A 49,918-nucleotide genomic window follows, 5' to 3' on the forward strand; every position below is an offset into this window, starting at 1 on the left:
GTCAATGCATCTAAATTATAAATGTGATACTCTGAATATTTATTTACAAATTGTCTAACAACATGGGATCCAATAAACCCAGCCCCCCCTGTAATTACTATCTTTTTCATTGTTTTAATAACTTTTAAACCAATTAACAAAACTAGCAACTCCTTCTTTAATAGAAGTTGTACTCTTATATCCCAATTTATTTAAATTAGAAGTATCTGCCCAAGTTCTAGGTACATCCCCAGGTTGCATTGGCATCATATTTTTTTCTGCTACTTGCCCTAGTTCTGTTTCTAAGGTTTCGATAAACTCCATTAGAGAAACAGGTGAACCATTCCCAATATTAAAAAGTTGATAATACGGATGTTCAAAATCTTCTTTTGGGGCATTCAATAATGTAATAAGAATTCCATTCACTATATCATCTATATAAGTAAAATCACGGCTCATTTCTCCATTATTGAACACTTTAATTGCTCTACCTTCAGTAATAGCTGAAGCAAATAATATTGGTGCCATATCAGGACGTCCATAAGGTCCATAAACAGTAAAAAAGCGTAACCCAGAAGTTGGTAATTGATATAAATGACTATAAGTGTGAGCCATTAATTCATTCGCTTTTTTAGTAGCAGCATATAAACTAACTGGATAATCTACTCGGTCTTCCTCTCCAAAAGGAACTTTTGGATTCTCTCCATATACTGAAGAACTAGAAGCATATACTAAGTGTTTTACCTTATTATATCTACAGCACTCTAATAGGTTAACAAAACCCACCAAATTACTATCCACATAAGCCATTGGGTTCTCTAAACTATAACGAACTCCTGCTTGTGCAGCTAAATTAATAACTCCATCAAATTGATATTCTTCAAATAATAGTGGTAATGCATTACGATCTTCCAAATTCATTCTATAAAAGAACAAATTAGAATGCAAAACTGATTGTGTTTTATTTCCCCATACTTCGACATCATCCTTCTGAAAACCAAGCTCTTTTAAACGATAAAATTTAAGATTGACATCATAATAATCATTTACATTATCAATACAAACAACATGATATCCTTCTTGAATTAAACGTTTTACAGTAAAGTACCCTATAAAACCTGCTCCACCAGTTACTAATATACTCTTCATATCTCTTTAGTTTTGCCCTTTACCTATTGTATAAACTTCAAACCCTACCTCTTCTAACATCTGATGATCTAATATATTACGCCCATCAAATACGAAAGCTGGTTTCTGCATATTGTCATAGATTCGTTGCCAATCATACGTTTTGAATTCATCCCATTCTGTCAAGACTGCTATACCATGTGCTTCTTCTAACGCTTTATAAGCATCAGCATGAACAGTTAAATGCTTTGCATTAGATTCTGCATCACGAGTAGCTAGATAATCCAAATCTGACAACATTTGTATTTCTGTAACCTTAGGATCATACACATGAATCTGTGCTTCTTCTTCTATTAAATCATTTGCTACATAAATAGCCGCAGATTCACGAGTGTCATTCGTATCTTTCTTAAAAGCCCATCCTAAAAATGCAATCTTCTTACCATTTACAGTATTAAACAGAGTAGTTACAATATTATCCGCAAAACGACGCTTTTGATGGTCATTCATAATAATCACCTGCTCCCAATAATCTGCCACTTCATCTAATCCGTAAGACTTCGCTATATAAACTAAATTCAAGATATCTTTTTGGAAACAAGAACCTCCAAACCCCACTGAAGCTTTTAAAAATTTATTACCAATACGACTATCTGTTCCTATCGCTCTTGCTACTTCATTAACATCTGCTCCTGATACTTCACATAGCTCAGAAATAGCATTAATAGAAGAAACACGTTGTGCTAAGAAAGCATTTGCTGTTAATTTAGACAACTCTGATGACCAAACATTAGTACGCAAAATACGCTCTTGTGGCACCCAAGCTCCATAGATAGCTGCTAAAGCTTCTATAGCCTCTTTTCCTTTAGATGTTTCTGACCCCCCTATTAGCACTCGATCTGGATTCATTAAATCCTGAACTGCTGTCCCCTCTGCTAAAAACTCTGGGTTAGATAAGATTTGGAACTCTACTCCATTACCTGTCTGATCTAAAATACGCTTGATTGCTTGTGCTGTACGTACAGGTAATGTTGATTTCTCTACTACTATTTTATCTGTTTTAGCAACTCTTGCTATTTGACGAGCACATAATTCAATATACTTTAAATCAGCAGCCATACCCTTCCCTTTTCCATAAGTCTTAGTTGGAGTATTTACTGAGATAAAAATCATATCTGCTTCATCAATAGCCTTATCTACATTGGTATCAAAAAATAAGTTACGCCCTCTTGCCTCACCTACTATTACATCAAGTCCTGGTTCATAGATAGGTAATTTACTCAAATCCTCATCGTTCCAAGCTTGAATACGAGCTTCATTTAAATCGACTACTGTAATCTGAATATGCGGATTCTTTTGTGCAATAACTGCCATAGTAGGGCCTCCTACATAGCCAGCCCCTACACAACAAATTTTTTGAATACTTTTCATTTTATGCTTTTATATACTTAAAATATTATTACAATCTACTATCTATTATTTTTCTATCTAATGCTGCTTTTGCATCATAGATAACTGCTGGCGAAGATACCATATTCTCAATATTAAGTTTACGGAAATCCGTATGAGCAGTCGTTAATACCACTCCTTCATAACGAGTATTTAATAATTTATCTTCTTTTATTAATTCTATCCCATACTCCTCTCTCACTTCCTCTACATTCACCCAAGGATCATATACATCTACTTCTATCCCATAAGACACCAACTCTTCATAAATCTTAGCAACCTTCGTATTACGTGTATCAGGACAATTCTCTTTAAATGCAACCCCCAATAACAATACTCTAGAGCGACTTACGTCAATCCCCTTTTGTATCATTAACTTTACTACTTTGCTAGCAATAAATACAGGAATCTCATCGTTCACACGACGTCCTGATAAAATCACATCTGGGTAATACCCTACTTGAATCGCTTTATGGGCTAAGTAATACGGATCTACAGAGATACAGTGTCCTCCTACTAATCCTGGTTTGTATTTAAGAAAGTTGAACTTCGTACCTGCTGCTTCTAATACATCTTGTGTATCTATCCCTAATCGGTCAAAGATTAAGGCTAATTCATTCACAAAAGAGATATTGACATCGCGCTGTGCATTCTCTATCACTTTTGCTGCTTCAGCTACTTTTAAGGATGGTGCTTTATGTGTTCCCGCTTTGATAATGGTGCGGTACAAATCATCTATATAATCTGCTACTTCGGGTGTACTTCCTGAAGTAACTTTTACAATTGTCTCTAAGGTATTGACCTTATCCCCTGGATTGATACGCTCTGGTGAATATCCCGCGTAAAAATCTCTGTTGAATACTAGTTTAGAAGTTTCCTCTAATACTGGGATACACTCCTCTTCTGTACATCCTGGGTATACTGTCGATTCATAAATCACAACATCTCCCTGCTTCAGTACAGTACCTACTAATTTAGATGATGATTTTAATGGGGTAAGATCAGGAGCATTAAATTGGTTAATCGGGGTTGGTACCGTAATGATATATACATTCGCATCTGCGATATCACTGATACTCGTACTTGGTTTGTACCCCTTTACTCCTCCTGAGTTGTTATAAGTTAAGATAGAGACGTTTAACTGACTTTCGTCCACTTCTTTAGTAAGGTCAATCCCTCTTTGCAGCTCTGCTACTCTGCTTTCTTTTATATCGAATCCCACTACTGGGAAATGTTGTGCAAATGCAAGTGCTAACGGTAATCCGACATAGCCTTGCCCGATTACTGCTATCTTAAGTTCTTTTTCCATAGTTTTTTTCACATTATTGTTAGTTCCTAAAGATACCGTATCGTCAGTAAGTGTCATTATTTTTTAACAATAAGTTACAAATGTACACTTTTAAAATTTTGGGGTGCAATAAAATATTCACTTTTTGTGTAGAAGTGGGGTTTTTATGAGCGAGCACTACTTTATAAGAGGTTTTATTACACAAATCAAATAAACAAAGCCTTTAGGATAACTCCTTTAATACAAAATCCTATTTTAAAACAAACACTAATTAGAATTCTCATTAAATAGATTAATTCTCAAATCATACAATTAAAAAAGCTCTACCTAAATTCTAGATAGAGCTTTTTATACTTTTTCTTTGCTTATGAAATTATTTTCTAATTAATCAATTAGTAAAAAATCCACCTTATCTTTAATAGCAGGGTTTTCTTTACTTACAACAGTAATAGTAACCTTACCTCTTTTTCCTTCTGCTCCTACCACTCTTCCCTGTTCATCCACACTTGCTAAAGAAGAATCTGAAGAAGTAAAAGTAAATAATGAGATAGATAAAAATTCAGGTATTGTAGTTAACTGTAAAGTGTACCCCTTACCTTGCGGTAACTCAATTGGTTTGTCTAAAGGTTTTCTAATATTCAGATAAGTAGGAACATTTGATATAATCTCCTGATCAATATAAGCACTTACTCCATTAGGAGCTGTAACTGTAATTCTAGCTTTCCCTGCAGAGATTCCCTCTACCACTCCATTTTGATCTATTTTAGCTATCTTCTCATTAGAGCTCTTCCATACTAAATTATCAAGAGGCACCCAACTTTCTCCTGTTGTTAATGAATACTTGTAGTGTTGTCCAATAGGAAGCTTCATCTCAGGAAAACCTTGAACAAAGTTTATTTCTTTAAGTCCAAAACTCTTAATCTGCATTATTAATTCAGATTTAAGCTCTTCATTATTTTTTACCTGCGCTATAATTTCTACCTCACCTGAACGCAGAGCTGTAACTATTCCATCTTTTACTGTAGCTATGTTTGTATCTTTACTTGTCCAAGTTACATCTTTTAAATCAACGTTTTCAAGTTTTAAAAGTGGTTTTATATCTCGTGTCTTTGTTTGGTCTAAATCAAGTCCGTCATGTGAATTTAAAAAATAAAGACTTGTTATACCTACTCTAACAGTTAAAGCAGCTACTTTATCTAAATTTTTAATTTTTGCAATTATTATAGATTCTGATGCCTTAACACCTGTTACAATACCATCTTTAACTGGTGCGATATTGGGATTTGTACTACTCCATTCAATATCTTTAGGACTTACGTTTACAAGTACTAGTTCATCAACAAGATTCACATCTTGACCTAAAGAAACAAATTTCTGTTTGTTTTTAAAAGAAATACTTACCTCTTTCGTGTTCTTATTACTGTTATCATCTGAAGAACAGTTAAACAGTAAAAAAGAACAGATCATTAATAAAGCTATTTTAACTTTCATGTTGTAATTTATAAATTTTACAACAAAATTATATAAAAACATCACTTTAACATAATATATTATAATAAATAAAAACAGCCTCTTAAGGACAAACAAAGCCTCTAATAACCAATAAGATAAAACAAAAAAAATAGCTATTAGTTTTAAAAGTCTAACTTTTTAAAACTACAATACTATGCAAAACGAAGATGATTTAAGAGCTTTATCCAAGATTTTATCTTTTTTAAGAGCCGTTAGTATTCTTATATTACTAATGCACATATATTGGTTTTGTTACTCTTTATTTATACACTTAGAATTAACCCATCCGGTGGTTAATAAAATCCTTTTAGGTTTTAACGCTAAGGCAAATTTATTTGCTAGTCCTATCTACACCAAGCTTTTTTCTATCTTGCTTTTAGGTTTAAGTCTTTGGGGAAACAAAGGCGTTAAAAGTCAAAAAATTACATTAAAGAAAATAGCTGTGTTATTTTTTCTAGGAATAGGTCTTTTCTTTTTAAACTTCATTTTTTTAAAGTCAAACTTAATTATAATAAACATACTATATATCACAAGCTTAGCTATAGGATATATCCTACTTCTTGTATCGGGAGCGTATTTAAGTAGGCTTATAAATCAAGAGCTTTTAGAAGATGTTTTTAATTTAGAGAATGAAAGTTTTTATCAAGAAACGCGTCTTTTGCAAAATCAGTATTCGGTTAATTTGCCAAGTAAGTTTTACTACCGAAAAAAGTGGCATAATGGCTGGATAAATGTAGTTAATCCCTTTAGAGCTACAATTGTTTTAGGCACACCTGGCTCTGGTAAGAGTTACGCGGTTATAAATAACTTTATCAAGCAGCAAATAGAAAAAGGCTTTGCCCTTTATTTATATGATTTTAAGTATGATGATCTCTCAACTATTGCCTATAACCACTTGCTTTTACACAAAGACAAGTATGAGGTTACTCCTAAGTTTTATGTAATAAACTTTGATGATCCTAAAAAGAGTCACCGCTGTAATCCTATAAACCCAAAGTTTATAACAGATATATCAGACGCCTATGAGTCTGCCTATACTATTATGCTTAATCTTAACCGCTCTTGGATACAAAAACAAGGAGATTTCTTTGTTGAATCACCTATTATTCTCTTAGCGGCTATTATTTGGTTTTTAAAGATTTACAAAGATGGTAAATACTGTACCTTTCCTCATGCTATTGAGCTTTTAAACAAAAGATATAAAGATGTATTTACAATTTTAACCTCTTATGATTCTTTAGAGAACTACCTCTCTCCTTTTATGGATGCTTGGGAAGGAGGAGCTCAAGACCAGCTTCAAGGACAGATAGCATCGGCTAAAATCCCATTATCTCGTATGATATCACCTTCACTCTACTGGGTTATGAGTGGTGATGATTTCTCTCTTGATATTAATAACCCAAAGGAGCCAAAGATTCTTTGTGTGGGTAATAATCCAGATCGTCAAAGTATTTACTCAGCCGCTCTTGGTCTTTACAATTCTCGTATAGTAAAGCTGATAAACAAAAAAGATCAGCTAAAAAGTAGTGTTATAATAGATGAGTTACCCACTATTTATTTCAGAGGTCTTGATAATTTAATTGCAACGGCAAGAAGTAATAAAGTAGCCGTTTGTTTAGGCTTTCAGGACTTCTCTCAACTAGTTAGAGACTATGGAGATAAAGAGAGTAAGGTTATTCAAAACACAGTGGGTAACATCTTCTCAGGTCAAGTAGTGGGAGATACCGCTAAGAGTCTTTCTGAGCGTTTTGGAAAAATCCTTCAAAAACGTCAAAGTATATCTATAAACCGCCAAGATAGATCAACCTCTATATCCACTCAGCTTGATATGCTTATTCCTGCCTCTAAGATATCATCTTTAAGCCAAGGGATGTTTGTGGGGGCGGTATCTGATGATTTTACTCAAAAAATTGAGCAAAAATTCTTTCACGCCCAAATACTTGTAGATTCTGAAAAAGTAAAACTACAAGAGTTAAACTACAAGAAAATTCCAATCCTTACCTCTTTTACCGATTACAAAGGAAATGATCACTTAGACCGAGCTATAACAGATAACTACAACCAAATAAAAAAAGATATTGACCTACTTATTAAAAATGAGATCAAGCGCATTGAGAATGATTCAGACCTAGTGCATTTATTAAATAAAGACTAACCTGTTTTGTTATTAAATCTTATAAAAATGTATTTTAGCACAAAAAAGATCTTATGCATGATTTTCCAATTATTGATATTGATCACTTCTCAGGGCAAGAAGCATTAAACAAAGTTGATTTTTTATATTCTGAACTTCAAGGTCCTCATTATATAGACAAGCCTCATCAACATTTCTTTTTCCTACTGATCTTATTTGATAAAGCAAATGGAGAGCATACAATAGACTTTAATACTTACAAAATAAGTGATAAGCAAATACATATTTTATTTCCCAATCAGGTTCATAGTTGGACAATTAAAGATTCCACACAGGCATATCAACTCATGATTGACAAGGTATATTTTGAGAAACTTTCTTTACATTTCAGACATGCTTTTGCTTATTATTATCAAAACCCTATAATTAATCTATCGAATTTAGTTTTCAATCAATTAGTCTATGAATTTAAATCTATTAAGCAAGAACTATTAGACAATAACACTTTAATTGATCTTATTGAGTCACGAATTGCTGTTATTGCTTCTTTACTTAGTAAAGAGATCGATAAAACAACAAGTAATAAAACGCAAAGCTCATATAGTGTAAGGTTATTTGAATTTCAAGAGTTAATAGAGCAATTCTACTGTGAAGAAAAAAGCATAGAGTTTTATGCACAAAGACTAAATATTTCAAGTAGTCAATTATCAAAGTTAACCAGGAAACATCTTTCAATTTCTCCTATGCAACTTATTTATCAGCGTAGAGTTCTTCAAGCCAAAAGACTTCTTAAATCTACTGATTTATCAATCAAAGAAATAGCCTTTCAACTTGGATTTATAGACGCACCTTATTTTACTAATTTTTTTAAAAAACATACCAATCTAAGTCCCTCAGAATTTAGATCTGAGTGATCGATTTTTCAAGTCAATGCGCTAAAGCTACAAGTCTCAAGATTAAGTGATACTCTAAATTTGCATAGTCATTTTTAAAACAAACGATTATGAAATCTAATTTAGAGGTAAATTATAAAGAGCAAACTCAAATAGAGAATAACGCATCACAACCCAAACTAACGCCTTCTCTACTTTGGCTTATGACTATCTCAACAGGTATTGTTGTAGGAAATAACTATTACAATCAACCACTATTAGGACTAATGGCAAAAGACTTTTTTGTCTCAGAGGCAAAAATCAGCATCATTGCTATGTTTACGCAAATAGGCTTTGCTCTTGGTCTACTTTTTATTGTACCCTTGGCAGATATGTTACATAGAAAACGACTTATTCTTGGTATTTTCTTAACCATTATTCTCTCTCTTTTTGCAATGGTCTTAGCTACTTCCCTACCCCAATTGTATCTAGCTAGTTTTATGGTAGGATTTAGTTCTATAATCCCGCAAATGTTTGTTCCTCTTACCGCGGAACTTGCAACAGATCAAAAGCGAAGTTCTGCCATTGGAACTGTCATGAGTGGTTTACTTTTAGGAATACTACTCTCACGCGTTATGGCTGGTTTTATCGGGGAGATCTGGGGTTGGAAAACAGTTTACTACATAGCGATATTAAGCATGTTTGTTTTAATGTTTTTACTTTGGGTAAGACTACCTAATATAAAACCTAATTTTAAAGGTAGTTATTTACAATTAATGAAATCATTATTACACCTTACCTATACTCAACCTGTGCTAAGACTAGCTGCTTTACGTGGGGCATTAGGTTTTGCAGGATTTAATGCCTTATGGATAACTCTTGTTTTTCATTTACAAAACCCACCTTTTAACGCAGGAGCCTCAATTGCTGGTGGTTTTGGAGTTATAGGTGCAGTTGGTGCTCTAGCTGCTTCTTCAGTAAGTAGATTACAAAAAAGATTTTCATTAAATTGTATTATTCAATACTCTATTTATCTACTTATAATAAGCTGGATTATATTTTTTTTTACAGGATATACTTATATTGGGTTAATTATTGGAGTCATTTTAATTGATTTAGGTCTACAAGCTATGCACATAAGTAATCAATCTACATTTTTTGCCCTAAATATTAAGGCAACAAATAGATTAAACACTGTCTATATGTTCAGTTATTTCATAGGAGGATCCTTAGGAACATACCTAGCCTCAATAGCTTGGAGATATTATCAATGGGAAGGAGTAGTTTTTACTGGACTTTTTTGTTCTGTTCTACTTTTAATACTACACAGTCTATACACTAAAAAATAAAAAAAATATTATGACATTTAAAAACAGAATTTTTGTTCAAAATGAATTTGCTCCATTAAAAAGAGTAGTTCTAGCTGCATCTGAATTTGGTTATCCAATGCAAACAAGACAAGAGGATTTGCGTTTTTTAGATCAAAATGCATGTGAAAATTCAGAAATAAACAAAGGTAAAGACTTTAAACAAGCTCATCCTGATCTTCAACTAAAATGGGAAATGGAAAGAGAAAATTTCAAAAAACTACTTCAAAAACATGGTGTAGAAGTCTTACAACCACGCAATCTAACAAAGGCAGAAAAACAATTTAATCCAAAGGATGGATATGCTAATTTTTTCACCAGAGATCCATTCTTTGTAATTGGTGATTATCTTATTGAGGGTTCTATGCGTTTTTTACACAGAAGACATGAAATATCTCCTTTAAGAGATCTTTTATGGCCTTGTGTAGAAACTGCTACCTGTAAATATATATCTGCTCCTTCTGCCCAAATCTCAGATCCAAGTGATCCTACTTTAGGAAAGGGACCTTTTATTGAAGGAGGAGATATACTAGTATTGGATAATCATATCTTAGTGGGAAATTCAGGATTAGCTTCTAATGATTTTGGATTTAAATGGTTGTCTAAACTCCTTACTCCCTTGGGATACACTGTAGAACAAGTACGTTTACATCCTGATATACTTCATCTAGATTGTGCTTTAAGTCTTGTCAAACAAAACCTAATGGTAATATGTAAAGAAGCTTTCTTAGATGGAATTCCTGAAATATTAAAAAATTGGAATGCTATTTACACAACATTAGACCAGGCTAAAAACTTAGCGACAAATGGATTACCTATATCTACTTCTTTATATGTAACTGATATTGCTTTTAAAGAAATTGGAGAGCAAATTAAAACCTATGGAGTTCAAGTTGAATACCTTGACTTTAGTATTACCAGAAGTTTCGGTGGCTCGTTTCGTTGTAGTACTCAACCTTTATTACGTGAGTAGCATAATAAATCCTTATTTAAAAAAAGCAAATAACTTAGTTTCTTTTGATTACCTAAGTTATTTGCTCTGTATAAAATTATTATACTGGATTAAAAATAAAGCCTCCCTTAATATCTAAATACAAATTTGCTTTAAACTTTACTTTGTTTCTTGTTGTAAAAACAAACACTTTATTTATTCTTCTCAGATTAAGTAATTCTTCAAGTTCGGTTTCTGATAAATATACCCCTGACACTAATCTGGGTATAGTCCAATTACATTTTTTGTTTAAACAAATCAGCTTGTTATAACCAAGCTCAAACTTACTTTCCAAACATATGGGACAAACTCCTTTTAAAGACTTAACTGAATTAGTTAAATCATTAATAGCGCGCTCTAATTGTTCTAACTTCTCTTTAGCGGTATTATAAAACTCCTGCTTTTTTATCTCTGCTTTACTTTGCTTGTAAAACAAGAGCTCAAATTCAAACAAACAGCTAAAAGTATTAAGTCCTACATTTTTTGTCTTCTTGTAATAATCCAAAGCTTTCTCATGACAAACAAATCCATTTTCACTAGTATACAGATATCCATTTTCAATGAGCTTTTCAAGGGTTAAACTAAGAGTTAAAAACACATCGCTAAAAAAGCAAATATGACTTTGAGCTACTGCTTTGTTTTGTAAAAAACCTAAAAACTCATCTCTAATATATTCAAGGGTACTAGTAAAAGTAAAACTCTGTACTTCAGAGTTAGTTTTTTCAACTATTAAAGTAGAGTCTACTTTAAAGGATTCCTCACCCTCAAACACGTTAAAACAACCTACTACATTTGGATAATCCATATCTAAAACATCACCTGTATAAACCTCTATGGGAAGATGTGATAAAGAGTTTTTAATCAAGAATTTTAACTTAGCTTTTCTTATTTCTTTTTTAGGAGTAAAACTATCGATGCTTCTTTTGGCTATAAGCTCATAGATTGCTTTTTCACATACATTAAGATCTGTTGGTATTTTAAGGGTAGTTAGTATACCATGGTTTTCTAGGTTCTGTTTTTTTAAAACACTTTTATAATTAAGTCTTGCTAGTTTTAAATGTAAAAGATCTTCTTTAAATAATGGATAATCTCTTAGAGCATTTAAAAGTTTAGGCACTCTGTCTTTATACTTGTAAGATAAATACTGACTTAAAGTAAAGGGATAGGTGATAAATCTTTGCCTGTAAAGACTTAGTAAAACTTCTAGAGTTTTAGAGACTTGATAGCCGTATAGTTTATATGCTTTAATACTAAGGCTAAAAAAATCATATAAAAGTATAGGCTCTTGCTCTACTGCTTCTACTTTTATTTCTTGTAGAGTGACCTCTTTTTCTTTTTCTATGGCCTTAGCAACTCTTTGAGCATACTGCTTTGTTTTATAATCTTTGGAAAGATAACCAAAGACTGTTGTTTTCCCTGCGTTTATATTAACTCTTACTTTATAAGTTTTGTCTAATCTGCTTGCTTTACTATTTAAATATCTTAAACAGATTAATGATAAAAGCGGAGTTTTGTAAAGGCATAACTGGGTATTAATATTATCAGTAACTTTTTGATAAACCTTAGTAAACTGCTTTTTAATTATACTAGAAATAAGATTTCTATTGTGATACGCCTGAACAATAAAGTCATTTGTTAGTTTATCTGTATCACCACTCAAGAAAGTACGTTTTAAAAAGCCTTTATCTAGTGAAGTAAGTAACACTGTAGAGTTTGGTATAGTTATGTTTAGATACTGTTTTAAATACTCAAAACGAGTTTGTAATATACCACTAGGCTCGCTAGCAAAAACAATACTCTTACTTAGTAAAACTAGCTCTTTAATTAAGGCGAGTTTTTTTAACGTCACTGGGCAAAAAGCTGATTTATTCACTAATCTCAAAGGCCTTAGTTTATACTGAAAACTATTTTCTTTACTCACTTTTTTAAAATCTAAAGGCTTTATATCAATCTTACAATCATCTATCCATACAACAAAATGAGTCTGTGAGCTATAATAACCAAAATGCTTATTATTTGCATTAAAAAACGTGGCTAGAATTCTAGCCACGCTTGCTGTTTCTGTTATAATAAGTTGCATACTAAAATTTATGTTGGTCTTAAACCTGCTTTTTTATTTTGAGCCTGTTCTTTATTTTGTGTTTGACTCATATGAGCCTTTGGGTTACTTGGATCTGTAAAGGAAAAATTAGTTCTTTGGTTTACCGCATCATAATTAATATAACCTTTATAAGGTTTTCCCCTTTTATCAATAAGTCCATCGATTGCTACAGTTTTACCCTCTAAGAGCTCTTTATACTGATTATCATCAAGAGTCTTTCCTCTAAAAGTTTTTAAATCTTCGTTTTTTGAGAGTTTTTTATTTTTATTTACATTATCAAACAAAAACTCAATATGACCTTTAGCAGCATTGTACTGAATCTCGGCATCAAAAGGATTTCCTTTAGCAGAGCTCATTGCTTGAACTAAAACAGGTTTTCCTTGTTTTAACCCTTCTAGCTGATCATTAGAAAGGTCGACTCCCTTTATATGCTGGGGAATCTGCATTTTCTCAACACTGGTAACCACTATATTATTAGTTAGTTTATCCACACTTACAACCGATGGTATATAAGAGTTAGTCTCCGGATCTAACATATCCACTACCCTACCCATATTACCTGTCTTTAAAAGATTGTGTTTATCCTCTCTAGAGAATTCATGTCCTTGAAAAGGAACATTTAGATTTGGATACTTTTTAACCCCTTCTAGAGTCATTACTACCTCCCCATTAGGGGCTTTTTTAAGCCCTAGGCGCGCATCTAAAGAAAACTCAGCCGAGCCAAGATCTAAATTAACCTGAACAAGGTCTTTGGTTTTATATCCCTTTAACAAAGGCTCTAAAAGATCCATCTCCTCTAGTTTTTCTCTTGAGAGTCCTAACTGATTAAGTGAGGTCCAGTTTATATCATTGATATTAAACTTATAAGGATTATACTCCTTACTTGGTGCAATTGACTCACTATTTTTATTATCAACACTTTGAATCATTTTCTCTGGGTCTACCCGATGAGTGAGGTAAAGCTGGTGGTCTAAAGTGTTTTTTTGATCAAGTTCGCTTTGCATCTGCTTAGAAAGACCAATAGCTAAATCCTCAGGAACTTTAAAAAAACTAAACCTTGTGGGCTCGTTTAACTGGGAAAAGAAATTGGTAAAAAAATTAGAAAAGAAATCTCCGCTTTTATCTAGTCTTAAAAAACTATTTAGGTTATTTTTTCTTACTGGTGCACTTTTTAAGTCACCATTTTCACTTAAACCTTGAACGGCTTTAATTTTGTTGTCTTTTGAATCGCTAACAAGTAAAATATCATGTTTAGACTCATTGTTTTTTCTAGCTTCCATAATTAAAAGGTTAATTGGTTAATACTTAAAGGTATTTTCTATACTCACTTGTATTTACTTTTGGCATTAAAAGGTATCTATTTGTCCTTAAGAGTCATTCTCTTACTGGCAAGGAGAAACAATCTCTTAAGAGCTGCTGTACATCAGAGAGTTTATAATAGATCTTACCTTTTAACTTGTAATAAGGAAGCTTCTTCTCAGATCTATATCTTTGAAGAGAGCGATAACTTACCTTTAAAATCTGTAAGACATCTTGATTATCTAAAAGTTCCTCTCCGTCAATATTTAGAGTTTGGAGTTGAATCTTAGTTATATTCTCACTAAGACTATCTAGTCTTGTTGAGAGTCTTTCCATCCAGGAGATAAATTCTAAACGAGTAACATTCATAGTTTTAAATTTTTAATGGTTAATGTTCCTGTTAGCTAACCATACAAAATTCTAAAGCTTAAAAAGGCTATAAATCCCATTGGCATTAAAAAAACCAAAAAGCTTGCAAAAAAGATCAAATAAATAAAGACAACAACACCTTAATCCTAGATATAATCTAGCCTTAGAGGGTACACAAACAAAAAAAGCCTTATAAAATACAAGACTTTTTCCATACGATTTTTTTCTGACTTACAAAGCCAATTGGCATCGTTTTTTAACATATTAACCTAAAAAATAAATAATTCACCCTAACCTCTTGGCTATTTCTTTAAAAGAATCATCTTGTTTTTCATCTAGTAAATCAACTAGGCTATCTGAAGACTTCTTAGCTTTATTTAGCTTTTTATAATTTATTTTAGTCAAGCTCTTCCCTATAATATCAGTATCTAAGAGAGTACTCACCTTTTTTGAGCTACTCTTTATCAAAGAATCAAAACTACATTTTACTGAAAAATAAATAAAAAGATACAGCCCTAAAAACATACTTATCATACCTTGAAAAATTTTAAAATTAAACATGTATTTTTTAACATTTACCTCAACTCTATACCCATATAATCAATTTTTATTTTCTTAAAAAATCTGCCTTTTCTTCTTGCGCTTTTTCTTTTTTAAATTCTCAAATTGCTTTTGGTCTAAATCTTCAGTTGGAGTATTAAATAGAAAATTAAAAAAACAGACAAACTCTGCTTTATTATAAGAGTTGTAATAATTATCCACAAAATCAAAACTAGGATGAACTCTTAAGCTATCAAACTCTTTATTAAGCTTATCATACCTTTGCTGTACTAGTTCTTGTAAAGGGTCTTTTTTCTTTTTAGTGTTTTCTAACATAGTATTAAAAAAAGGATCATTCTCTAGCCTTAGAGACAACTGAGTATTTATATCTGAAAAACAGAAAACTCGCCTGTGCTTGTGACTAACAAAATAGAATCTATTTTTATCATCACTATTAGTCACTAGATTAATCCCTTGATTTTTTAATAGCTTTTTAAAATGCTTAAAGTTTTTACTTTGTGATAAATAAGACTTTACTTGATCACTTACCTTATTATCTACACCTAAGTCAACACTAAGTATAGATTCTTTAAAATGCTTATTTAAAAAGCCCGTATCTACTTTTAAGGATAGTTTGCTAGAACTGACTATATTACTAGCTGTTTTATTGTTATGATCTAAAGCGCAATACATAACAGGCTCAGACTTATTAACAGATAACATCTTTCCATCTAAAGCTTTTACTTTAAATAGTTGTAAAATAGCATTATAACCATCAAAATCTACAAACTTATAATACTTAGGTAAACTACTTACAACGCTATCTATTTGCTGGGTTAGATTTGATTCTCTATAATCCACAACCTTAAGATCTAGGTTATTCTCTACTTTATATTTTTTAGTATAATCTGTTAGATTAAATTCTTTGACAAGCTCTTTACAGACATTTTTAGCAATTACAAAATCAAAGTAAGGGTTTATTTGATATCCATGATTATTTATAGACACGGAAACAATATGAAGATGTATTCTTTTAAGATCAAAGTGCTTATAGATGATATAAGGTTGGTGTTTATAACCTACTTTTTTCATATAAGCTCTAGCAATCTTTAAAAGGGTAAGATCATCTAGTTTATCCACAGGATTAGGATTAATTGATATGTGCCTAACAGGGGTAGCAGTTCTGAAATTATTAAGTAAATAAGGCTCAAAGTAACTGTAAAAATACTTACTTGCATTTTCTAGGTTATATAATGGAAGTGCTATTTTATTTACCCCTAGTATACAAGCAGACTTATTATCTACCTTAGTTTGATTATATACTAAAGGTTTTAAAATATCAATTCCCTTTCCAATTCTAACTATCATAATTCCTAGCTGTTTGCAAGATCTTACTCTCAAAGGCTATTGTGAGTTTTATAATCTCTTGACACACTTTTGATAGCTCTATAGTAGTCTTAGAGATATCTTTTAATATCTCTTGAGAATCTACAGGTAAGTCTGTTCTATTTACTAGAACATTATAACTTACGCCTAAGGCTTTAAAATAGTTTATAAGGTTGCTAAGACTAGCATGGTACTCAAAAGAAACTTGGTCTATTACAACTACCTTAGTAGATTCACTAAAAATACGAGAAACAATAAATCTAGTCTTATTATTAATATTGTATTTCAATAGTAATCTATCAAACTCTTGTTGTTGCTGATCAGTTAAAGCAAAGCTATGTCTATGCCAAACGGTCTCTTTTTTGTTTTTTCCTGTTTTATTAGTACTGTTTTCCATAACTATAAATATTAGATATGGACAAACTAGTAATAAAAGTAACTGTTAAGTGATAATGGTAGTTGTGGGCTGTTTTTGGCTTAAATTGTTACTATAAAGCCAACTCAATTCTTTAACCATCTATTTCATCATTCCCTTCTTGTTGATATTTTTTTTCAAGTTCTTTAAGTTCTTTTACGATTTTAGGATTATATTTCTTAACTGGTTTATTGGTTATTTTACTAATAGTCGTTGTATATAGTGGCTTTTTCTCTACTTTTTTTAATTCATAAAGTCTCTTTTGAATAGCCCTTCCTATCCCTCTATCATTTGTTCTAGATTCTACAATAATCAGATCATTGTAATTCACTTCTAATAAATCAAGAAGCTTGCTAATATTGTGATTATTTGGTTGATAGTGATTATTTACCCATTGACTTACTGTTGTATAATGTACATTCAATAGTATTGCTATCAAATCAGGAGTAACCCCTTTCTCCTTTGCAAGCTCTCTTAGTCTATTTCTTACTATAAAATTTCTCATATCATTCTATTTTTTCAAAAAAAGTTTGTGTTCAATCCAAACTTTTTTTATATTTGAATAAATTATTACGGACAGCGAAAACATGAAACACTTTTATGTGCTTCATATCAGATGTCTCTCATGAAAGAAAATCGCAAATATTCCACATGAGGACTATTGAGTTCGCCACTTTATCTATTAGATTTTACTATTTTTGTGAATCTAGTAGGGCGAACTTCATTTAAGTCTTTAGTGGAAATCATGACTCTGTTCATGAGGCTTTTGCGATGCCACTTTCTAAAGCATTGGAGTTTACCTACTAGTATTTTATACTCCTATGATACTTGAGAAACATCGTTCATATAATCTATGTGAGCGATTTTTTGTTTTAACCATTCACTGTTGTGATTCTTTAAAAGAAAAGCAATTGTACAAGGTTCTAACTCTAAGTTGTTCTCATACAAATAGTGCAATAAGAAAAAGGATTTACTCTTTTGTTTATAGCACTACATCTTAACTCAAAACACAAGTGTTTTAAGTTAGATTGGTTTTTCTTTTTTGATTTTGCACTCTAAAAGTAAATCCTTTCTTAGTGTTTTCCAAACACTATACCACTTAAGACCTGTTTATTTTCAGTAAAAGATGACAAAATGCGATAGTCTAGTAGTTTTCTACTAGGCTATCCAAGAGAATTAAAGCTTTAGAAAACAAATCTCTATAGCTTAAAACATACTGCATAAATCTTTAATTCATAGCCGTCTCCCAATTAGGCTATAAAGGTTTAAAACAAACAAGGTGGACTTGTTTAGTATTCTTTATTTTGAATACTAACCATACCTTTTCCTTAATGGACTTATCGAATGATTCAATTCGAAATTTTTTCAATTATTTATTACAACAAACAACAATTAGTAGTAACTAAACTCACTTTTAGCCTATGATTACATTCTTGTGTAACTACCCTTAGAGTTATGTTTTTTTTAAACATTTGATTTCATAAACAAGTTAGCCCTAACGCTAAGGGATTCACATATAGTTTATCAAGTAAAATTACATTTTACGCTAGATCTAGAACAGTTTCTGGATGCGTACAGGACCTTTATTGCCTATTAGTTACCACATCCATTTAAACCTAACAGGCAATAATTCATTTAGTTAGTAAGGATAAAATGCTATGAAATCACATTATCCACTGTGCTATTATTAACCAAATAAAAAAACACTATCACATTATGACACAAACGCCTATAGGTTTAACTATTTAATTAGTTGGGTTTGTTTGAAGTTAACTATTAAGAAGGTTTTGAAAAAATAGTTAAGTCTGTAGGCAAAAACACAAACAACACATATGCGGATTAAAGGGAGTTTTATACCCGCATTTTATAGTCCATGGCTATCTCCTTGCTCTTTGGTGCATTTTGGGAGACATGCTTTAGAGCTTGGAGATAGTTTTTTAACCCCAATATAATGAATTAACCTATTAGATACATTGAGCCTTGTTCTAAGTGCTATAGCTATTAAAGATCTTGATGATCTAAAAGTCCTTTGTATCGACTTAACTATAACTATTATGAAAAAACAATTTTTAACCAATACTGGTTGTGGGATTGTATTGCTTTTAAGTAGCCTTACTCTCTCACCTACCTATGCTGAATCAAAAGACAATCAATCTGTCTTAGACGATCAAAAAAAGACTATTCACGGAGTAGTTAAAGACAACTCTACAGTGCTTATAGGAGCAGTTATACAGATAAAAGGAACAGATATAGCCACAAGTACAGATCTTAGCGGAAAATACGCTCTACAGGTCTCTAAAGGAGATACACTACTTATCTCTTATATCGGATACAAACCTAAAGAAATCACAATAACTAGTGAGTCTGTTTATAACATTACTCTTTTACAAGATCAAGATGTGTTAGATGAAGTGGTTATAAATGCAGGATACTACTCGGTTAAAGATAGAGAAAAAACAGGAAGTATAGCACGCGTGACTGCCAAAGACTTAGAATTACAACCTGTTATTAATCCACTTCAAGCTATTCAGGGAAGAATGGCTGGAGTGAACATTACTCAAAACACAGGTGTACCTGGTGGAGGGTTTGATATACAAATACGAGGTAGAAATAGTCTTAGAGGCCATAGAATTAGCAGTATAAATGCAAATTCCCCTTTATATGTAATTGATGGAGTGGTAATTCCAACTAGTAATCTGGCGAATTCTTCTCTTGCACGAACTATACTACCTTATAATGAAACTAATATTTTAAATTCTATTAATCCCTCAGATATAGAAAGCATTGAAATTTTAAAAGACGCTGATGCAACGGCTATCTACGGCTCTCGCGGAGCTAATGGTGTAGTGCTTATAACAACAAAGAAAAACAAATCAGATAAACTCTCTTTCTCTCTTTCCACTTCAACTTCCTTTAGCAAGGTAGCCAGCAAAATGAAATTATTAAATACCCAGCAGTTTAATAAAATGCGAGACCAAGCTTTTATAAATGATGGGATCACAACCTTTCCTTCTGATGCATTAGATATAAATGGAACTTGGGATAGAAACAGATACACTGATTGGCAAAAGGAACTAATAGGTGGAACTGCCAAAAATCAAAGCATACAATTTGGAGTAAGCGCAGGAAGTGAAACTACTCATTTTAACGCCTCGACCAATTACAACAACCAAACAACGGTATTCCCAACAGATAAAGGCTACAAGAGAAATACGTTTTTAATTAATGTTAATCACAACAGTAAAGATGGAAGATTTCAGTTAAACTCATCAACTAACTACTCTTTACAAAAAAACAATCTAATTGCAACTGATTTAACGCCTCAAGCTCTTACTCTATCTCCTAACGCACCAAGTCTTTATAATGCTGATGGAAGTTTAAATTGGGGTTTTGTAGGGGATACAAATCCTATTTCTTCTATGCAAGAGACCTATCACAATGATAATAACAATCTTGTATTAAACCTTGATCTTAGTTATGAACTTTTAAAAAACATGTATTTAAAATTAAATACAGGATATAATAGATCTAACACAGAAGAAAAAAAACTAACGCCTCATACTATTCATAATCCTGCTAAAGGCTATACCTCAGAACAATCCAAAGCAGAGAACACTATTAGAGATAATAAATCCTATATTTTAGAGCCACAGCTAAACTATGTTTTTAACCTGGAAAAACTCTCTGTAAACTCTCTTGTTGGGTTAACTTACCAAGAAAGTAATACAGGAGCTTTATACATAGTAGGCTCTAACTTTCAAACAAATGATTTTATATCTAATATTTCCGCAGCAAAGACTAAAACAATAATGCAATCTGCTAATCTACAGTATAAATACGTTGCAGTCTTTGGAAGGTTAAATATGAATTATGATAGTAAATATATACTAAACCTTACTGCTAGACGTGACGGTTCTTCTCGTTTTGGAGATAGTCATAAATTTGGAAACTTCGCCGCAATTGGTGCTGCTTGGGTATTTTCAAAAGAACACTTTTTAAAAAACTCCTCATGGCTTAGTTTTGGAAAACTTAGAGCTAGTTATGGAACTTCGGGTAATGATAATATTGGAGACTACCAGTATTTAGATACATACACCCTTAACCCCAATAACTATAATGATATAACAGGCCTTGTTCCCTCAAGACTTTACAATCCTGATTTTAGTTGGGAAAAAACTAAAAAGTTAGAAGCGGCTCTTGAAGTTGCCTTATTTAATGACAGATTACAGTTTGAACTTGCTTACTATCGAAATAGGTCTTCTAATCAACTTGTAGGAATACCGCTTCCAGCCACAACTGGTTTTGCCTCTATACAAGATAATTTACCTGCAACAGTTGAAAATAAAGGGTGGGAGTTTAGTTTTAATTCAGAGAATATTAAAACTAAAGACTTTAGCTGGACAACTAGTTTTAATATTTCCTTTCCAAAAAACACACTACTTTCCTTCCCTAATCTAGAAGCTTCTACCTATGCTGATCAGTTTATTGTAGGAAAGAGTACCTCTGTAAGAAAACTATACAACTTTGAAGGCATAGATCCATTAACAGGTCAATACACTTTTACAGATTACAATAATGATGGTAAAATAACGTCAGGATTTGATAAACATAACATACAGGAGATTAAAACTCAGTATCACGGAGGAATTCAAAACACACTTTCTTATAAGAATTTTAGTCTTGATTTTCTATTTCAATTTGTTAAACAAACCAATTATAATTTCAATTATGATATTACTGTTCCAGGTTCAATTTATAATCAGCCAATAGAGATATTAAATAGTTGGTCACCTACAAACCCAAATAGCCAATATGGATATTTCTCTAGTGGATACAATTCTGTTATGCTCAATAATATAAATCTTTTTAAAAGTAGTAATATGACTATTGGAGATGCCTCTTACATAAGATTAAAAAATGTATCTATTTCCTATATACTTAAACTTCCTCAGAGTAAACTAGACTCTGTTCGTTTTTATTTTCAAGGACAGAACCTCTGGACTATCACAAACTACTACGGTTTAGACCCTGAATATGCTCTAACACGTTATTTACCTCCACTTAAAACATACGCTTTTGGTGTTCAATTAACTTTTTAAATCTACTAATTATGAAAAATATATTCTACTCAAGTCTATTACTTTTAACTATACTACTGTTTCAATCCTGTGAAGACACAATTGAGATTAATCTTCCAACAGATCAAATAAATACTGTTAATGTTTTTAAAGACAAACAAAGTGCTACTTCAGCTTTAGCTAACCTTTATATAAGCCTTAGAGAGGTCTCTATATTCACTGGAAATAGTCAAGGTATTGGTTCAGCTCTAGGCTTATACACTGATGAATTAACCCCTACTTACCTTCCTCCTACATCAGATACTTTTTTTCTTTTTAACAACTCGCTAGATCCTACTCGATTCGTAATCTCAACTTTATGGAACACTTCCTATTCCAATATCTATGCAATTAATTCTTTTATTAGTGGTGTTACTAATTCTAATGGAATTACTAGTGAAGAAAAAGAGCAATTCTTAGCCCAAGCTTATGTGTTAAGAGCAATGTATTATCAAACCCTCACTCAAATTTATGGGGATATTCCCTATACAATCACAACTAACTATAAGGTTAATACCAAAATTGTAAAAACACCAGCTCTAGAAGTTTTAAAACTAATTGAGCAGGACCTATTAAAAGCATTAGAAACTCTTACTTATAGTGATAGTTCTTCTAATAAATATTATCCAAACAAATCAGTAGCTGAGCTTATTCTAGCCAAGAATTATCTTCTTCAAAAAAGATATGAAAAAGCAGAGTTCTATTCTAAACTAGTTATGAATAATCCTTTATATAGCATAGAAACAGACCTATCTATGGTCTTTAAAAAATCATCTAAAAGCACACTCTGGCAAATGGCTAATAGCGCAACTGTTGCTCCTACTTATGAAGCACAAACATTTGTTCTTTTCACTAGTAACTCTGGTAGTATCTTAAGTAATACTCTACTTAGCAGTTTTGACAATAATGATCTTAGAAAGCAACTTTGGACTAAAGAATTTCAAAACACTGGTAAAATTTATGCTTATAAATACAAAAACAGACGTGATAATACTGATGAGTGTTCTATCCTTTTTAGAATAGAAGAAGCTTATTTTATTTTATCTGAAGCCCTTATCTATCAAAACAGAGAAAAAGAGGCTATCCCCTACTTAAATACAATAAGACAAAGAGCAAACCTTGTTGCCTTACCTAATACACTAGATAAAGAACAAACCCTTGAGGCCATGCTTAAAGAGAGTCAAAAAGAGTTTTTCATAGAACACGGTAGACGCTTTTTTGACCTTAAAAGAAACAATAAACTTTCTCTTTTAAAACCATCAAAGCCTAACTGGCAAGACAAACATGCCCTATTTCCCTATCCAGAGAAAGAAATACTTATTAACCCTAATTTAAATCCACAAAATGACTTCTAGTGCACTAAATTTTATCTACAGCCTTATACTTATTTTTTTAGGCTGTCTTTCTTGTTATAGCCAAATTATAAAAGACAGTACAGATTATAGCAAGCTCTACAATACACTACTTTCTTCAAGTGGGAAGTTCTCCGTTGTTAATAAACACTTCTTATTTGATTCTAAAAAAGATAGCGTCTTTATTTTTAACCACAATGGAAAGCTCTTATTAGCAAAGCCAAAAAATAATAGATTTGAATTTCTTAAAAATGATATACTAACAGAGATTAATTCTTCTAAAACAGAAATAGTTCTTTTTGACCCCAATACTAGTAAATCTGAATCAATCTTAAATGTATCAGAATTACAAGTAATAAATAATCTTAACCTTATTTTCTATCTTGATACAAAAACTAATCTATATAAACTAATTAAGGTGCTCCCCTCTAAGTCTAAAGAGATTTGGAGTGAATCTAAATCTACAGTCAACTTCATAGGTATAAGTGATAATAAACAACACTTATTTATTCAGTATAGTGATCTTACTAAAGGAATTGAATTAATTAATTTAGAAAGTCTAAAAAAGACTATAAACACAAGTATTAATGATTCCATTAAAAGTGTTATCTGGGATAAAAAACTACCTGTTGTTTTTTTAAGCCCTAATAAAAAGCATGATAATAAGTTTCCATACTTAACTTTTTTTAACTACAACACTAACCTAGTTAAAAAGCAAGAATTAGATTCAACTATTTCTTACATTAATCCTGAAGCAATCAATGAATATAGTTTTAAAATAGTCCAACATTATAATTTAATAAAAAAGCCATATGACACTGAAAAAATACAACTCTGGACTACAAATGATACACACTTGGCAATGACTATCGCTTATCCTAGAATAAAGAATTTGACAGTTGATGCTCATATTGTTTTTAATTACAAAGACAATAAAGTTTATCAACCAGATACTTTAAATTATTACATGTCAATTCCTTTAAGAGAGAATGCACTTTTAGTTTATAATCCAAATCAATATATAGATTATGTAAATTCAGAGCCTGCAAGATCAAGAGACATTAGTATCTATGATATTAAAAAAGATAAGCTTACATTAATTACTAAAGCCCATCCAAATTCTTTTAATACAACTAGTTTATCTTCAAAAGCAAACTATTTTGTTTATATTAAAAAAGGAATTATGCATTTTTATAATATAGAGCTAAGGACTCTAGAAAACACCTTTGATTTAAAAGAGGATACAACAAGAGCAAGAGCTTATACAAGCAGATTAAGATATTGGTCTAAAGATGAAAAGTTTTTTTATTTTGTATCAGGTAATAACTTTATGCAATATGATACTAAAAATAAAACTTTTAAGATATTAATAGATGGTGGTAATACAAATTATCATTACAAAATCCTAAATTCTCAAGCCCAAAAATTTCATAACCAAACTGATCAAATTCCCTCAAATACTATATTAGATAATAGTAAACTTTTAATTGAAAAGTACAATATCAAAGAGGCTACTACTTCGATGCTATTACTTGAAGGGAATAAAATAATTTCTATAATAAATAACACCAGTGATAAGATAACTAATGTAAAATACAATGATGATTTTAAAACAGTGACATACTCATTAGAAAACTTCAATAAACCTGTAACTCTATATGTTTATCATAATGGAAAAAACAAACTTCTTTTAGAAAACTCTATGCCTAAAAAACTCTATGCTTGGAAAAAACAAAAGATAGTATCATATAAAGATAAGTATAACAATGATTTAAAAGGAGTACTATTTTACCCAAAAGAATTCGACTCAAGTAAAAAGTATCCAATGCTTACTCATACCTATGAAATTCAAAACTCTGTAGCCAAGAATTTTACTTATCCTACCTATTTTGATCATGTCGGTTTTAGTATGGAACTTTATCTAGAAAAAGGTTACTTTGTATTCTTCCCCGATATCTTAACAAATAAACAAGGTCCAGGACTATCTGCTCTAAACTGCATAGAGGAAAGTATAAAAAAAGTATTACAAGAAGAAAAAGCTATTAATAAAGACAAACTAGGCCTTATGGGACATTCCTTTGGTGGTTATACCACTAACTTTATTATTAGCCAAACTAATTTATTTAAAGCAGCTGTTAGTGGATCCGGAGTTACTGATTTTACAAGCCACTATTTTTCATACAATTACAATTACAGATCACCTAGTTACTTCCAGTTTGAAACAGGACAGCATAATATGCCAAAACCTTTTAAAGAAGATAAAGAGTTATATTTTTCAAATTCTCCTATTTTCTATGCAGAAAACATTAACACTCCTCTGCTGTCCTTTACAGGAAAAGAAGATAATGTTATAAATTCCAGACATCAAGAAGCGCTTTTTATGGCTATGCTTAGATATAAAAAAACTTTTATATCACTAATGTATGAAGAAGAAGGACATCACTTTATGCAACCTTCAAATCAACTAGACCTTACCAAACGACTACTAAATTGGTTTGATTACTATTTAAAAGATGTAGATAATAAAGAAACTCGTTGGATAAAATACTATACAAGAATTGAAAAAGAGAGACTGATTAATAACTAAACAAAAGACGCCCCTGAAATTGGGGCGTCCACTTTTTAAATTATGGAATAATTTGATACAGAGGTTTTGTACATACTGTTCCTACATTTGGAACTGTATGTTTTCCATATAGTGTATGGGTAGTTGTCCCGTCATTCCATGTACAAACGGGGCCTTCAACTGTACTACACATTATCACCGGATCAAAACATTCAAATCCATCTTCATCAATCTTCTGATAACCTAATTCTATAGCCAATGGGCTTTTCATTGCGTTTGTTGCAAACGCACTTCCGATAGCAAGAGCAAATACACCGATTGGCAATCCTGCTGATTTTAGAAATTTTTTCATAATTAATAAAATATTACTGGTTAGTAGCTTGTTTTAAAGGTCAAGCTAAACTTTAATCAAACTTATCTGTCAGGGATTTGGCCAGTCTATAACGAATAAGTTTTTGATCAAATAGACCATACAAATAATGGTCTGTCACAATTAAATCTTTAAGCTTCTCTTTCCCTAGGTGATAGATATAAAAGCTTGCGATATAACTGTCTTTTTTAAAGTCGTAGATATCCACAATACTAGCTTGCTTCCAGATTGCCTTGGACTCGTTTTGTCCAAGAGAGTTTGATACAATAAACAGAAGATTGTTTTTAACTACTACTTTTTTGTTTATAGCGCTTACTGGAGTTGTCATCTTACGCTCTCCAGAGGCTAATTCTGTGGCTGTTATAAGGGCGGTTTTTGTTGTGTCAATTGTATTTTGTCTTTTTAATAAAACAAGGTTTTTATCGGTTATAAAGTATTTGTTTTTATAGTAGTAACTGTAGATTAGATTCTCTTTTGACTGGCTATAACTAAAAGCCCCATCAGAGTCAAACACACCATCAGAATCGCTTTGTAATAACTCTGGGAAGAGAGAAACACTTGGGGTGTTTTTTGAGTTTATAACACCTAATACATTTTTATAGTCTTGACTGCTTTGGCCTTTTATAGCCACAGAGGTAGAATCAATTGGGATAAAGTCATTAAAGTACGCCTGTTGAAAACTAAAAACTTCTGTTTGTTTTGTTTTTTGCGTTGTGTTTAATTGCCCTTTATAAACTATTGGAATTGATCCATCGGCTAAATAAAAATAGGGATAAGCTGTTTTTAATCGCAAATAGGTGTATTTAAACTGGGTAGAATCAATTTTTATTAAGTAGTCTTCTCTTTGCAAAAGAGAATCTACACTGATAAATCTAAGTGGAGATCTAGTATTACCTAAGTAAACCTTGTCTTTATAATATCCTGAGAAATAAAAGGTATTTACATTTAAATCTAAGGTATCCTTTTCTGCTACTCCATGAGGCAAGTATCTTCTTATAAAAGGATTCTGTTTTTTTATAATGTGTTCAGAAGACACAAAAAGAAGTATAACTATTAAAACGCTTATAAGAGTTAACAAAACAGAGAAAAAATAAAAGCTCTTTGCTTTTGTATCTAAAAAATAGATAGCCAGTAAAGTAAATATACATACTGTTATATTAAACCATAGATGCTCGTTCCATCCTAGTTTTTCCAGGACTCCTCCACATGAGCAAGGAATAAAATCGCTGTAGTTTAAAATAAGATAGATATAGATAGAAAATGCAACCATTAAACCATAGCTTAAATAAAGGGCCAATAGTTTTGTCTTTTCTAAAACAAGTAGCAAAGAGATACTAAGCTCTATTAGTAAAACCATATAGGCTATACTACCTGCATAAGCACTTAGTAGTGGGGACTGAGTAAGTTGCACTTTAAACTCATCAAAGACAACAAGTTTACTAACTGCTGCATAGACAAAAAGTAAAACAAGAAAATAACGGACAAATAAAATAAACTTAGTTTTCATAATGATTGCATTTTGGGAGAGTCAAAACTACAAATCACTATATTTCAACACAATACGTATTTATACGTAGTGCGTCCTATTTTGAAACAGATTGTCTATATAAGTGGTTTTGTTTTATTGAAGTATTCGTATTACACTTTGAGCTTAAGCTTAGTTAAAATAAACATCTTTCACTAAAACATTTTAAAAACACTAAATTCCGCAATAAAGTCAGAAATCATTAAAAACAGATTATTTTTTTTGATTTTAGAGTTATATCATTAAAAAAACAGGAAGACTTTTTTGTCTTCCTATCTATTGTAATGTAATTTAAAACATAAACTTTTAAAACAGCATTTAAATAAACACTACCCTTTTAAAAAAACACAATATCCAAAACTCCGAATTACAAATTGAATTTTAAATCTTAGGTTTTAATTATTACTTTTTAGCTAGTTCATTAGTTTATCTTACTTAGAGTCTTTATAACTATCTATAAAATCCTCTTTCTTGATATAATGCATTGAAATGGCATATAATACTACTCCTGTAAAATTATAAGACCCTGTTTTTTCAAGTAAACCTTCTTTATGCTTTTCAACGGTCCTACTACTAATATTTAAAATACCAGCTATCTCTGAGGAGCTACGCTGTTTAGCACTAAGGGTTATAATTTGTAATTCTCTTTCAGAGAAAACAGAACACTTTGGTTTTATGTCCTTAGTGAGCTTTACTAGGACTTTTCTGACTCTTTTACCAAAATACTCTAATGATTCATTAACTGTAAAAATAGCCTTTTCAAAATCCTTTGCTTTTGCTTTTTTACTCAAATATCCTGAGATGTTATATTTAAGCATTCTAGTAATACTATGACAATCATAAAAGCTAGAGAGTATAATTACCTTTAACTCAGGATAGAGGTTATTTAACTCCGAAATTGTCAGATACCCATCCATTTTAGGCATTTGAATATCTAAAAAAACAATATCTACCTCTACTGTTTTTAAAGCCTCTAATAGTTTTGAACCATTAGGGCTTTTTAAAACCACCTCTACAGTATTAAACCTTGAGATAATCAATTCAAAACCATCTCTAAAGACTGCGTGATCATCTACTATTGCTACTTTTATTGTCTTGATTTTCAAAATAAATACCTATTGTATTTGAATTATCCTCTCTTATATGCTTAAACCTAGCATTAATTTCTTTTAATCTAGCATGTATATTACTAAGACCTATACCCTTTTTAGCATTATCGCTTTTAAAATCAGAATCATACCCCACTCCATTATCACTAATTAGTATGATAAGTTTATCTTGTTCCCAAACAAGCTTTAAGCTTACTTTACTAGCTGAGCTATGTTTTATAATGTTTTGTACCAGTTCTTGAACTACCCTGTAAAGAATTAGTTTTTCTTTTTCCTTTATCTGAAAACTTGCATCAGTATAATGATAAGAAAACTCTATAGTAGTGCTCTTTTTAATAAGATTTATAAAATCTGAGAAAATACATTCTAAAGCATTATCCTTAATATGTGGTGGAGCTAAATGATAACTCAAAACTTGAAGCTGTTTATAACAGTTTAAGGATATTTTCTTTATCTGCTTTAAAGCATCTTTTTTTGTCTTTTTATCTTGGTAGAGTTTTATGATTTGCAAATAATTTATCACACATAACAGTTCGCTACATACCCCATCGTGAAGCTCCCTGGCTATGCGCGCTCTTTCTTTGTGCTCTGCTTCCAAAATAATACTAAGGCGCTGTTTTAAAAGAGTAATTTGATACTCTTTAAGTCTTTTTTGATACAATATCACCACAGCTATAACCACACAGCTCAGGACTGTAGCTAAGATTGTGCCTAACCAAAACATAATAGTTATTTTATTTTCCATATTCCAATAGATATTACAATTCTAAGAGCTAAACTCGCTAGAATATTAATTAACCAATAATCTAAAAAATACAATCTATCTTGCACCCTATAACTACAAAAGATAAACAAAGGAATAGTTATAGTATAATAAACAAATAGGCCAATAACGATATAAAAATCAGGCCTGTTAAGAAGTTTTACTCTAGTTTTTTGAGTAAAATTCTCACGAATTAATACAAAACTAGAGACAATCACAAAAATCATAATAAAAGCTTTATTTATGGTTTTTGACACTAGAAAAAACTCATTAGTTAAAAAGCGAAATGATAAGAGATAAACAATTATAAAAATACCCAAGAACACATAAAAGTAAATCTTGGGTCTATAATTTGACAGGTTTATAAATAGATAAAACAGAGCTATAAACTCCAATAGAGAATAAACTTGAAACCAAACAATAACATTTACCTTTAAAATAAGACTCACTATTGCCTCGTATAAAGAAGCTATAAGAAATAATAAAACAATGCCTAAATAAGCCTTATCACATCTAATACCCCTTTGCCTTTTATACAGGTAAAGACAAAAGGGTATAATGCCAAAGAATAAAGTCACTACTATTATTCCCATAGATATATTAACTACTTCTTATCCTAAAGTATTATTATCCGGACAAGCAGGAGGACAAGTGATTAATTCCTCTAGGATAATTCCATCACTGATATCCTGCCCTATTTGATTTACTCCTACTAAAACCATATTGGTTAAAGAGGTTTGTTTATTGAGTCCTGGATAGATACGCATACCTATACAATTGTTTTGACCCAAAAGAGCTTGTAGTTTATCTATTCCTACATAATAGCTATTTATAGCATTTGGATTCTGAGCTTTAAACTCAGAAATATACTCAATAGCTTTTTGCTTTGTGATTACTTGACCACTTTGATTTGAAACTTCCATAAAAATATAGATTTATAATTAATCCATAAAGTTCATTGAATTAAATTATAAAGTCAATACGTATTTTTACGCAATTATACGTATAAATACGTATTGATTAGATTAAATGCTTTTATTTATTTAGCACAGTTATCTAAAAATTAACATTTATGATAAATATAAAAACAAAACCAACCTTAATAAAAAATACAACTCATGAATCAAACAACAACAAAAAATGCTCTTACCAAGATCACCCAAAAAGAGACTGACTTAGGATCGTTAGAGTCTTTTTCTATGTCAAAGGCATTAGAAATGGTTGATTATCTAAAATCTGTTTTAATACAAATTAAAAACCAAGTTCTTCTCTATGGCTTTGCTAGTGAAGAACAAGAAATTGATTTTTTTAAAAACACTAAACCTTTAATTCTTGGTAAACTTATATTCTACAATAAACTCTACTTTTTTAAGAGTGAATCTCCAAGTGATATAGTATCAACTAAGCTATACTACCAAGAAAAACTAAATGAACTACATCTTGAGTACAAAAAACATCTTCTTTATAGTGATCTATATAAGTATTATAAAACAAAGTCCACCCACAGAGATATAGAGTACTTTACAACAGGTAAAATAAACAAAACAAATCTAGTTAGTACCTATAGCTTTGAAATAGATCCTCGTTTCTCAACCCTATATGATTATAAACTAGCACGCATTATAGCCTATGAACTACTAAGTGATTATTTAAACCAAAAAACAATAACTCATAATAACTTAAGTAGTACAGCTACAAAAAACAGTATAACCTGGTCAGAATCAAACAGCGCATTAATAGAATTAATATACGCCTTGTATGTAACAAAATCAATAAACCATGGGCAGGTCAAAATAAAAAAACTCTCTAAAGCCTTAGGGCAAGTTTTTCAAATTAACATCTCGGATATCCATCACACCTTTCACCGGATGAAAACAAGAAATTACTCAAGGACAATGTTTTTAGATAAGCTAAAAAAGTCTCTTGAAGATTATATGGATAAGGACCATGAGTTTTGAGAGTAAAAATTTTAAGCCAGTAAAAAGCTCACTATCCATCTTAATCTAGATATGACCTAAAAAGTTAAACACTTTTTAGGTCATATCTATCGGCCAACAACCAACAGTATTTTTAAAAATGATTCTAAAGAAACCCCCCCCTTTTTGTTCAAATTTTCTCAAGGTTGATCCCCCTACACTAGCTCTTACTGACAACTTACCTTAGATAAACCATAATTGACCAATAACCTTTTCCCCAGTTATAATTGTACCCATCAGCTCCAAACAACATTAAGTAAGTTGCTCCTTTATTGGTATCTTGTAAATAACTTTGAAGGGAATATGTCACTTGTTGTTCTATAGAAGAAGCTGCAATATTATCTGCAATAGTTGCAGATATTGTAGTTAAATCTGAAGTTACTTTTGTAGTTCTATTTCCCCCAATTGTGGTCTTTCTCGAACCTGCTTGAAATTCCTGAGCATCTTTGATTAAAGTAATTCCATAATATCCGTATTGAGCTTCACTCCCCACTGGAATACTGTATGATAAAACTATTTTAGCCTGTTTATTAGCAGGAATAACAATTGTCTTTGAAAATCCTTCTAGATCTACTGCGCTTCTTGTAACTTGCTGTGGATCTGTTGCTGTATAATCATATATATCACTGAATTGCCAAGTACCCTGGTCATTTGGTGATGTAGATGATTCACTAGGTAATGCTGAATTAACAGAAGAAATATCCCATGTAGAGGTTCCTTTATTTTGTCCATTACATATAAGTTCAATATACTGCCCTGGTTTTAACTCAATATCAAGTACATCTTTTGTATAATTCCTTAGTTTTTCCTTTGATGAAGCACTTATAGTTAGGCTATAATTTGAGAGATTTTTAATTTTATAAATGCGTCCTTTTAATGAGGCAGATTCCTGATAAACCTCTGGTAAAATAATATGCCCCTGAGTATTTGCATTATAGGTAACATAATAATCTGTGTCTTGTAGTTTAATTGAGTCATTAAAGCTTGTAATTTCTCTATACCCTGCTGCTATTGATCCTTCAACACTAAGAGTAGAAGTTGGCATTTTACTTCCAATTCCTACCTTATTTTGAGCAGTAACTAAAAAAGCTATGCTACAAAAAATAAAACTTAATACATATTTTCTCATTAATTGCTTGAATTAAAATTTAAAATAGATAGTAGACAACAATGATTCTAAACAAAAACCTTATTCTCTATTTTAATTATCAAAAGAAATGATTTGAGGCAGCTATAAACAATACATTATACTTTTAACTCTACTTGTATGTGTTTATAATTCTGTGTTTACTTAGCTTTTTTTAACCTTAAAATACTAGTACACTTTTGTGGTAATTACTCTTAGACAGAATCGCTAAATGTCATATCTTTTAATTTTACACCACAAAGAAATAGAGCTTTTTAAATAAATATTTTTTAAAAGGTCAAAAAGTGAAACAACATGATATCATACCTTTTTAACCAGTCTTAAAAACGTAAAATAAGCAAAGTAAAAAACAAACAAAACACTAAATATCAGATAATTAATATTTTAAAATCGTAAAAACAAAACAGAATTAAATTTTTTTAAAAAAACAGGAGTTATTGCATTCTTATTTGAAATGAATCCCAAGTACTTTGTTATAGAGCGAATACCCGACTCACTATACACAGGTAGACCATTCTTAAAAGTAAAAACTCCTGATAAATTAAAATCTCTTAACTCTTTAATCTCAAAGGTATAACTTACATTTAAAGCATTGACCTGACGCGGGGTCCAGCTAAATACGATGTTAGTAAAGTCATTCTCTAATACCTTATCCTTATCTAAAGGAAGGTTTAGTATAGGTGGATCATTAAGCACCAAGTACATATGAGCACAGCTCTTCTGTGATAGGCGCTTGCGCGTTACTAGATCATATACCTCATAGCAGATGCTATACATTCCATCAGGTAAAAGATTAGCATAAGTATTTTGGCTAATACCATCTAAATTGCGCAATTGAAAGTATGGAGCTAGCTCCATACCTGATAGACTTAAGATGTCTCCTCCGTTAATAAACAAAGGTTGAACTCCTTGTATCAAATCTCTACTCTGAGCTTTGATACCATTGCCTTCTATATACATTTTTAAATACACAGGACGGTTTATAACCGTTAAATCTGTTGTCACCATCTGCAATTGCATACGGTTAACTGAACGAATATACTAACACATTTTACCTGTAGTAACCTTGTTTTAGCAAAAAGAGCTAAGTACACGACAAAATCTAAAGCAATTGATATTTAAAGGATTATGGCCATTTTTAGAAAGCAATAATCTTGATAGATAGTCAAGTCCAAGTTTAAATACACTAATAAGCCTATTGCCATGATTCTTGATTGTGATAGGTTTAATAGCGTCAATATAGTCCCCAATCTTATAGCACCATACAAAAGCAATCATCACTAATATGACTAGTTTTTCAAGCCTATCTATTTTTTGTAAGTGTGTATCTTCTATATTAAATCAGCTAGACTTGAAGGCTTTAAACAAAGTTTCAATCTGCCATCTTATTTTATAAGTATCTAAAGCTTTCTCTGGTTTATTAAAACCTATGATTATACAAAAGTCTATTTTACCATCTGTTATCACTTTAGTTCCAGAGATATAACATAACTGATTATGAATTCTAACAATCTTGTGATATTGCCTTGTTTGACCAGGTTTTAAGTTATTAAATAGATGAGAAGCTGTTATTTCTTTCTGTTTACTAGGCAGGTAAACCTTAAAGTTATTTCGAATACGGATGTAGTATTTAATCTGCCTATCATTTAGATAGCTAATCCAATCTTCTCCAACAAATTCTCTATCAGCTAATACACAATCAATACAATCTTTACCAAACCAATCAATAAAAGTATTAATGAGTTCTTTTCGCTCATTTGTATTTGAGTTACCACGCTTATCTAACATTTTAAATAGTATTGGAAAACACATATTCTTATAACTAATACCTAGCATTAAGATGTTTATATCTTGTTTTCCAAACTTCCAATTGGTGCGATCCATCACAAGAATATAAGATCCCTCAGTAGGAATAAGTGCAAATATTAGTCGAGATATCCATTCCAATTTCAAATCAACACAAGATATAAAACGCTAAAATACACCTATAGTTACTACTTGTTTCTGCACAATTGTCAAATCCAGTTGATACTTTAGAAAAATTCACAGACTTTACTTTGCATAGAGAGACGATAAACAAACAAATAAGCGGATCCTAGCTAACCCTAATTTACCTTTAAAATTGGCTTTTATAGTTGTTAGAAGTTCTGTATTTTTGTACTCTAGGCTGTTGTTCGTTTTTAAAGGCATTAGGTGAGAAATAATTCTTTGATATACTGAATATCAGCTCTTTTACAAACAATCCTTTCCTTCAAAACTCTCCAACTCCTTGTTTACCTCATCTAATAATTGTTTTTCGGTTGGTAAATACAATTCGTATTGGCTTGCTATGATTTGTTTTTGTTCTTCAGGTAATGTAAATTTTACTACTGCATCATTTTTATTTGCACATAGCAAAATACCAATGGTTGGATTTTCGTGTGGTAGTTTTTCTATACGGTCATAATAATTGACATACATTTGTAACTGACCAATATCTTGATGTGTGAGTTTGTGTGTTTTGATTTCAATGATTACAAAACATTGCAGAATGCGATTGTAGAACACCAAATCTACAAAAAACTCATCTCCTTCAATATGTATTCTTTTTTGTCTTGATACAAATGAAAATCCATTACCTAGTTCTAATAAGAACTCTTGCAAATGTGTGATAATGGCACTTTCTAAATCTCTTTCGTAATACGATGCTTCACGTTTTAATCCTAAAAACTCCAAATACATTGGGTCTTTAATGATTTCTTTTGCGTCAGAAGGTAGTTTTTCATTTTTGGCAACTGCTAATACACTTTCTTTATCATTGCTCAACAAAAGACGTTCATATAAACTGCTGTAAATTTGTCTTTCCAATTGCCTTACCGTCCAATTATTTTTTATTGTTTCAGCAATATAAAACTCTCTTTTATCTTGGCTGTCAACGCTTAAAAGCAACTTATATTGGCTCCAGCTCAATTGTGCATACAGTGTATGCACATTCTCAAATGTGCGGTAAAACTGTCTGTAAAGGTTTATTTGCCTTGTTGAAAAACCACTTCCAAACTCGGGTTGCAGTTGTTCTGAAAGATATTTGATGAGAAACGTTCCATAATCTGCACGTTCTTTTCCTTCTTGTTCTTCTTCAAAGATACGTTTACCAATATGCCAATACATCAAAGTTCGTTGATGGTCAACAGCACGTATAGCCTTATCTTTTGACTGGGATATAATGGCTTTTATATCAGTTATTATGGAATGGTTTACTATCATTTAATTGTCTTGATTTTGAACTGTTGCTTTTATTTTGAATTTTGGTGTTATTGTAGGTAGATATACTTTAACAGAAATAGACATCGGAAAATCAACTCCCATAATAATGGCTTCTCCTGAACCTAAAAAAGGTAAAAACAAAAGTATCTTCTTATTAGTGGTTGAACAAGATTCACTATAATTTTCTTGTCTTAAATCATTTATGCTTTCCTTCCAATTTCTTCTTTCCAATTCTTCTATAATATGTTCCTGGACTGGATTTAAGCCTATCTAAAGTATTTCTTAGTAATCTATCTCAATAATATCACTTTCAGAAATCCCTTTAATTACTGCTTGATTAAACTTATAATATGATTCATTTGTATAAAATTTTAATACAGCTTGCTCTTCCAAAGATAATAAATCTTTATATTTTCTATTCTGTTCTACTTGTTTATATGCTTCTGCAAAATCTTCATTCTTTAATAGTTTACTAAAAATAGGAGGAGTTATATTATCATCAACTAATCCTAATGCTCTGAACACCTCTTCCTGTCTAGAGAGTAAATTTCTCTCATCTGCTGTTAACTTAGTTGCGTTAGCTTTAAAAACTTTCCACTCTATATACCTAGCTAACATCAAGTCTAGTACACTCTTATTCTCTTGTATAAAGTTTTTTTTTTAATTCAAAATTATAGAGTATTTAGAGCTTTTTAACCCCTTTACTATAATTACTCTTACAAGTAACAATATATACTTAAAAAACAGCTATTTATTACAGTCAGATAAGTTAATCAGAAAATGATCTGCTCACAGCACATAACACTAGAAAGACTTAGTCAATGGTTATTCTAAAGATCATATTATCTGACAAAATCTTAACAATAACTCTATATTTTTTTATAATGTTTTCAAATGGAAATACAGGGAAGTAATCCATTGTATAAAACACTTTTAACTTATAAATATACCCAACGGGGTATATAATAGGAAGTACTAAAAAACACTATACCCAATAAGGTATTATTTATATTAATTGTTAGACATTAAGTTTAATCTTAGATCACAACAAAAAAGACCGCTATAAACCTTTGTCTATAGCAGTCTTTTACATTTAAGAGAAAGTATTCATATACCTTAATCAAAAGATCTAATTAATCAAGGGGAAATAACAAGTACAAAACACTTAATCTATTACTTAGTAATAGAGAACTCTCTTGATTAAAGTAATATGAAGATTATAAATAAAGCATCAAGCTTTAAAACCATTATCTTCTTAAAACTAATTCTACAGCAAGTAAATCTGGATGATCCAGCACCTCTAGCTCCATTTCATTTCTTAAGAGTCTTTTTATCTTAAATCTTAAAGGCGTTGCTATACTATCAGAGATTAACTCTACAATATCACCATTTAAACTCCAGCTTCCACTATCTTTATTTAGCCAGTACTGATCAATGGCATTATATCTAGAGGAATCTAAATTTATATCAATTAAAGAAACTTGATATTTTGAACGATTTGCCTTAGAGCAGTCTTTTGTAAATTCAAAATAAGTAACCCTCCACTTCTTTTGAATATTAATAGAGTTTATCTCCAAAGGAGTATCTATTTGCATATTTGTCTCTTTATCACTTGTACAACTAAACGTAGTTATAAGTAACAATGCTAAACTCAAACTTCTAATTTTTTTCAAGGCCTCTTTCATAGTTATGCTTTTTTAAAATTCAAAAAATACTCACTGTTTTACTGATTCTAAAAGCGCTAAAAAAACTAATCATCAACACTTGAACAATCAGAGTATACTAGCAGACTTTACCTGCAGTAACTTTGTTTTAGCAAAGAGAGTAATAAATCAATTTTTAATAATTCAAAAAGGTAAAAAGATTCAAGAAATATTGTCAAAGATAATTTTTAAAAAATATATACATTAAAAATACATACAAACACAAAACATAAATCACTAATAATAAGCAATATATATATGTAAAAAAGTAAATTTACATTTTTAAACCATTTTATTATTGACTAAAAAATTCTGATTTAATAAAAACTAATCTAAACTACAGCAAGAATCTGCTAACGAGTTTATAGGTGTTTCTTGACTATCACAACTACACAAATTAATAGTAAAAAACATTGCACTGCTAAAAGAGACTTATTTCTAAAGACATTATCCTAGAAGTAATCCTTTAAAATACTGAATATCAATTTTTTTACAAATATACCTTCTCCCTATTTTTATTAGAATCAATTAATTAATATTTTCAGCGTATACATTCTATAAGAAGAGTTTTTGGGCAATATGGGTATAGGTGAGAAGAAATAGAAGGTTTAATAGTCAATGTAAAAAAAGCATAAACCTAATGTTACAACTATTGTTGGTATGGCGCATAGTGAGAATGAGAAATCATTAAAGATGATGGAAAACATGGGCTTTACTCAAATTCATGATTATTTCGAAATAGACAAAAAGAGCTTTGAATTAAAGATATAGCTATACAAACTCTAAAGAGTACAATACAAGCACTGCTTGAGTTAAAGCTTAGCAGTATTTTGTAATTATACTGACTATTATGTTTGAATAACTGCCTAATGACTTTTTAAGAAATTATAATAATTGAGCAATTTCGAAATGCATACCATCTTTCCTAGAGAAATGGCCACCCCAATAAAAACCATATTCGTGTGCTAATGGAACTAATTCTCTAATAGACCCCTTTAATCCAAGAGCTATAGGTTCAGCATCTAGTTGGTTCCATTGCATATTTATATCAAAAGCAGTACCGAAGCAATGATTAGAAAGAGCAGTTTTAGAACCTCTAATTAAACGAGCATTATAGCTTCCTCCATAACTTATAAGTAGTGAAAGCATTTTCTGCTTTTCTATTTCATTAAAAAAACCGCGTAACTGATCTGCAGCTTTACGATGGAATCTTATTATTCTATTTACTCCATTAAAAGTTCTCCTTAATTGTGGTATATCTACTTTTATTATGTTTTTAGATTCAAAATCATTTATTATTGTTATTTTCTCTGGGTTATCATTAGTTGGATTATGAACAAACATTATTTCGCCAAATTTTTCAAATAAAATTTGACGAGATACAATTGAGGAAAATTTAGGCTTTAAAGGAAACTCTTTTGTTTGACTATCAAAGAAAGACATACCATCTTTGTATGCTTCTAGCCAAGTTTTATTGCCAATATAACCATCAACCACTATTTTTTTTTGCTGTTGGTAATTTTTTATTGCTAATAAAAAATTAACGTCATAATAGTCATCTATGCTTCCTTGATAATTACCTAGAAGAACTTGAAATTTTTTCCATTGTCTAATTAAGGGATTTACTGTATTGGGTATTAGGAGTTCAATTTTCATAATTCGTTTGGTTTAGCTACTAACTTTTAATGAAGAAACTACTTTGTAGTCAAAAAAGAAAATATCTCGATTTTTAATAAGATTATATATATTACAAGTCTTCCATTTTACTTGGTAAGCTTAAGTAGTTTGGGATTAGTTTAATGTAATTTCGATGTAATGCATAAAATAAAAGCTCCTTACTCCTGAGTATATAAAAGAGAAATTATCTTTTTTTAATCTATTAAAAGACATACATTAACAATAAAAATTGATCCTTTTAAATAAAATAATTTCCCTTTAAAATTAGCTTTTATAGCTATTAGAAATTCTATATTTTTGTTACCATAGGCTAGTGTTTGTTTTTTAAAGACATTAGCTTAGAAGTAATTCTTTAATATACTGAATATTAGCCATTTTCACAAACAATTTTTCCTTTATTTTTCTTAAAATTAATTAACTTTTTTGTCGTGTACTAAGAATTAATTTATTTGATTTTACTTACTACTTTATTACATATACTAAAAAGAGCATAAAAGGTTACTTAATGTAAAATAAACCATAATCGACCAATAACCAATTCCTTATTCTAGTTGGAAGCTTCTGTTGATCTGGTGCTGTATGATTATATATTACTAAAACTCCTTGGTTAATTGGTAATGTAGGGACCTCATTGATTTTCTTAATGATTAAGTTTCTTTAAATCCATTTGAAGGGTATCCTTATTAAAAATCATTTTCCATTGCATTGATTTATCATCAATACTATTAATTAGAACAGGAATTGTATCAGGTTTATTTGGATTATTTTCATAGGATATAACCGTAAATTCCTGATTTTTTCCATTGTAATGATACTTCATAAATACAGATATACTATCCACATATAAATATGGGTTGGGACAAAAGAACATTTTGCCTCTTTCTTCTATATAAATTGTTTTCCAAGCTAAAGTATCGTTTACCCAAGATTGCTCATCAACTATTTCACCATTACGTATCATTTTTTCAACTTTCCATTTACCAAAATACTTTTTTGAAAGATGAACATCGTAATTATAATAAATAACAAACAGAAAAGGAATCATAACACATAACAATCGAGCAACCCAACGTAAAAAATTACTACCAAGGGATGGTAATGTACTTTTATACTGATCAAAAAAACTTATTACCTTAACTCTGTGCTGTAAAAATAAATTAACTAATCCTAAAGTTATTAGAATAGATGTAAATAATGTTATTGGTCCTATATTATAAAAAATATTAATCAATACAATATTTAACATTACAGGTAAAAGTATTAATACACCTAATAAAAGAGTTCTTCTAAATAATAAGAAGATACTCCCTATTATCTGGAAAAAAGCCACAATAACAGAAAGCCCATAAGAAAACCCATAGTATTTCCAGGTTAGTTCCGGCCCTGTTAATGAATTTACCAGAGAGTCATCGATATGATATGAATAGTTGAAATTGACTTCAAATATTTTTTGAAAACCAAAATCTAATAATAAAAAAGCTATCCAATAACGCAATAATATTGAAAGCCAAGAAACATATACTATAGAGTTGATATTTTCTCTTTTATGCCAATAAATTGAAAAACCAATAGAGAATAATATTGACAATGCTAAGGCCATAAATCCTGCTGGAAGAATAAACTTTGAAAGTTTATAAGGTAAAAGAGGCATTATTATAAAAAGAGTAGTATTTATAGCACCAACAATTGCTAAAAAAGATAATGAAAGTTTAGAGAACCATTTGGTTTGGTTTAATTCTTTCTTTGAATTTATAGTATTCATCTAATTAATGTTTTTGGGTTTATACTCAGGTTTAATGACGCTTAACATGCTATTTCACGAAACAAAAGGCACAAGAGCCTCATAAAAACCACATCTAAATATCATTAAACTAATTACCAATATAACTATAATTCGAATCAATATTTAAAAATTATTCATTAAATCAATATAAAAATTAGAAAATAACTAATCACCTATAATAAAACATACGGAGATTCTATTAACACGAAAAAACAGATACTAAATACCTTATAATTATGATTCGTTATTTATTTATATTATTATTAAGTACATAATCTTTTTTGTGAAGTATAGATAGAATAATGTAAAATGCCCCCTATTACTTACTACTGCAGGCATATTCTTCGTTAAAGATATCCATCCAAATTAGTTATTCCAAAGGGCTTAAATAGTCCTTTTGGAACAAATTTATCGATAGATTGTCACTTACTAATTTTATAATTCTTAACCAATAATTATGTATTTCATCCATGATAGTTCCAAGTTTCCCTTGATTCTACAACCAAAGGTCCTTATAAAATGAAATCAATTGAATCAGAACTCATATCCATTCTTAATTCTGTATTTCTAGGATCACGATAACAAACATATTCATATCATTAGTCATTGTAAGCAAATTTCGAATTGTTATCTTTTGCTTTCTTGCATTTAAGTCGGTTATATATAAGAGTTTTAAAAGTCCTTATAACATTATCAATTTTTAATAAACAATTCTTCTTCACAGTCTTCAATTTTTCTTATACACAAACTATCTCCAAGATACACTAGACCAAATTAGTTTAAAAACACTAGTAACAAATCAACATTAAAAAGATATTTATTTAACAATTAAAATACTGCAGTTGATATTATCAATAATCAAAAAAACTTTATTCTTTATATTGTTTGAGTTTATTTAAAGTAGATTCAATCATTTCCATTCTTTTATTTACTTTCACCGCTGAAGCATCTAAAGTATACCCCTCTTCCATTAGCTCTTTAATTAATAACATCTTTTTGATATTCTCATAATTATATTTTCTGTTTTTCCCCTCTTCCTCCGTTAAACTGGTAATTATACCTTTTTCTTCCCAATATCTAATTTGACGTGTCGCAATACCAGTAATTTGAGCAACTTCTCCAATACCAACAACTAATTTATCTAAGAATTTAAAATCAAAAGATAAATCATTACCATTTTTATCATCCTCCATTTGTAATTTATTTACAATTAATGTTGTAAATATAAAATATTAGTTATTCATTTGCAATTGTAATTTATTTACAATTAATGTAAATCATAAATACAAAATGTATGAAATCAACAATTAAACTATTAGTAATCACTTTAGTTATTTTAAAAAATTTTACAATGTTATCTCAGGAAAAATTATTAAATGATCCAGACAAAATCCAGCTAATTACAGTTGTAGAAAAAACCTTTGCACAAGGAGCATTAAATCAGCTTAATGTAGAACAAATGAATAAAGGTTTTCACTCAGATTTTAATATCCTTATTGCCAATGGGACCAATCTGTTTAAACTTTCTCTTGCCAAATGGATTGAAGTGGTTAATCACTATAAAAACTCTCCTGATAAAGTGAAATCAGGCATAAGAAATCTTAATTACAAAATTGAAGTACTAGATATAACGGATAGTATAGCTATTGTAAAAACACAGTTCTTTAGAAACAATGAACTAATAATCACTGATTATTTATCTTACATAAAATTTGAAGATTCATGGAAAGCTGTTTCTAAAATATCCAAAGAACATATTTCAAATCCTTTAAAATTAGAACTATAATGAAAAACTATTTTTTTATACTAATAAACCTACTAATTATGAATACACTTATTGCTCAAACTAAAAACAAGATAGCCTTAGTTTTAATTGAAACACAAAACGAATGGATGCATCCAGAAGGAAAACTAAACAAAGCTTTAATTAAGGACCAATCAATGATGAAAAACTCAATTAGTAACATTGAGAAAGTTCTTCAATTCGCAAGGAAAAACAAATTAACAATCATACATGTAGGTTTAAAATTTACAGAAGGATATCCTGAACTTGGTAATGCTACAAGCGGACTTAGAAAAGCTATTCCTAACGCTGGTACATTTCAAGAAAACAGTTTTGGAGCCACTTTTTTTGAATCAGTAAAACCTCTAAAAAATGAATTTATTACAAGTGGCCGAACTGGAGCTAGTGGTTTCACAGGTACGAATCTTGACTCTTATCTTAGAAATAACAATATAAATAAGCTATACATTGTAGGATATGCAACCCATGTTTGTGTAGAAAGTACTTTTAGAGATGCTCATGAAAAAGGATATAATTCTATAGTGATATCAGATGCGACTTCTGCTTTTAACAACCAACAACAAGACTATTTTCTCTCAGAAATAGTACATCATTTTGGAGAACATATAACAAGTGAAAACTTTTTTTCATTAGATTTAACTAACTAATAAGTCACATAAAAAAGATATACATCTGAATTTAAACTAAAAATGCTACCTATCTTTTTTATATATTTTTCAAGTACATTAATTAAACCTAGAGCTTCTTTTTCTAATACTTTCAATTGTTTTTGCGTTGCTACTAAATAAGCTTGTTTGGCCCAATCTAAGGCTTGTTTGTGATTATTTAATTCATAGTACATATCAGCTACCATTATTGCTGAATTATACTGTAAATAATTATGTTTTAATTGCTTTGCTATTTCATAACTTTGCTTTACAATTGAAATATAAGACTCTGATTTTTCTCTATTATTGGTAAGACTGCTATAAAACTCAGCTCTAGCTTTATTGGATTTTAAAGTTCCTGATAAAATTTCAGAACTATTTTTTGGTAAATATCTTAGTCCTTCTTGCGCGTCTATAGAAGCCTTTTGATAATTTTCTAGCACAATCTCTAAAGCAGATAAATTATTATAGCCCATTGCAATAGCATAGGAAAGATACTTAGAATCAAGTACTTTATTCTTTCCTAAATCAGCTAACATCAAATCAATAGCTTTTAATAAATATTCTTTACCCTTTGTATATTCTTCTCTCTCAATTAAACATAAAGCCATTAATTGGTTTGCTTCAAAGGGTACAGGATTTAATGGGTAATCTTGAAGAATCTTTAAAGAATTTGCCACTTTAACTTCACTCTCCATTGTCAATCCTTTTTCATATAATACTCTGGCTTGAAAAAACTCCATCTCCCCTACCTTCATAGAATCTCCAAGGCTCCTATAAACATTTTCGGCCTTAACATAGTAATAAAACGTACTGTCTAAAACGCCAATATCATGATAATACATTCCAATATTATTATAAGTACTAGCCAATAAGTTATCATCCGAAGCTCTTTTAGAAAATAAAACTGCTTTTTTACTTAACTTAAAAAAAGAAATAGAATCTCTTGTCCAACGCAATTTACCTAACAGTTTATCTATTTTCTCACGTGATTGTTTTGTATTGTTTAGAGTTAAAGCAGTATTTACATAAGGCTTTAATTCCCTTGCAATGCTATCTTTAAATATGTCTTCATGCCACAAAGCATAAAGTTGATCATAATCAGTTCTTGCTTTTTGATTAGGTCTGGTACAATTAATAAACAACAAAGCAATTAAAATTAATATTGAATAAATTCTCAGTATCATTGTAATAATTCTCATTTTGTAACTATCAACAAAGTTAATCGATAAAACATCCAATATTTGATTACTTCCTTCTTTGTCTTAAAAAAGAATACTAACATGGTAAATCAGATAAAGAACACCTCATACTTATAGTAGATCTTAATATATCTATCACTTACTTAATAGTATAATTCAAAACCTTTTTTATATTATACTTATAAATCCATAATTATTTTAAAAAGAATCTTTGTTCCCTTAGTTTTTTTACTACTTACAATTAGTTTTGAATTCATTAATTTCACTCTACTTTCAATACTACTAAGTCCTAGTCCTTTACCTCTAATGGTTGTGTTTAACCCCACTCCATTATCCTGTACTATTACTCTAAAACTATATTGGTTTATAAACATAAAAGAAACTTTACACACAGTTGCCTTAGCATGTTTATGTACATTTTGCAAGCACTCTTGTATAATTCTATAAATATGTATCTTATACTTTATATCTATATTATCAAAAGATATATTTTCATCCATAAATAAAGAAAACTTTACTTTTTGATTTCTGTTTTGTATCTCAATTAAATCTTCTAGTAATTGATCAAATTCTTTAATTTTAAACTCATTATCTTTTATCAAAGTATGAGAAACATCTCTTATCTGCTCCTCTATTTTTTTAATTTCATTAATTAATGAGTCTTGATGTTCTACATAAGATTTCTGATCTAATTGCATCAATAAAAAACGAGTCATAAACAACCGGTTTAACACTCCATCATGTAATTCCTTAGCCATTTGAGTTCGCTCTAAAATACGGACCTGAGATAATTCGTTTTGAATATTTAAAATAGAGTCATAGTATTTATGAGTATCTTTTTCAAATAGTTTAATTAAAGACATTTCTTTCACCTTTTGCCTAAATAGAATAATAAAAAAAATAATAATTGCTAAAGTAAAAACACCTATTGCTATTTTTATTACTAGCCTTTTTTGTTTTTGTAACTGCTTATTTGTCTTTAATAAATCATCTGATTCAAAACTCATACGAGTAAACATATTTTTAGCAGCAATATTCTCATTTTGAATCAAATGATTTAGTTCTAAATACCGATTTAAATTATCTTGATTATTGTTTTTGTAAAATGCTAATAAAACAAGTAGTGCATCTCTTTCTATAGCTAAATCTTTATTTTCTTTAGCGTAAGAGATAACTTCTTGCACTAGATTTAAAGCACTAGGCTCTTTATGAACTAGAAAATAATATTTGGCCAATAAAGTCTTAGCACTATAATAATCATGTAAATTATTGTATTTAAGCTGTACATCAATGTTTTCTTTCAGACTTTTCTCAACTTGATCATACTGTTTAAGTTCTATATTCACCTCCGCTAAAAACAACAACAATTTGGACAATAATATTGGATCGTATTCTGACTTATTTTTAGTAAAATTTTGCTTAATTGTCTCTATAATAAGCTCTTTTGATTTTATATATTTCTTTTGTTTAAGGTAAATATCAGCTATAGTAGTATATACACTTATCTTATTTAACCTTAAGATATCATCTATATAAAATTTTTTTATCTCAGGGTCTTCTAAATATTTTAAACAACGATCTGCCTCCACTAGTGCTTCTTCAAACTGTTCCAAACCTTTTAAGGCATCAGTTAAACAAAGACTTTCAGTATATTTTAATCGAAGGCTTTTTTGATCTCTATTTAATGCCATCGATTTGATAATCTGAGCTTCTCCTTCTGTATAAATTTTATCATTTAAAAGTAAGACGGCCTTAAATACATAGACATCTTGTAATACTATAGAATCCTTAATAGAACTTAATAAAAACTCAGATTTTGTCAAATAATAATAAGTACTATCCTTCTGAAATGTTTTATTAAACATATTAGCCAACAAATAATTAGCATAGCCCTCATCTCTAATATCTTTTGATTTCTTAGATCCAATAAGTAACTCATCAATATACTTTCTATTATCATTCACATAGAATATATAATTTATCAATACATCTCTTTGTTGCTTTGTATTAGCCACTGATAACAAGAGTCTACCTACAGAATCTGCCTCTTTCTTAGTTTTTTCTGTAATATTTACTCGGTTATAATTTCTAGTATATTTTTTTAAATCTTTTAATAATCCCTGGTCTTTATTTTCACTAGCCTTACTACATCCATTTAAAAAACCACATAGACAAAAAAATACAAGTATAAATCTCAATTTTACCAACATTACACTATTAATTAATTTTTTCATAAAAACAAACAAATATAGTTCATAATTCACATAATACACCACTATATTACCCCAATAGCTTTGATATTTTATGATCTAATAAATAATCTATGTTTTTTAAATCAACTAGGGACTGGTGGTGGTAATGGATCAGGACCTGGAGGTGAATCAGAACCAGGTTTTGAAAAACCTGAGTAATAAAAAAGGACTGTCTTTTTATTTAAAGGCAGTCCTTTTTTATTTCTTGAAGTGATATTCACTAAATAAATTTTATTATTATTCTTAAACTAGCTATAAAGACTAGTATTCCAACAAACACATAAGAAAGTCTCTTGGGAAGTCTTCCGGCTAATTTAGCCCCTAATGGAGCTGCTATTACACCTCCTAAGGCTAGGCCTAAGAATATATACCAGTAACCAAAACCTAATTTAGAAAAGAAAACCATAGAGGCAGCGAAGGTCACAAAAAACTCTGCCAAAGAAACCGTTCCCACAACATACCTAGTAGGTCTTCCTTTAGTTAGCAAGGTTGATGTAACAATAGGTCCCCAACCACCACCGCCAAAGGCGTCAAAAAAACCTCCTGATAATCCAAGGATTCCAACATACTTAATCTTCTTCTTAACAATGTTTGAGCGCAAAGCCAAAGCAATTAAGCGTATGGCTATAATCATTAAATAAAGCGCCACAAATGGATAGGCAATATACTCATATTCACTTCCTATATAAATAACAAATAAAGAACCTAACACAGCTCCTACTACCCCTGGTACACTAAGCCAAAAAAGAAGTTTTTTATTTACATTTTTAAACCTGTAATGAGTATAACCTGAGACAGCACTTGAGAACATCTCAGCGGTATGAATACTACCTGATATAGCCGGTAGACTAACCCCCATGGCCATCATAGCTGAGGCTGAAGTCATGCCATAACCAAGGCCTAGGGCTCCATCAACTATTTGAGCTATAAAACCTATTATAAGTACATAGTAAAACTCCGAAGGTAAATAAGAAAATACCCCAGTTAACTCAGACACAGAAAAATAACCAGAGGCTATATATCCCAATAAGAAAAATAAAACCAAACCAGGTATATAAAGCATCTTAAAGGCTAAAAAACTTTTGTTTTCTTTGGGTTCTACCAAGACAGAAGTAACCTTGTTTAACTGCTCAACTCTGTGGTTTAATCCCTTTTTTAAACCAGATCGAAACAGGTTTAAATTATCTATACTCTGACTTATATTCTCAGGAATTTCTTTTTCTAAATACTCTCTTAATCGGCGAGCCAAAACAGGTGATTTACCATTTGTTGAAATAGCTATTTTAAGCTGGCCTTTATTTACTATCGATCCAAGATAAAAATCACATAAATCAGGCTGATCCGCGGCATTAACAAGAAGTTTTTTAGTATTGGCTAGTTGTTTTATTTGTTGATTTAAAAAAGAATTATTCGTGGCTATAACAACAAGATCTTTGCCATCAAGATCTGTTTCATTAAATTCTCTCTCTGTAAGTTTAAGGTTTGAATATTGCTTTATTAGAGTTTTAAATTCATCTTTAAACTCACTTGATACCACAGTTATTTTGGCTAGATGATTTTGTTTTAAAAGAGTCTTTGTCTTTTCTAATCCAACATTTCCACCACCTATTATAAGAAAGTTTAAATGATGAGTCTTTAAAAAAATCGGAAACAAGGTGTTTTCCATAATACACTGTTTTACAATTGGTTATTCTTTATTTTTGTATTTAAAAGCCTTAAAAAAAGAAAAAACTTCCCCTGGATCAGATCCTTTTAAGGTGGAGCTAATCTATAATTAAGGCTTTATAAAGTTTTCTATTTTAAAAAGTTACTTGTTGCTTATGGGGTTAAGTAACTAGACTAATTTTAATATATAGTAGAGTAATATAAAAGACAACAGACTCTCATAATAATTATAGTTTTTAATATTGCTATTAAGCTTAAAGAGGTATCTCTACCTAAGTCAAGACAAGGTCTAGTTAAAGAATTTTCTAAAACTAAAATCACCAAATGTTTCATGATCAAGAGCTTCTTTTTTGTAAAGTCCAAATAAATAATCTAGTTCTTGCAATATTTCAGGCTCTTTAATCTTAGATTTATAAATCTGATTTAACCTAGTTCCATATCTATCAGCTCCAAGCATTAAATTATACTCTTCAGGGGCAGTGCCCACAAAACCAATCTCTGCTAAATAAGATCTACCACAACCATTAGGACACCCTGTCATACGAATACTAATATCTTCTTGGTCTATTTTATGCTTTACAAGTAAAGGTTCAATCTTGGTAATTAACTCGGGTAAATACCTTTGAGCCTCTGCAAGGGCTAAAGGACATGTTGGCAAGGCCACACATGACATAGAGCTTTGTCTTAAATTACTAATATTTTGCCCTATATTGTATTGGGTTAATAATTTCTCTACTTGCCATTTATCCTCTAAGGCTATCTCTCCTAGAATAAGGTTTTGATTACAAGTGAACTTAAAATCAGATAAACCTAGTTTTGACAGATTAAAAAGAAACTCTTTCTGATTTTTACTTACCACGTATGCACCCGAGCAAGTGCATGTTTCATAATATAATGTAAGGAAGTAAGTTTGCTTTAAATAATAAAGAGATGAGCAAACAAGAAATTATGTACTCTCATGTAGAGGATTGGCAAGCAAGTGGATTGACACAATCAAAGTATTGTGAAAGTGTTGGAATTAAGCTAGCGACATTTAGTTATTGGGTAGTAAAGTTTAAGGGTGAAACAGAGCAAGAAGGCTCAAGTAACTTTATAGCAATAAGTAAAACATCAAAAACAGATGGTAAACAATACGAGATTGTCTATCCTAATGGAGTGAAGTTACGTTTAGAAACGAAAGACCTAAG

At 30.4% G+C, this 49,918-nt stretch carries 42 protein-coding genes; 11 read left to right on the forward strand and 31 right to left on the reverse strand.

The window, feature by feature from the left end; all coding sequences use genetic code 11:
* The 5 genes from BMX53_RS19035 to BMX53_RS16625 all read right to left on the reverse strand — a co-directional run.
* A partial coding sequence (locus tag BMX53_RS19035) for an NAD-dependent epimerase/dehydratase family protein (protein ID WP_143061442.1) occupies positions 1 to 110 on the reverse strand: 110 nt, incomplete at its 3' end.
* 4 nt (positions 111 to 114) lie between these two features.
* Positions 115 to 1,128 (reverse strand): GDP-mannose 4,6-dehydratase, encoded by a 1,014-nt coding sequence (locus BMX53_RS16610; RefSeq protein WP_074747754.1) that lies wholly within the window; start codon positions 1,126 to 1,128, stop codon positions 115 to 117.
* A gap of 6 nt (positions 1,129 to 1,134) precedes the next feature.
* A complete protein-coding gene (locus tag BMX53_RS16615) occupies positions 1,135 to 2,538 on the reverse strand; it encodes a UDP-glucose 6-dehydrogenase (protein ID WP_074747757.1) in 1,404 nt (467 codons plus the stop codon).
* Between the two features lie 28 nt (positions 2,539 to 2,566).
* The gene (locus BMX53_RS16620) at positions 2,567 to 3,865 is read right to left on the reverse strand and encodes a nucleotide sugar dehydrogenase (RefSeq protein WP_074747854.1); all 1,299 of its coding nucleotides are present in this window, start codon (positions 3,863 to 3,865) and stop codon (positions 2,567 to 2,569) included.
* A gap of 363 nt (positions 3,866 to 4,228) precedes the next feature.
* Complete coding sequence (locus tag BMX53_RS16625) at positions 4,229 to 5,335, reverse strand: Ig-like domain-containing protein (protein ID WP_074747760.1); 1,107 nt, start codon at positions 5,333 to 5,335, stop codon at positions 4,229 to 4,231.
* 175 nt (positions 5,336 to 5,510) lie between these two features.
* Between BMX53_RS16625 and mobC the strand changes: the two genes are divergently transcribed.
* The 4 genes from mobC (at position 5,511) to BMX53_RS16645 (ending at position 10,702) form a co-directional block, all read left to right on the forward strand.
* Positions 5,511 to 7,511 (forward strand): conjugal transfer protein MobC, encoded by a 2,001-nt coding sequence (gene mobC, locus BMX53_RS16630; RefSeq protein ID WP_074747763.1) that lies wholly within the window; start codon positions 5,511 to 5,513, stop codon positions 7,509 to 7,511.
* A 53-nt stretch (positions 7,512 to 7,564) separates the two neighbouring features.
* On the forward strand, positions 7,565 to 8,404 hold the full coding sequence (locus BMX53_RS16635) for a helix-turn-helix transcriptional regulator (protein WP_074747766.1): 840 nt from the start codon (positions 7,565 to 7,567) through the stop codon (positions 8,402 to 8,404).
* 89 nt (positions 8,405 to 8,493) lie between these two features.
* The gene (locus BMX53_RS16640; protein WP_074747769.1) at positions 8,494 to 9,711 is read left to right on the forward strand and encodes an MFS transporter; all 1,218 of its coding nucleotides are present in this window, start codon (positions 8,494 to 8,496) and stop codon (positions 9,709 to 9,711) included.
* Positions 9,712 to 9,721: 10 nt separating this feature from the next.
* On the forward strand, positions 9,722 to 10,702 hold the full coding sequence (locus BMX53_RS16645) for a dimethylarginine dimethylaminohydrolase family protein (RefSeq protein WP_074747772.1): 981 nt from the start codon (positions 9,722 to 9,724) through the stop codon (positions 10,700 to 10,702).
* 79 nt (positions 10,703 to 10,781) lie between these two features.
* Here BMX53_RS16645 and BMX53_RS16650 read toward each other — a convergent pair whose 3' ends face one another.
* The 7 genes from BMX53_RS16650 to BMX53_RS16680 form a co-directional block, all read right to left on the reverse strand.
* Positions 10,782 to 12,800: a DNA topoisomerase gene (locus BMX53_RS16650; RefSeq protein ID WP_074747775.1), complete on the reverse strand. Its 2,019-nt coding sequence runs from the start codon at positions 12,798 to 12,800 to the stop codon at positions 10,782 to 10,784.
* Between the two features lie 8 nt (positions 12,801 to 12,808).
* On the reverse strand, positions 12,809 to 14,101 hold the full coding sequence (locus BMX53_RS16655) for a DUF3945 domain-containing protein (protein WP_074747778.1): 1,293 nt from the start codon (positions 14,099 to 14,101) through the stop codon (positions 12,809 to 12,811).
* Between the two features lie 94 nt (positions 14,102 to 14,195).
* A complete protein-coding gene (locus BMX53_RS16660) occupies positions 14,196 to 14,489 on the reverse strand; it encodes a helix-turn-helix domain-containing protein (protein ID WP_038987622.1) in 294 nt (97 codons plus the stop codon).
* 285 nt (positions 14,490 to 14,774) lie between these two features.
* Positions 14,775 to 14,933: a hypothetical protein gene (locus tag BMX53_RS19335; RefSeq protein ID WP_244154531.1), complete on the reverse strand. Its 159-nt coding sequence runs from the start codon at positions 14,931 to 14,933 to the stop codon at positions 14,775 to 14,777.
* Positions 14,934 to 15,104: 171 nt separating this feature from the next.
* On the reverse strand, positions 15,105 to 16,397 hold the full coding sequence (locus tag BMX53_RS16670; protein ID WP_074747781.1) for a relaxase/mobilization nuclease domain-containing protein: 1,293 nt from the start codon (positions 16,395 to 16,397) through the stop codon (positions 15,105 to 15,107).
* Positions 16,387 to 16,812 (reverse strand): plasmid mobilization protein, encoded by a 426-nt coding sequence (locus tag BMX53_RS16675; RefSeq protein WP_074747784.1) that lies wholly within the window; start codon positions 16,810 to 16,812, stop codon positions 16,387 to 16,389. The genes BMX53_RS16670 and BMX53_RS16675 overlap by 11 nt, the downstream gene beginning before the upstream one ends.
* A gap of 112 nt (positions 16,813 to 16,924) precedes the next feature.
* A complete protein-coding gene (locus BMX53_RS16680) occupies positions 16,925 to 17,335 on the reverse strand; it encodes a helix-turn-helix domain-containing protein (protein ID WP_074747787.1) in 411 nt (136 codons plus the stop codon).
* A gap of 1,549 nt (positions 17,336 to 18,884) precedes the next feature.
* On the opposite strand from BMX53_RS16680, the gene BMX53_RS16685 reads away from it, so the two are divergent.
* Genes BMX53_RS16685 through BMX53_RS16695 form a run of 3 tightly spaced genes read left to right on the forward strand, consistent with a single transcriptional unit; the run spans position 18,885 to position 25,886 of the window.
* On the forward strand, positions 18,885 to 21,929 hold the full coding sequence (locus tag BMX53_RS16685) for a SusC/RagA family TonB-linked outer membrane protein (protein ID WP_074747790.1): 3,045 nt from the start codon (positions 18,885 to 18,887) through the stop codon (positions 21,927 to 21,929).
* An 11-nt stretch (positions 21,930 to 21,940) separates the two neighbouring features.
* The gene (locus BMX53_RS16690) at positions 21,941 to 23,302 is read left to right on the forward strand and encodes a RagB/SusD family nutrient uptake outer membrane protein (RefSeq protein WP_074747791.1); all 1,362 of its coding nucleotides are present in this window, start codon (positions 21,941 to 21,943) and stop codon (positions 23,300 to 23,302) included.
* Positions 23,292 to 25,886, forward strand: a complete 2,595-nt coding sequence (locus tag BMX53_RS16695) for an alpha/beta hydrolase family protein (RefSeq protein WP_074747794.1) — start codon at positions 23,292 to 23,294, stop codon at positions 25,884 to 25,886. The genes BMX53_RS16690 and BMX53_RS16695 overlap by 11 nt, the downstream gene beginning before the upstream one ends.
* Positions 25,887 to 25,926: 40 nt before the next feature.
* Here the strand turns inward: BMX53_RS16695 and BMX53_RS16700 are convergent, their stop codons facing one another.
* The 5 genes from BMX53_RS16700 to BMX53_RS16725 form a co-directional block, all read right to left on the reverse strand.
* The gene (locus BMX53_RS16700) at positions 25,927 to 26,217 is read right to left on the reverse strand and encodes a DUF6520 family protein (RefSeq protein ID WP_074747796.1); all 291 of its coding nucleotides are present in this window, start codon (positions 26,215 to 26,217) and stop codon (positions 25,927 to 25,929) included.
* 52 nt (positions 26,218 to 26,269) lie between these two features.
* Complete coding sequence (locus BMX53_RS16705) at positions 26,270 to 27,742, reverse strand: MauE/DoxX family redox-associated membrane protein (protein WP_074747798.1); 1,473 nt, start codon at positions 27,740 to 27,742, stop codon at positions 26,270 to 26,272.
* A gap of 449 nt (positions 27,743 to 28,191) precedes the next feature.
* Complete coding sequence (locus tag BMX53_RS16710; protein WP_074747801.1) at positions 28,192 to 28,866, reverse strand: response regulator transcription factor; 675 nt, start codon at positions 28,864 to 28,866, stop codon at positions 28,192 to 28,194.
* Positions 28,829 to 29,614: a sensor histidine kinase gene (locus tag BMX53_RS16715; RefSeq protein WP_074747804.1), complete on the reverse strand. Its 786-nt coding sequence runs from the start codon at positions 29,612 to 29,614 to the stop codon at positions 28,829 to 28,831. The genes BMX53_RS16710 and BMX53_RS16715 overlap by 38 nt, the downstream gene beginning before the upstream one ends.
* A 629-nt stretch (positions 29,615 to 30,243) precedes the next feature.
* Entirely contained in the window at positions 30,244 to 30,555 is a 312-nt protein-coding gene (locus BMX53_RS16725) for a hypothetical protein (protein WP_074747810.1), read from the reverse strand.
* 195 nt (positions 30,556 to 30,750) lie between these two features.
* On the opposite strand from BMX53_RS16725, the gene BMX53_RS16730 reads away from it, so the two are divergent.
* Positions 30,751 to 31,590 carry an RteC domain-containing protein gene (locus tag BMX53_RS16730; RefSeq protein WP_074747813.1) on the forward strand — a complete coding sequence of 280 codons (840 nt, stop codon included), beginning with the start codon at positions 30,751 to 30,753 and terminating at the stop codon, positions 31,588 to 31,590.
* Positions 31,591 to 31,786: 196 nt separating this feature from the next.
* Here the strand turns inward: BMX53_RS16730 and BMX53_RS16735 are convergent, their stop codons facing one another.
* From BMX53_RS16735 to BMX53_RS16780, 10 genes are all read right to left on the reverse strand, one after another.
* Positions 31,787 to 32,737 carry a hypothetical protein gene (locus BMX53_RS16735; protein WP_074747816.1) on the reverse strand — a complete coding sequence of 317 codons (951 nt, stop codon included), beginning with the start codon at positions 32,735 to 32,737 and terminating at the stop codon, positions 31,787 to 31,789.
* A gap of 402 nt (positions 32,738 to 33,139) precedes the next feature.
* Positions 33,140 to 33,775: a hypothetical protein gene (locus BMX53_RS16740; protein WP_074747819.1), complete on the reverse strand. Its 636-nt coding sequence runs from the start codon at positions 33,773 to 33,775 to the stop codon at positions 33,140 to 33,142.
* A 321-nt stretch (positions 33,776 to 34,096) separates the two neighbouring features.
* A complete protein-coding gene (locus BMX53_RS19340; RefSeq protein ID WP_244154532.1) occupies positions 34,097 to 34,702 on the reverse strand; it encodes an IS4 family transposase in 606 nt (201 codons plus the stop codon).
* Between the two features lie 285 nt (positions 34,703 to 34,987).
* The gene (locus BMX53_RS16755; RefSeq protein ID WP_074747822.1) at positions 34,988 to 35,998 is read right to left on the reverse strand and encodes a PDDEXK nuclease domain-containing protein; all 1,011 of its coding nucleotides are present in this window, start codon (positions 35,996 to 35,998) and stop codon (positions 34,988 to 34,990) included.
* The gene (locus BMX53_RS19040) at positions 35,999 to 36,229 is read right to left on the reverse strand and encodes a hypothetical protein (protein WP_244154533.1); all 231 of its coding nucleotides are present in this window, start codon (positions 36,227 to 36,229) and stop codon (positions 35,999 to 36,001) included. It abuts the gene before it with no gap.
* 51 nt (positions 36,230 to 36,280) lie between these two features.
* Entirely contained in the window at positions 36,281 to 36,616 is a 336-nt protein-coding gene (locus tag BMX53_RS16760) for a hypothetical protein (protein ID WP_074747825.1), read from the reverse strand.
* A 629-nt stretch (positions 36,617 to 37,245) separates the two neighbouring features.
* Positions 37,246 to 37,683: a hypothetical protein gene (locus tag BMX53_RS16765; protein ID WP_074747828.1), complete on the reverse strand. Its 438-nt coding sequence runs from the start codon at positions 37,681 to 37,683 to the stop codon at positions 37,246 to 37,248.
* Positions 37,684 to 38,586: 903 nt separating this feature from the next.
* Entirely contained in the window at positions 38,587 to 39,357 is a 771-nt protein-coding gene (locus BMX53_RS16770) for a M15 family metallopeptidase (RefSeq protein ID WP_074747831.1), read from the reverse strand.
* A 661-nt stretch (positions 39,358 to 40,018) separates the two neighbouring features.
* Positions 40,019 to 41,140 (reverse strand): hypothetical protein, encoded by a 1,122-nt coding sequence (locus BMX53_RS16775; protein WP_074747834.1) that lies wholly within the window; start codon positions 41,138 to 41,140, stop codon positions 40,019 to 40,021.
* A gap of 890 nt (positions 41,141 to 42,030) precedes the next feature.
* Positions 42,031 to 42,354: a MerR family transcriptional regulator gene (locus BMX53_RS16780; RefSeq protein ID WP_074747837.1), complete on the reverse strand. Its 324-nt coding sequence runs from the start codon at positions 42,352 to 42,354 to the stop codon at positions 42,031 to 42,033.
* A 101-nt stretch (positions 42,355 to 42,455) separates the two neighbouring features.
* Here BMX53_RS16780 and BMX53_RS16785 point away from each other — a divergent pair, with 101 nt between their 5' ends.
* Both BMX53_RS16785 and BMX53_RS16790 read left to right on the forward strand, forming a co-directional pair.
* Positions 42,456 to 42,947 carry a nuclear transport factor 2 family protein gene (locus tag BMX53_RS16785; protein ID WP_074747840.1) on the forward strand — a complete coding sequence of 164 codons (492 nt, stop codon included), beginning with the start codon at positions 42,456 to 42,458 and terminating at the stop codon, positions 42,945 to 42,947.
* A gap of 38 nt (positions 42,948 to 42,985) precedes the next feature.
* Positions 42,986 to 43,612 (forward strand): cysteine hydrolase family protein, encoded by a 627-nt coding sequence (locus tag BMX53_RS16790; RefSeq protein WP_244154534.1) that lies wholly within the window; start codon positions 42,986 to 42,988, stop codon positions 43,610 to 43,612.
* Here the strand turns inward: BMX53_RS16790 and BMX53_RS16795 are convergent.
* From BMX53_RS16795 to BMX53_RS16810, 4 genes are all read right to left on the reverse strand, one after another.
* A complete protein-coding gene (locus tag BMX53_RS16795) occupies positions 43,609 to 44,814 on the reverse strand; it encodes a hypothetical protein (RefSeq protein ID WP_143061443.1) in 1,206 nt (401 codons plus the stop codon). The genes BMX53_RS16790 and BMX53_RS16795 overlap by 4 nt on opposite strands.
* Positions 44,815 to 44,993: 179 nt before the next feature.
* The gene (locus BMX53_RS16800) at positions 44,994 to 47,048 is read right to left on the reverse strand and encodes a sensor histidine kinase (protein ID WP_083394433.1); all 2,055 of its coding nucleotides are present in this window, start codon (positions 47,046 to 47,048) and stop codon (positions 44,994 to 44,996) included.
* Positions 47,049 to 47,286: 238 nt separating this feature from the next.
* Entirely contained in the window at positions 47,287 to 48,732 is a 1,446-nt protein-coding gene (locus tag BMX53_RS16805; protein WP_074747848.1) for a TSUP family transporter, read from the reverse strand.
* Between the two features lie 288 nt (positions 48,733 to 49,020).
* Positions 49,021 to 49,590, reverse strand: coding sequence for an assimilatory sulfite reductase (NADPH) hemoprotein subunit (locus BMX53_RS16810; RefSeq protein WP_244154535.1), 570 nt, complete (start codon positions 49,588 to 49,590; stop codon positions 49,021 to 49,023).
* Between the two features lie 71 nt (positions 49,591 to 49,661).
* Between BMX53_RS16810 and tnpA the strand changes: the two genes are divergently transcribed.
* Positions 49,662 to 49,918 (forward strand): IS66 family insertion sequence element accessory protein TnpA (tnpA, locus tag BMX53_RS16815; protein ID WP_074747851.1); only part of this gene is annotated, 257 nt, incomplete at its 3' end.

Origin of the sequence: Myroides marinus (assembly GCF_900109075.1) — a bacterium.
GTDB lineage: Bacteria > Bacteroidota > Bacteroidia > Flavobacteriales > Flavobacteriaceae > Flavobacterium > Flavobacterium marinum_A.

What these genes read in the sequence shown, in the direction of transcription:
- BMX53_RS16610 (WP_074747754.1), bottom strand. Translation starts at nt 1,128, where the DNA reads ATGAAGAGTATATTAGTAACTGGTGGAGCAGGTTTTATAGGGTACTTT.
- BMX53_RS16615 (WP_074747757.1), bottom strand. Translation starts at nt 2,538, where the DNA reads ATGAAAAGTATTCAAAAAATTTGTTGTGTAGGGGCTGGCTATGTAGGA.
- BMX53_RS16620 (WP_074747854.1), bottom strand. Translation starts at nt 3,865, where the DNA reads ATGGAAAAAGAACTTAAGATAGCAGTAATCGGGCAAGGCTATGTCGGA.
- BMX53_RS16625 (WP_074747760.1), bottom strand. Translation starts at nt 5,335, where the DNA reads ATGAAAGTTAAAATAGCTTTATTAATGATCTGTTCTTTTTTACTGTTT.
- mobC (WP_074747763.1), top strand. Translation starts at nt 5,511, where the DNA reads ATGCAAAACGAAGATGATTTAAGAGCTTTATCCAAGATTTTATCTTTT.
- BMX53_RS16635 (WP_074747766.1), top strand. Translation starts at nt 7,565, where the DNA reads ATGCATGATTTTCCAATTATTGATATTGATCACTTCTCAGGGCAAGAA.
- BMX53_RS16640 (WP_074747769.1), top strand. Translation starts at nt 8,494, where the DNA reads ATGAAATCTAATTTAGAGGTAAATTATAAAGAGCAAACTCAAATAGAG.
- BMX53_RS16645 (WP_074747772.1), top strand. Translation starts at nt 9,722, where the DNA reads ATGACATTTAAAAACAGAATTTTTGTTCAAAATGAATTTGCTCCATTA.
- BMX53_RS16650 (WP_074747775.1), bottom strand. Translation starts at nt 12,800, where the DNA reads ATGCAACTTATTATAACAGAAACAGCAAGCGTGGCTAGAATTCTAGCC.
- BMX53_RS16655 (WP_074747778.1), bottom strand. Translation starts at nt 14,101, where the DNA reads ATGGAAGCTAGAAAAAACAATGAGTCTAAACATGATATTTTACTTGTT.
- BMX53_RS16660 (WP_038987622.1), bottom strand. Translation starts at nt 14,489, where the DNA reads ATGAATGTTACTCGTTTAGAATTTATCTCCTGGATGGAAAGACTCTCA.
- BMX53_RS16670 (WP_074747781.1), bottom strand. Translation starts at nt 16,397, where the DNA reads ATGATAGTTAGAATTGGAAAGGGAATTGATATTTTAAAACCTTTAGTA.
- BMX53_RS16675 (WP_074747784.1), bottom strand. Translation starts at nt 16,812, where the DNA reads ATGGAAAACAGTACTAATAAAACAGGAAAAAACAAAAAAGAGACCGTT.
- BMX53_RS16680 (WP_074747787.1), bottom strand. Translation starts at nt 17,335, where the DNA reads ATGAGAAATTTTATAGTAAGAAATAGACTAAGAGAGCTTGCAAAGGAG.
- BMX53_RS16685 (WP_074747790.1), top strand. Translation starts at nt 18,885, where the DNA reads ATGAAAAAACAATTTTTAACCAATACTGGTTGTGGGATTGTATTGCTT.
- BMX53_RS16690 (WP_074747791.1), top strand. Translation starts at nt 21,941, where the DNA reads ATGAAAAATATATTCTACTCAAGTCTATTACTTTTAACTATACTACTG.
- BMX53_RS16695 (WP_074747794.1), top strand. Translation starts at nt 23,292, where the DNA reads ATGACTTCTAGTGCACTAAATTTTATCTACAGCCTTATACTTATTTTT.
- BMX53_RS16700 (WP_074747796.1), bottom strand. Translation starts at nt 26,217, where the DNA reads ATGAAAAAATTTCTAAAATCAGCAGGATTGCCAATCGGTGTATTTGCT.
- BMX53_RS16705 (WP_074747798.1), bottom strand. Translation starts at nt 27,742, where the DNA reads ATGAAAACTAAGTTTATTTTATTTGTCCGTTATTTTCTTGTTTTACTT.
- BMX53_RS16715 (WP_074747804.1), bottom strand. Translation starts at nt 29,614, where the DNA reads ATGGAAAATAAAATAACTATTATGTTTTGGTTAGGCACAATCTTAGCT.
- BMX53_RS16725 (WP_074747810.1), bottom strand. Translation starts at nt 30,555, where the DNA reads ATGGAAGTTTCAAATCAAAGTGGTCAAGTAATCACAAAGCAAAAAGCT.
- BMX53_RS16730 (WP_074747813.1), top strand. Translation starts at nt 30,751, where the DNA reads ATGAATCAAACAACAACAAAAAATGCTCTTACCAAGATCACCCAAAAA.
- BMX53_RS16735 (WP_074747816.1), bottom strand. Translation starts at nt 32,737, where the DNA reads ATGAGAAAATATGTATTAAGTTTTATTTTTTGTAGCATAGCTTTTTTA.
- BMX53_RS16740 (WP_074747819.1), bottom strand. Translation starts at nt 33,775, where the DNA reads ATGCAATTGCAGATGGTGACAACAGATTTAACGGTTATAAACCGTCCT.
- BMX53_RS16755 (WP_074747822.1), bottom strand. Translation starts at nt 35,998, where the DNA reads ATGATAGTAAACCATTCCATAATAACTGATATAAAAGCCATTATATCC.
- BMX53_RS16760 (WP_074747825.1), bottom strand. Translation starts at nt 36,616, where the DNA reads ATGTTAGCTAGGTATATAGAGTGGAAAGTTTTTAAAGCTAACGCAACT.
- BMX53_RS16765 (WP_074747828.1), bottom strand. Translation starts at nt 37,683, where the DNA reads ATGAAAGAGGCCTTGAAAAAAATTAGAAGTTTGAGTTTAGCATTGTTA.
- BMX53_RS16770 (WP_074747831.1), bottom strand. Translation starts at nt 39,357, where the DNA reads ATGAAAATTGAACTCCTAATACCCAATACAGTAAATCCCTTAATTAGA.
- BMX53_RS16775 (WP_074747834.1), bottom strand. Translation starts at nt 41,140, where the DNA reads ATGAATACTATAAATTCAAAGAAAGAATTAAACCAAACCAAATGGTTC.
- BMX53_RS16780 (WP_074747837.1), bottom strand. Translation starts at nt 42,354, where the DNA reads ATGGAGGATGATAAAAATGGTAATGATTTATCTTTTGATTTTAAATTC.
- BMX53_RS16785 (WP_074747840.1), top strand. Translation starts at nt 42,456, where the DNA reads ATGAAATCAACAATTAAACTATTAGTAATCACTTTAGTTATTTTAAAA.
- BMX53_RS16790 (WP_244154534.1), top strand. Translation starts at nt 42,986, where the DNA reads ATGAATACACTTATTGCTCAAACTAAAAACAAGATAGCCTTAGTTTTA.
- BMX53_RS16795 (WP_143061443.1), bottom strand. Translation starts at nt 44,814, where the DNA reads ATGAGAATTATTACAATGATACTGAGAATTTATTCAATATTAATTTTA.
- BMX53_RS16800 (WP_083394433.1), bottom strand. Translation starts at nt 47,048, where the DNA reads ATGAAAAAATTAATTAATAGTGTAATGTTGGTAAAATTGAGATTTATA.
- BMX53_RS16805 (WP_074747848.1), bottom strand. Translation starts at nt 48,732, where the DNA reads ATGGAAAACACCTTGTTTCCGATTTTTTTAAAGACTCATCATTTAAAC.